Source organism: Amycolatopsis taiwanensis DSM 45107, from assembly GCF_000519205.1.
Lineage (GTDB): Bacteria > Actinomycetota > Actinomycetes > Mycobacteriales > Pseudonocardiaceae > Amycolatopsis_E > Amycolatopsis_E taiwanensis.
This window is the reverse complement of sequence record NZ_JAFB01000008.1, coordinates 1-56,081: the sequence shown is the minus strand read 5'-3', so window position 1 is coordinate 56,081 and position 56,081 is coordinate 1. Positions and strand designations below refer to the sequence as shown.

56 protein-coding genes and 1 tRNA gene are annotated in these 56,081 nt (G+C 68.4%); 22 read left to right on the top strand and 35 right to left on the bottom strand.

Translation table 11 applies throughout. The annotated features are described in order from the left end of the window. Positions 1–23 precede the first annotated feature (23 nt). A complete protein-coding gene (locus tag A3CU_RS0107130; protein ID WP_027941706.1) occupies positions 24–1,049 on the bottom strand; it encodes an LLM class F420-dependent oxidoreductase in 1,026 nt (341 codons plus the stop codon). Positions 1,050–1,141: 92 nt separating this feature from the next. Here A3CU_RS0107130 and A3CU_RS0107125 point away from each other — a divergent pair, with 92 nt between their 5' ends. Then, a complete protein-coding gene (locus tag A3CU_RS0107125) occupies positions 1,142–1,726 on the top strand; it encodes a TetR/AcrR family transcriptional regulator (protein WP_425388226.1) in 585 nt (194 codons plus the stop codon). Positions 1,727–1,728: 2 nt separating this feature from the next. On the opposite strand, the gene dmpG is transcribed toward A3CU_RS0107125, so the two are convergent. Continuing rightward, positions 1,729–2,760, bottom strand: coding sequence for a 4-hydroxy-2-oxovalerate aldolase (dmpG, locus tag A3CU_RS0107120; RefSeq protein ID WP_027941704.1), 1,032 nt, complete (start codon positions 2,758–2,760; stop codon positions 1,729–1,731). A 73-nt stretch (positions 2,761–2,833) separates the two neighbouring features. Further along, the gene (locus tag A3CU_RS0107115) at positions 2,834–3,742 is read right to left on the bottom strand and encodes an acetaldehyde dehydrogenase (acetylating) (RefSeq protein WP_027941703.1); all 909 of its coding nucleotides are present in this window, start codon (positions 3,740–3,742) and stop codon (positions 2,834–2,836) included. Positions 3,743–3,781: 39 nt separating this feature from the next. On the opposite strand from A3CU_RS0107115, the gene A3CU_RS0107110 reads away from it, so the two are divergent. Beyond that, positions 3,782–4,531: an IclR family transcriptional regulator gene (locus tag A3CU_RS0107110; protein WP_027941702.1), complete on the top strand. Its 750-nt coding sequence runs from the start codon at positions 3,782–3,784 to the stop codon at positions 4,529–4,531. Between the two features lie 86 nt (positions 4,532–4,617). Beyond that, positions 4,618–5,166 carry a hypothetical protein gene (locus tag A3CU_RS0107105; RefSeq protein WP_027941701.1) on the top strand — a complete coding sequence of 183 codons (549 nt, stop codon included), beginning with the start codon at positions 4,618–4,620 and terminating at the stop codon, positions 5,164–5,166. Positions 5,167–5,212: 46 nt separating this feature from the next. Here the strand turns inward: A3CU_RS0107105 and folP are convergent, their stop codons facing one another. Both folP and rpsA read right to left on the bottom strand, forming a co-directional pair. Next, positions 5,213–6,025 (bottom strand): dihydropteroate synthase, encoded by an 813-nt coding sequence (gene folP / locus A3CU_RS0107100; RefSeq protein WP_052371550.1) that lies wholly within the window; start codon positions 6,023–6,025, stop codon positions 5,213–5,215. 421 nt (positions 6,026–6,446) lie between these two features. Further along, positions 6,447–7,946 carry a 30S ribosomal protein S1 gene (rpsA, locus tag A3CU_RS0107095; protein ID WP_027941699.1) on the bottom strand — a complete coding sequence of 500 codons (1,500 nt, stop codon included), beginning with the start codon at positions 7,944–7,946 and terminating at the stop codon, positions 6,447–6,449. Between the two features lie 281 nt (positions 7,947–8,227). On the opposite strand from rpsA, the gene A3CU_RS0107090 reads away from it, so the two are divergent. From A3CU_RS0107090 to A3CU_RS0107070, 5 genes are all read left to right on the top strand, one after another. Further along, complete coding sequence (locus A3CU_RS0107090) at positions 8,228–9,076, top strand: class I SAM-dependent methyltransferase (RefSeq protein ID WP_156960274.1); 849 nt, start codon at positions 8,228–8,230, stop codon at positions 9,074–9,076. Positions 9,077–9,134: 58 nt separating this feature from the next. Continuing rightward, the gene (locus A3CU_RS0107085; protein WP_027941697.1) at positions 9,135–10,052 is read left to right on the top strand and encodes a GNAT family N-acetyltransferase; all 918 of its coding nucleotides are present in this window, start codon (positions 9,135–9,137) and stop codon (positions 10,050–10,052) included. 77 nt (positions 10,053–10,129) lie between these two features. Further along, a complete protein-coding gene (locus A3CU_RS0107080; RefSeq protein WP_027941696.1) occupies positions 10,130–10,753 on the top strand; it encodes an ATP-binding cassette domain-containing protein in 624 nt (207 codons plus the stop codon). Further along, on the top strand, positions 10,750–12,630 hold the full coding sequence (locus tag A3CU_RS0107075) for a YhgE/Pip domain-containing protein (protein ID WP_027941695.1): 1,881 nt from the start codon (positions 10,750–10,752) through the stop codon (positions 12,628–12,630). Before A3CU_RS0107080 ends, A3CU_RS0107075 begins: the two co-directional genes overlap by 4 nt. Then, entirely contained in the window at positions 12,627–13,190 is a 564-nt protein-coding gene (locus A3CU_RS0107070; protein ID WP_027941694.1) for a TetR/AcrR family transcriptional regulator, read from the top strand. The genes A3CU_RS0107075 and A3CU_RS0107070 overlap by 4 nt, the downstream gene beginning before the upstream one ends. A 32-nt stretch (positions 13,191–13,222) precedes the next feature. Here the strand turns inward: A3CU_RS0107070 and A3CU_RS0107065 are convergent, their stop codons facing one another. After that, positions 13,223–13,870 carry a Rossmann-fold NAD(P)-binding domain-containing protein gene (locus A3CU_RS0107065; protein WP_245616912.1) on the bottom strand — a complete coding sequence of 216 codons (648 nt, stop codon included), beginning with the start codon at positions 13,868–13,870 and terminating at the stop codon, positions 13,223–13,225. Between the two features lie 140 nt (positions 13,871–14,010). Beyond that, on the bottom strand, positions 14,011–16,743 hold the full coding sequence (gene polA, locus A3CU_RS0107060) for a DNA polymerase I (protein WP_027941692.1): 2,733 nt from the start codon (positions 16,741–16,743) through the stop codon (positions 14,011–14,013). Between the two features lie 63 nt (positions 16,744–16,806). Here polA and A3CU_RS0107055 point away from each other — a divergent pair, with 63 nt between their 5' ends. Continuing rightward, entirely contained in the window at positions 16,807–17,244 is a 438-nt protein-coding gene (locus A3CU_RS0107055; protein ID WP_027941691.1) for a hotdog fold thioesterase, read from the top strand. A 45-nt stretch (positions 17,245–17,289) separates the two neighbouring features. On the opposite strand, the gene A3CU_RS43745 is transcribed toward A3CU_RS0107055, so the two are convergent. The 8 genes from A3CU_RS43745 to A3CU_RS0107015 form a co-directional block, all read right to left on the bottom strand. Next, the gene (locus tag A3CU_RS43745) at positions 17,290–17,586 is read right to left on the bottom strand and encodes a PIN domain-containing protein (protein WP_052371518.1); all 297 of its coding nucleotides are present in this window, start codon (positions 17,584–17,586) and stop codon (positions 17,290–17,292) included. A gap of 88 nt (positions 17,587–17,674) precedes the next feature. Beyond that, complete coding sequence (locus A3CU_RS0107045) at positions 17,675–17,965, bottom strand: type II toxin-antitoxin system Phd/YefM family antitoxin (protein WP_027941690.1); 291 nt, start codon at positions 17,963–17,965, stop codon at positions 17,675–17,677. Positions 17,966–18,004: 39 nt separating this feature from the next. Further along, positions 18,005–18,718 (bottom strand): ABC transporter ATP-binding protein, encoded by a 714-nt coding sequence (locus tag A3CU_RS0107040; protein WP_027941689.1) that lies wholly within the window; start codon positions 18,716–18,718, stop codon positions 18,005–18,007. Then, positions 18,705–19,616: an ABC transporter ATP-binding protein gene (locus A3CU_RS0107035; RefSeq protein WP_027941688.1), complete on the bottom strand. Its 912-nt coding sequence runs from the start codon at positions 19,614–19,616 to the stop codon at positions 18,705–18,707. The genes A3CU_RS0107040 and A3CU_RS0107035 overlap by 14 nt, the downstream gene beginning before the upstream one ends. Next, positions 19,613–20,761: a branched-chain amino acid ABC transporter permease gene (locus A3CU_RS0107030; protein ID WP_027941687.1), complete on the bottom strand. Its 1,149-nt coding sequence runs from the start codon at positions 20,759–20,761 to the stop codon at positions 19,613–19,615. Before A3CU_RS0107030 ends, A3CU_RS0107035 begins: the two co-directional genes overlap by 4 nt. Next, positions 20,758–21,735, bottom strand: a complete 978-nt coding sequence (locus A3CU_RS0107025) for a branched-chain amino acid ABC transporter permease (RefSeq protein WP_043840737.1) — start codon at positions 21,733–21,735, stop codon at positions 20,758–20,760. Before A3CU_RS0107025 ends, A3CU_RS0107030 begins: the two co-directional genes overlap by 4 nt. A 124-nt stretch (positions 21,736–21,859) precedes the next feature. After that, positions 21,860–23,080: a branched-chain amino acid ABC transporter substrate-binding protein gene (locus A3CU_RS0107020; RefSeq protein ID WP_342668899.1), complete on the bottom strand. Its 1,221-nt coding sequence runs from the start codon at positions 23,078–23,080 to the stop codon at positions 21,860–21,862. A gap of 240 nt (positions 23,081–23,320) precedes the next feature. Further along, positions 23,321–23,938, bottom strand: a complete 618-nt coding sequence (locus A3CU_RS0107015; protein ID WP_027941684.1) for an ANTAR domain-containing response regulator — start codon at positions 23,936–23,938, stop codon at positions 23,321–23,323. Between the two features lie 198 nt (positions 23,939–24,136). Between A3CU_RS0107015 and A3CU_RS0107010 the strand changes: the two genes are divergently transcribed. After that, a tRNA-Leu gene (locus A3CU_RS0107010) sits at positions 24,137–24,210 on the top strand. Between the two features lie 464 nt (positions 24,211–24,674). Here the strand turns inward: A3CU_RS0107010 and A3CU_RS0107005 are convergent. The 3 genes from A3CU_RS0107005 to A3CU_RS54360 form a co-directional block, all read right to left on the bottom strand. After that, positions 24,675–25,166 carry a hypothetical protein gene (locus A3CU_RS0107005; protein WP_027941683.1) on the bottom strand — a complete coding sequence of 164 codons (492 nt, stop codon included), beginning with the start codon at positions 25,164–25,166 and terminating at the stop codon, positions 24,675–24,677. A gap of 347 nt (positions 25,167–25,513) precedes the next feature. Further along, on the bottom strand, positions 25,514–26,878 hold the full coding sequence (phnA, locus tag A3CU_RS0107000) for a phosphonoacetate hydrolase (protein ID WP_027941682.1): 1,365 nt from the start codon (positions 26,876–26,878) through the stop codon (positions 25,514–25,516). A gap of 192 nt (positions 26,879–27,070) precedes the next feature. Continuing rightward, positions 27,071–27,340: a hypothetical protein gene (locus A3CU_RS54360; RefSeq protein ID WP_169739600.1), complete on the bottom strand. Its 270-nt coding sequence runs from the start codon at positions 27,338–27,340 to the stop codon at positions 27,071–27,073. 37 nt (positions 27,341–27,377) lie between these two features. On the opposite strand from A3CU_RS54360, the gene A3CU_RS54355 reads away from it, so the two are divergent. Genes A3CU_RS54355 through A3CU_RS43735 form a run of 3 tightly spaced genes read left to right on the top strand, consistent with a single transcriptional unit; the run spans position 27,378 to position 28,667 of the window. Next, the gene (locus A3CU_RS54355; protein ID WP_245616911.1) at positions 27,378–27,800 is read left to right on the top strand and encodes a cupredoxin domain-containing protein; all 423 of its coding nucleotides are present in this window, start codon (positions 27,378–27,380) and stop codon (positions 27,798–27,800) included. Positions 27,801–27,832: 32 nt separating this feature from the next. Next, positions 27,833–28,165, top strand: coding sequence for a multicopper oxidase domain-containing protein (locus A3CU_RS54350; RefSeq protein ID WP_027941680.1), 333 nt, complete (start codon positions 27,833–27,835; stop codon positions 28,163–28,165). Further along, positions 28,155–28,667: a hypothetical protein gene (locus A3CU_RS43735; RefSeq protein ID WP_052371517.1), complete on the top strand. Its 513-nt coding sequence runs from the start codon at positions 28,155–28,157 to the stop codon at positions 28,665–28,667. The genes A3CU_RS54350 and A3CU_RS43735 overlap by 11 nt, the downstream gene beginning before the upstream one ends. A 427-nt stretch (positions 28,668–29,094) precedes the next feature. Here the strand turns inward: A3CU_RS43735 and A3CU_RS0106980 are convergent, their stop codons facing one another. Together A3CU_RS0106980 and A3CU_RS0106975 are read right to left on the bottom strand one after the other, a co-directional pair. Further along, the gene (locus tag A3CU_RS0106980) at positions 29,095–30,051 is read right to left on the bottom strand and encodes a M56 family metallopeptidase (protein ID WP_027941679.1); all 957 of its coding nucleotides are present in this window, start codon (positions 30,049–30,051) and stop codon (positions 29,095–29,097) included. Next, positions 30,048–30,410 (bottom strand): BlaI/MecI/CopY family transcriptional regulator, encoded by a 363-nt coding sequence (locus A3CU_RS0106975; RefSeq protein WP_027941678.1) that lies wholly within the window; start codon positions 30,408–30,410, stop codon positions 30,048–30,050. The genes A3CU_RS0106980 and A3CU_RS0106975 overlap by 4 nt, the downstream gene beginning before the upstream one ends. Before the next feature lie 291 nt (positions 30,411–30,701). Here A3CU_RS0106975 and A3CU_RS0106970 point away from each other — a divergent pair, with 291 nt between their 5' ends. After that, positions 30,702–32,516, top strand: coding sequence for a CocE/NonD family hydrolase (locus A3CU_RS0106970; protein ID WP_052371516.1), 1,815 nt, complete (start codon positions 30,702–30,704; stop codon positions 32,514–32,516). A 102-nt stretch (positions 32,517–32,618) separates the two neighbouring features. Here the strand turns inward: A3CU_RS0106970 and A3CU_RS0106965 are convergent, their stop codons facing one another. Then, complete coding sequence (locus tag A3CU_RS0106965; protein ID WP_027941676.1) at positions 32,619–33,620, bottom strand: cation diffusion facilitator family transporter; 1,002 nt, start codon at positions 33,618–33,620, stop codon at positions 32,619–32,621. Between the two features lie 124 nt (positions 33,621–33,744). Between A3CU_RS0106965 and A3CU_RS0106960 the strand changes: the two genes are divergently transcribed. Further along, positions 33,745–34,323: an AAA family ATPase gene (locus A3CU_RS0106960; protein ID WP_027941675.1), complete on the top strand. Its 579-nt coding sequence runs from the start codon at positions 33,745–33,747 to the stop codon at positions 34,321–34,323. Between the two features lie 30 nt (positions 34,324–34,353). On the opposite strand, the gene dgoD is transcribed toward A3CU_RS0106960, so the two are convergent. The 5 genes from dgoD to A3CU_RS43730 are packed head-to-tail and all read right to left on the bottom strand — an operon-like array spanning position 34,354 to position 39,146. Next, complete coding sequence (gene dgoD, locus A3CU_RS0106955) at positions 34,354–35,499, bottom strand: galactonate dehydratase (protein ID WP_027941674.1); 1,146 nt, start codon at positions 35,497–35,499, stop codon at positions 34,354–34,356. Beyond that, on the bottom strand, positions 35,496–36,125 hold the full coding sequence (locus A3CU_RS0106950; RefSeq protein WP_063628799.1) for a bifunctional 4-hydroxy-2-oxoglutarate aldolase/2-dehydro-3-deoxy-phosphogluconate aldolase: 630 nt from the start codon (positions 36,123–36,125) through the stop codon (positions 35,496–35,498). The genes dgoD and A3CU_RS0106950 overlap by 4 nt, the downstream gene beginning before the upstream one ends. Continuing rightward, complete coding sequence (locus A3CU_RS0106945) at positions 36,122–36,865, bottom strand: IclR family transcriptional regulator (RefSeq protein ID WP_027941672.1); 744 nt, start codon at positions 36,863–36,865, stop codon at positions 36,122–36,124. Before A3CU_RS0106945 ends, A3CU_RS0106950 begins: the two co-directional genes overlap by 4 nt. Next, positions 36,862–37,791: a sugar kinase gene (locus A3CU_RS0106940; protein ID WP_245616910.1), complete on the bottom strand. Its 930-nt coding sequence runs from the start codon at positions 37,789–37,791 to the stop codon at positions 36,862–36,864. The genes A3CU_RS0106945 and A3CU_RS0106940 overlap by 4 nt, the downstream gene beginning before the upstream one ends. Before the next feature lie 2 nt (positions 37,792–37,793). After that, the gene (locus A3CU_RS43730) at positions 37,794–39,146 is read right to left on the bottom strand and encodes an MFS transporter (RefSeq protein WP_052371515.1); all 1,353 of its coding nucleotides are present in this window, start codon (positions 39,144–39,146) and stop codon (positions 37,794–37,796) included. A gap of 521 nt (positions 39,147–39,667) precedes the next feature. On the opposite strand from A3CU_RS43730, the gene A3CU_RS0106925 reads away from it, so the two are divergent. After that, a complete protein-coding gene (locus tag A3CU_RS0106925; RefSeq protein WP_027941670.1) occupies positions 39,668–41,137 on the top strand; it encodes a multicopper oxidase family protein in 1,470 nt (489 codons plus the stop codon). Positions 41,138–41,164: 27 nt separating this feature from the next. Here A3CU_RS0106925 and A3CU_RS0106920 read toward each other — a convergent pair whose 3' ends face one another. Together A3CU_RS0106920 and A3CU_RS0106915 are read right to left on the bottom strand one after the other, a co-directional pair. After that, positions 41,165–41,500: a hypothetical protein gene (locus A3CU_RS0106920; RefSeq protein WP_027941669.1), complete on the bottom strand. Its 336-nt coding sequence runs from the start codon at positions 41,498–41,500 to the stop codon at positions 41,165–41,167. 40 nt (positions 41,501–41,540) lie between these two features. Next, positions 41,541–41,738, bottom strand: coding sequence for a DUF2795 domain-containing protein (locus tag A3CU_RS0106915; RefSeq protein WP_027941668.1), 198 nt, complete (start codon positions 41,736–41,738; stop codon positions 41,541–41,543). Positions 41,739–41,980: 242 nt separating this feature from the next. Here A3CU_RS0106915 and A3CU_RS0106910 point away from each other — a divergent pair, with 242 nt between their 5' ends. After that, positions 41,981–43,942 (top strand): aconitate hydratase, encoded by a 1,962-nt coding sequence (locus A3CU_RS0106910; protein ID WP_027941667.1) that lies wholly within the window; start codon positions 41,981–41,983, stop codon positions 43,940–43,942. Between the two features lie 8 nt (positions 43,943–43,950). Here A3CU_RS0106910 and A3CU_RS0106905 read toward each other — a convergent pair whose 3' ends face one another. The 6 genes from A3CU_RS0106905 to A3CU_RS0106880 all read right to left on the bottom strand — a co-directional run bounded on the left by A3CU_RS0106905 (position 43,951) and on the right by A3CU_RS0106880 (position 49,741). Further along, a complete protein-coding gene (locus tag A3CU_RS0106905) occupies positions 43,951–45,102 on the bottom strand; it encodes an acyl-CoA dehydrogenase family protein (protein ID WP_027941666.1) in 1,152 nt (383 codons plus the stop codon). Positions 45,103–45,104: 2 nt separating this feature from the next. Next, on the bottom strand, positions 45,105–45,242 hold the full coding sequence (locus tag A3CU_RS52235; RefSeq protein WP_156960273.1) for a hypothetical protein: 138 nt from the start codon (positions 45,240–45,242) through the stop codon (positions 45,105–45,107). Next, positions 45,239–46,852 (bottom strand): AMP-binding protein, encoded by a 1,614-nt coding sequence (locus tag A3CU_RS0106895; protein WP_027941665.1) that lies wholly within the window; start codon positions 46,850–46,852, stop codon positions 45,239–45,241. Before A3CU_RS0106895 ends, A3CU_RS52235 begins: the two co-directional genes overlap by 4 nt. Positions 46,853–46,865: 13 nt before the next feature. After that, on the bottom strand, positions 46,866–47,612 hold the full coding sequence (locus tag A3CU_RS0106890) for an SDR family NAD(P)-dependent oxidoreductase (RefSeq protein ID WP_027941664.1): 747 nt from the start codon (positions 47,610–47,612) through the stop codon (positions 46,866–46,868). Between the two features lie 177 nt (positions 47,613–47,789). Continuing rightward, entirely contained in the window at positions 47,790–48,935 is a 1,146-nt protein-coding gene (locus tag A3CU_RS0106885; RefSeq protein ID WP_027941663.1) for an acyl-CoA dehydrogenase family protein, read from the bottom strand. A gap of 2 nt (positions 48,936–48,937) precedes the next feature. Further along, on the bottom strand, positions 48,938–49,741 hold the full coding sequence (locus tag A3CU_RS0106880; protein WP_245616909.1) for an enoyl-CoA hydratase-related protein: 804 nt from the start codon (positions 49,739–49,741) through the stop codon (positions 48,938–48,940). Positions 49,742–49,856: 115 nt separating this feature from the next. Between A3CU_RS0106880 and A3CU_RS0106875 the strand changes: the two genes are divergently transcribed. Beyond that, complete coding sequence (locus A3CU_RS0106875; protein ID WP_043840736.1) at positions 49,857–50,522, top strand: TetR/AcrR family transcriptional regulator; 666 nt, start codon at positions 49,857–49,859, stop codon at positions 50,520–50,522. A 63-nt stretch (positions 50,523–50,585) separates the two neighbouring features. After that, complete coding sequence (locus A3CU_RS0106870) at positions 50,586–51,797, top strand: zinc-dependent alcohol dehydrogenase (RefSeq protein WP_027941660.1); 1,212 nt, start codon at positions 50,586–50,588, stop codon at positions 51,795–51,797. A gap of 36 nt (positions 51,798–51,833) precedes the next feature. Here the strand turns inward: A3CU_RS0106870 and A3CU_RS0106865 are convergent, their stop codons facing one another. After that, the gene (locus A3CU_RS0106865) at positions 51,834–52,985 is read right to left on the bottom strand and encodes a M20 family metallopeptidase (protein WP_043840734.1); all 1,152 of its coding nucleotides are present in this window, start codon (positions 52,983–52,985) and stop codon (positions 51,834–51,836) included. 475 nt (positions 52,986–53,460) lie between these two features. On the opposite strand from A3CU_RS0106865, the gene A3CU_RS43725 reads away from it, so the two are divergent. From A3CU_RS43725 to A3CU_RS0106850, 3 genes are all read left to right on the top strand, one after another. Then, positions 53,461–54,375, top strand: coding sequence for an aldo/keto reductase (locus A3CU_RS43725; protein WP_063628795.1), 915 nt, complete (start codon positions 53,461–53,463; stop codon positions 54,373–54,375). A gap of 14 nt (positions 54,376–54,389) precedes the next feature. Beyond that, positions 54,390–54,776: a hypothetical protein gene (locus A3CU_RS43720; RefSeq protein WP_052371514.1), complete on the top strand. Its 387-nt coding sequence runs from the start codon at positions 54,390–54,392 to the stop codon at positions 54,774–54,776. A gap of 61 nt (positions 54,777–54,837) precedes the next feature. Then, complete coding sequence (locus A3CU_RS0106850; RefSeq protein WP_027941658.1) at positions 54,838–55,896, top strand: type III polyketide synthase; 1,059 nt, start codon at positions 54,838–54,840, stop codon at positions 55,894–55,896. Positions 55,897–56,081: the final 185 nt, after the last annotated feature.

Sequence of the window (56,081 nt, the reverse complement as noted above, 5' to 3'; positions counted from 1 at the left end):
CCACCACCGGGGCAGGAAAAAAATCAGGCGAGTACCTCGGCCAGGCGGCGCAGGGTGGGCGCGTCGCCCCGCAGCAGCAGGGTCGTGACGACGGTTTCCTCCCACCGGGACAGCTCCGCACGGATCTTGGCGGGCGGGCCGATCAGCGAGGTGTCCTCCACCAGGCCGGTCGGGATCGCGGCAGCCGCCTCGGCCTTGCGGCCGGCCAGGTAGAGGTCCTGCACGCGGTCGGCGACCTCGGCGTATCCCAGGCGCGCGAACACGTCGTGGTGGAAGTTGACCTGCTTGGCGCCCATTCCGCCGATGTAGAGCGCCAGCGAGGGCTTGATGAGGTTCGCGGCGGCTTCCACGTCGTCGTGCACGATCACCGGCACCGAGGCGGCCACCTCGAAGTCGGCGGGCTTGCGCCGGGCACCGGGCCGTGCGAAGCCCTCGTCGAGCGCGGCCCGGTAGAACTCGTCGGCCTTGGGTGAGAAGAACAGCGGCAACCAGCCGTCACCGATCTCGGCCGACAGCGCGACGTTCTTCGGCCCCTCGGCGGCGAGGTAGATCGGGATCTCGCGACGCACGGGGTGCAGGGTGGACTTCAGTGGCTTGCCCAGGCCGGTGCCGCCGGGCAGCGGAAGCCGGAAGAACTCCCCGTCGAAGGTCACCGGCTCCTCTCGCGCGACCACCCGGCGCACGATCTCCACGTACTCGCGGGTGCGCGCGAGCGGTCGCGGATAAGGCTGGCCGTACCAGCCTTCCACGACCTGCGGGCCGGAAACACCGAGGCCAAGCACGAACCGGCCGCCGGAGAGATGGTCCAGGGTCTGCGCGGTCATGCCGACCGCGGTGGGCGTACGCGCGGCCATCTGGACGATGTTGGTGCCCAGCTTGATCCGGTTCGTGGCCGCGCCCCACCAGGCCAGCGGGGTGAACGCGTCCGAACCGTAGCCCTCGGCCGTCCAGACCGAGTCGAAGCCGAGTTCCTCGGCGGCCAGCACCGCCTCTCCGGCGCCGGCCGGCGGCCCCGAAGACCAGTAGCCGAGGTGGTAACCGAGTTTCACGCCGGACCTCCTGAAGCGGCCGGGGCCGCAGGTGGCCCCGTTAGTTGATCAAGTTACAATTGACAACACCCGTAGTCAATCAAGGGTTGGTCATGGTGAGCGCGTCTACCTGGGCAGGCACCACACTCCACGACCGCAGGGCCGCCCGCCGGGAGCGCCTGCTCGACGCCGGGCTGGATCTGCTGGGCACGGCCGGAAGTTCGGCCGTCAGCGTGCGTGGGGTGTGTCGGTCCGCGAAACTCACCGAGCGCTACTTCTACGAGAACTTCGCGGACCGGGAGGAGTTCGTGCTCGCGGTGTACGAGCGGGTGGCCGGCCAGGCACACCAGGCGCTCGTCGACGCGGTGCCCGACTCCAGGCGCGCGGCCCGGGAGCGCGCCGAGGCGGCGGTGACCGCCTTCGTCGAACTCATGGTGGACGATCCACGCAAGGGACGGGTGCTGTTGCTCGCACCGATCACCGATCCGGCGCTCTCCGCCCGCGGCATCGCGCTGCTGCCCTCCTTCGCCGCGCTCATCCGCGACCATCTGCCGGCGCGAATGGACCCGGTCGAGCAGACCCTCACCGCGACGAGCCTGGTCGGAGCCCTGGCCAACCTGTTCACCTCCTACCTCTGTGGCGCGTTGACGGTGCCCCGCGACCGCCTCATCTCCCACTGCGTCGAACTGCTCAGCTGAACTCAGCCCGCCCGTTCCGCGGCGAGCCGCACGGCGATGTCGATGATCATGTCCTCCTGCCCGCCGACGTACCGCTTTTTGCCGACCTGGTAAAGAATCTCGTGTGCGGGCACGCCGTAGCGTTCCGCGGCACGCTCGGCGTGCAGCAGGAAGCTCGAATACACGCCGGCGTAGCCCTGCACGATCGACGAGCGATCCATGACCGGAAGCCGCGTGAGGTAGCGGCGGACGACGTTCTCCGCGGCATCCATCAGGATGTCCTTGTCGACCCCGGTCTTCACCCCGAGCCGGTCGAAGACCGCCGCGAGCACCTCCGTCGGCGAGTTCCCCGCGCCCGCGCCCAGTGCCATCAGCGAGCCGTCGATCTGCCGGGCGCCGGCCCGGTAGGCAAGCACCGAGTTGGCCACGCCGAAGCTCAGGTTCTGGTGCCCGTGGTAGCCGACCTGCACCTCGTCGCCGAGTTCCGCGGTGAGCGCGGCGACGCGGTCCGAAGCGTCCTCGAGGATCAATGCGCCCGCGGAGTCCACAATGTACACACATTGGCACCCGGCGTCGGCCATGATCCTGGCCTGCTTGGCCAGTGCCTCTGGCGCGGACATGTGCGCCAGCATCAGGAAACCCACCGTTTCCAGGCCGAGCCCGCGGGCCTCGGTGAAGTGCTGGATGGACACGTCGGCTTCGGTGCAGTGGGTGGCGATCCGCACCGCGCCCGCGCCGAGATCCGCGGCCGCCTTCAGGTCCGTGACCGTGCCCAGCCCGGGCAGCAGCAGCACGGCGATCTTCGCCCGCTTCGCCTCGTCGACCGCCGCCGCGATCAGCTTCCGTTCGTCCACCAGGGAAAAGCCGTAGTTGAACGTCGACCCGCCGAGCCCGTCCCCGTGCGTGACCTCGATCAACGAGACGCCGGCGGCATCCAGCGCGCGCACCGTGTCGCGCACGTTCTCCTCGGTGAACTGATGCGCCATGGCATGACTGCCGTCGCGCAGGGTCGTGTCCACGATCCGGACTTCCCGCTCGATGCCGTCCCAGCTCATGCCTTCTCCTTCGCGAGTTTGCGCGCGAGCGCGATCGGGTCGGCCTGAGAGCCGCGGCTTGACACAGAACGACTCACGAGAGCGCCTCCGCCCTCGTGGTGTGCGCTGCGAGTAGGTCGCCGACCCGCGACGCGGCGGCGGTCATGATGTCCAGGTTGCCCGCGTAGGGCGGCAGGTAGTCGCCGTTTCCCGCCACCTCCAGGAACACGGCCACGCGCGCCCGCCCGTTCCAGCCGGGCCGCGGATCGTCGTACTGGGGCGGGGCCGTGAGCGTGTAGCCGGGGACGTAGCGCCGGACCTCGGCGACCATCCGCTCGATCGAATCCGTGATCGCACCGGTGTCGGCGTCCGGGCCGATCGCGCAGAACACCGTGTCCCGCATGATCATCGGCGGCTCGACCGGATTGATGATGATGATCGCCTTGCCTTTCGCCGCACCGCCGACGAGTTCGATGCCGCGGGCGGTGGTCTCGGTGAACTCGTCGATGTTGGCGCGCGTGCCGGGCCCGGCCGAACGCGACGACACCGAGGCGACGATTTCCGCGTACGGCACCGGCGTCACCCGCGAAACCGCGTGGACGATCGGGATCGTGGCCTGCCCGCCACAGGTGATCATGTTGAGGTTCGGCGCGCTGAGCTCCGCCGGTTCGGCCACGGCCGGGCAGATGAACGGGCCGATCGCGGCCGGGGTCAGGTCGATCGCCGGGATGCCCGCTTCGGCGTAGCGTGGCGCGTTCGCCGCGTGCGCCCGCGCCGAGGTCGCCTCGAACACCAGATCCGGCAGCTCCTCGCGGGCGAGCAGCCAGTCCACCCCCTCGGCCGATGCCTCCACGCCCAGCTTCCGGGCACGGGCCAGACCATCGGACAACGGGTCGACGCCGACCATGTAACGCACGTCGACGTGCTCACTGCGGCGGAGCTTGACGAGCAGGTCGGTGCCGATGTTGCCCGGCCCCACGATCGCTGCGGTGGCTTTCTTCATGCCCTTACGCTGCTCGCCATGATCCGGCACACTCAACCCATGTGTGCCACTGAGCGGGACGGGGCGGGATTGACCGCGACGCGCCTCACCGCGTTGCTCACCGCCTTCCGGCCCGGTGACGAGGCGCTCGGCGCGTCGGAACTGGCCCGGCGCACCGGCGTGCCGAAATCCTCCGTACACCGGCTCGCCGGCCATCTGGCCGCGCAGGGTCTGCTGGAACGCGATGGCGGCACGTTCCGGCTCGGGCTCAAGCTGTTCGAAATCGGGCAGCTGGCCACCCGGCAGCGCGGGCTCGTCGACGCGGCCCGCCCGTATCTCGCCGACCTGCGCGAGGCCACACGCAACACCGTCCACCTGGCGGTTCTGGAGGGAACGGAAGTCGTGTACCTGGACATCGTGCGCGGACCCGATGCGCCGGCCCTGCCGTCCCGGATCGGCGGGCGGTTCCCGGCGCACGCCACCGCGGTGGGCAAGGCGATCCTCGCCTTCTCGCCGGAACCGGTGCTGGACAAGGTGATCGCCGCGAGTCTGCGCCGGGTGGGGCCGCGCACGATCACCGCGCCCGGACTGCTCCGCCGCCACCTGGCGAAGGTACGCGCGGACGGCCTCGCGCAGGAACGGGAGGAGTCCGGCGTCGGTGTCATCTGCGTCGCCGGGCCGCTGCTTGATCGCTTCGGAACGCCGCGCGCCGCGATCTCACTATCCGGATGGAGCAACCGCGTCCGCGCGGAGCGAGTGGCCCCGGCCGTCCGAACCACTGCCCTAACGCTGTCTCGCGCGCTATCTTGACACCCAGTGCACGCCCGGCTGCGGACGAGGTGCAAGGATACGGGCACTCGCGGCAAGCCCTGAGCCAGGTGAAACGGAGGACGTTCGTGATCTCCCAGCCCACCCAGGTCGATGACCTCCGGCTCGTCGCGCTTCCCAGTGCCATCAGCTGCGCCGAGATGTTCGTGCGCTTCGCGCTCGTCGAATGGTCACTCCGGCCGATGGTCGAGGACGCCACGCTCGTCACCCGGCACATCGTGAAGTCGTCGGTCGCCGGCGCGACGCCGTCCCGCCCCCGGTTCCTGACCATCCGCCTGCGGCTGCACACCGACTGCGTGGTGATCGAGGTCGACGACCAGCAGCCCGGGGAACCGCCGGAACTGCCCGGTTGGACGATCAGCGCGGTCACGATGCCCGGCGGCCGGCGCAACGTCTGGTGTGAACTTCCCTTGCGCACCGGCCTGTCCGCGGCGCTGCCCCGGCGGGCGCCGGGCCGGGCGGCGGCGCGGCAGACGATTCAGCCGCCGGGCGTGGAGCCGGAGCGGATCGAGACGCCGAACTTCGACCAGTACATTCCGGAACCGATGCTCGACCCGTCGGATTCCGAGATCCTGCAACGAGTTCTGTACGGGCTCAACGGCAACGACCGGTACTAGGTTCTTTCGCCAAGCGGCGCAGCCGCCTTGCGGTGGGCCGGAACCGTCAGGCCAGGCCGCGCACGGATCGTGTGGGCGGCCGCGTCCCTTCGATGGCCGCCACCATCTCCAGAACCCGGCGGGTCTGGCGGACCTCGTGCGCCCGGAAGACCTGCGCGCCGTCCCGCGCGGCGAGTGCGGTCGCGGCCAGCGTGCCGTCCAACCGCTCGTCCAGCGCCACCCCCAGGGTCTCCCCGATGAAGTCCTTGTTGGACAGCGCCATCAGCACCGGCCAGCCGGTAGCCACCAACTTGCCGGCGTGGCGCAGCAAGGCCAGGCTGTGCCAGGTGTTCTTGCCGAAGTCGTGCGTCGGGTCGATCAGCACTCCGCCGCGCGGGACACCGAGCGCGACCACTTCCTCGGCCCGCTGACACGTCTCGTCCACGACCTCGCGCACCAGATCGTCGTAATGCACCCGGAAGGGGCGTGTGCGCGGCACGGCTCCCCCGGTGTGCGAGCACACGTAGCCGGTGCCGAACTCGGCCGCCACCTCCGCCAGCCGCGGATCGGCGCCGGCCCAGGTGTCGTTGAGCAGGTCGGCGCCGGCCTCGCAGGCCAGCCGCCCGACCTCGTGCCGCCAGGTGTCCACGCTGATCACCAGCCCGGGGTGGCGCTCGCGGATCGCGGCCACGAACGGAACCACGCGACGGGTCTCCTCGGCGATGTCGACCTCACTGCCCGGCCCGGCCTTCACACCGCCGACGTCCACGATGTCCGCACCGTCGGCCACCGCGCGGTCCACGGCGGCCAGCGCGTCGCCGTCGGCGAAGGCCGCTCCCTTGTCGTAGAACGAATCCGGCGTCCGGTTGACGATCGCCATCACCAGCGCGCGGTCGCGGATGATCCGGCGACCGCGGAATTCCAACTCGATCGGCACCCCGCCATCATGCCCGCAGCCATGCCCGGCCGTAATGCCCAGCGCACACACCTGACCGACGCAACCGCGGCGGGGGTCCAGGGGGCTCGCCCCCTGGCCGGGGTCTGGGGGCTCGGCCCCCAGAAAACACCGTAAAACGCAGGAATGGCGAGCGCTCTCCGCGAGCACTCGCCACATACGCCCGGCCATGAGACCCACCACAGACACGTACCCACGCACCGCGGACTTCACCAACGCAACCACGGTGGGGGTCCAGGGGGCTCGCCCCCTGGCCGGGGTCTGGGGGCTCGGCCCCCAGAGGACACCGTAAAGCGCAGGGGTGGCGAGCGCTTTCCGCGAGCACTCGCCACCTCTGAACCGCGCTTTACGCCCCGCCGGACAGCTTCTCGCGGAGAGCCGCGAGCTGCTCGTCGCTGGCGAGCGTGCCGCCGCTGTTCTTCGAACCGGAGTCCGACTGCGTCGAGCTGTAGTTCTGCTCGCCACCCTCGACACCGGTCGCGGCGTCCGCCGCGGCGGCGGCGTCGGCCTCCGCGGCCTTGGCGACCTGACGCATGTGCGCCTCGTAGCGGGCGAGCGCCTCGGCGTACTGGCGCTCCCACTCCTCACGCTGCTTGTCGAAGCCTTCCTGCCACTCGTTCGTGTCGGGGTCGAAGCCTTCGGGGTAGATGTAGTTGCCCTGGTCGTCGTACTCGGCGGCCATGCCGTACTGGGTCGGGTCGAACTCGGTTTCCGAGGTGACACCCTCGTTCGCCTGCTTGAGCGACAGCGAGATCCGGCGACGCTCCAGGTCGATGTCGATGACCTTGACCATCACCTCGCCGCCGACCTGGACGACCTGCTCCGGGATCTCCACGTGGCGCTCGGCCAGCTCGGAGATGTGCACCAGGCCCTCGATGCCCTCCTCGACGCGGACGAACGCGCCGAACGGGACGAGCTTGGTGACCTTGCCCGGCACGATCTGGCCGATCGCGTGGGTACGGGCGAACTGGCGCCACGGGTCTTCCTGGGTGGCCTTCAGCGACAGGGACACGCGCTCGCGGTCCATGTCCACGTCGAGCACCTCGACGGTGACCTCCTGGCCGACCTCGACGACCTCGCTCGGGTGGTCGATGTGCTTCCAGGACAGCTCGGAGACGTGCACCAGGCCGTCGACCCCGCCAAGGTCGACGAAGGCGCCGAAGTTGACGATCGAGGAGACGACGCCCTTGCGCACCTGGCCCTTGGCCAGCGCGTTGAGGAACTCGCTGCGCACCTCGGACTGGGTCTGCTCCAGGTAGGCCCGGCGGGACAGCACCACGTTGTTGCGGTTCTTGTCCAGCTCGATGATCTTCGCCTCGAGCTCGCGGCCGACGTAGGGCTGCAGGTCGCGCACGCGACGCATCTCCACCAGCGACGCGGGGAGGAAGCCGCGCAGGCCGATGTCGAGGATCAGGCCGCCCTTGACGACCTCGATGACGGTGCCCTTGACCGGCTCGTCCTTCTCCTTGAGCTCCTCGATCGTGCCCCAGGCGCGCTCGTACTGGGCGCGCTTCTTGGACAGGATCAGGCGGCCTTCCTTGTCCTCCTTCTGCAGGACCAGGGCCTCGACCTCGTCACCGACGCTGACAACCTCGCCGGGGTCGACATCGTGCTTGATCGACAGCTCACGCGAGGGGATCACACCCTCGGTCTTGTATCCGATGTCGAGCAGCACCTCGTCACGATCGACCTTGACGATGGTGCCCTCAACGATGTCCCCGTCGTTGAAGTATTTGATCGTCTTGTCGATCGCGGCGAGGAAGTCTTCCTCCGACCCGATGTCGTTGACAGCGACCTGCTGGGTCTGCGCGTCGGTCGTCGGGACGGTGGTGGTGTCGGTGGTCATTAGGTGGGTTGCTCCGGTTACGGCTTGGGGTTTAGTGATTGTGCAGTTTGTCCGCGCGGCGGGCGAAGGAGAGACGGCGGGCCACACCGTGCAAACGTCCGTGACGACGGCCGGCCCCGAGTATCACCACCGAGTGCGCAACCCCTGTGACCCGGCTCGAGCTCTGCCGGAAAGGTAGCGCGAACCCACTGCGCTACTCGTATCTTACGCGGCTGGGTGTATGCGACACAAACAGGGTCACCTGTCCTGATCTTCTCGCGCGCCTGCGGAACAATACGTGCGTGACCGAGCAGGACAGGCACTCCTCGGCCGAGCAGAGACTCGGCACGGTGGGCATCGCGCACCGGCCGGTGGACGCCCGGGAGGCCACCACGGCGAACCTTGCCTGGTGGGACGCCGACGCTGACGACTACCAGGCCGAACACGGCGACTTCCTGGGCGACGCCGACTTCGTGTGGTGCCCCGAAGGGCTGCGGGAGGCCGACGCCGGGCTGCTCGGCGAGGTGCGGGGCCGCCGGGTGCTCGAAGTCGGGTGCGGGCATGCCCCGTGCGCACGCTGGCTCGCCGCCGCGGGCGCGCGCCCGATCGGCCTCGACCTCTCCGCTGGGATGTTGCGTCATGGCAAGCGGGCCAACGCACGTACCGGCCGGGATATTCCGCTGCTCCAGGCGACCGCCGAACAGCTTCCGCTCGGCACGGCGACCGTGGACATGGCCTTCTCGGCCTTCGGCGCGCTGCCCTTCGTCGCGTCGATCGAGACCGTCTTCGCCGAGGTGCGCCGAGTGCTACGGCCGGGCGGGCGGTGGGTGTTCGCGGTGACCCACCCGATGCGGTGGATCTTCCCGGACGATCCCGGCCCGAACGGCCTCACCGCGACCCAGCCCTATTTCGACCGCACCCCGTACGTGGAGGTCGACGCGGCCGGCCGGGCCACCTACGTGGAGTACCACCGCACCCTGGGCGATTACGTGCGGGCACTGGCCGCCACCGGATTCCGGCTGGTGGACCTGGTCGAACCCGAGTGGCCGGAAGGGCACACGCGGGTGTGGGGGCAGTGGAGCCCGTTGCGCGGCAAGCTCTTCCCGGGGACCGCGATCTTCTCGACGCGCGCGCCGGACGGTGGTGCGTGAGCAGCCTCGTGTCCCGCCTTCCCGGCGTGAAGGGACCGCGATCTCCACGGAGCCACTCGTGACGATCGGGGCCCAGCTGCTCGCCGCGCACCGCGCCCGGTTCGCGGCGGTGGACCCGCTGGTGCCCGAGCCCCCCGGGCCGCCCGAGGGCGAGACGCTGGTCGCCGCCACCGCGCGCGGCGACCAGGTGGCCGCGACGCTGCAGGTCCACACGCACCAGCCCGACTCGCTGGATCTGCTGTGGTCGGCCGCGCAGGTGTGGCAACTGTTCCCCTACATCGGCGGGACCGGCACCGGTGGCATGGACGCGCTGCTGCGCGCCTGGCGACACCGGATGGACGCGGAGTCCCCCGGCCCCGACTCCGCCTGCACAGTCACCTGGCCCAGCCGCGACGCCGAGGCCATCCGCGCCTTCCTCGATCACGGAATGATTCCGATCTCGGTACTCGCCCTGCGCACCGAGCCACCACCGGAAGACCCCGGGAACGGGCCGTCCGTGCGTCGCGCCACGGAAAAGGACTTCGAGGAACTCCTCGCACTGACGGCGCAGACGTTCGCGTACACGGGCCTGGTCGCCCACGGCAGGCCGGACCCCGAGAAGCTCCTTGCCCCGCAACTGCGCCGCAACCTCGCGGCCGGCGCGCCGGTCTGGCTGGCCGAAGTGGACGGTGTGACGGTGGCCATGGCCGACTGCGGGTGGGTGAACTCGGCGCCCGGGACCTGGGCCGCGGAACTGCTGCCGCCGGGGAACTGGGGATATGTGAACAACGTGGCGACCGAGCGCCGATCGCGGGGGCGCGGGGTGGGCCGGGCGCTGATGGGCGTGGTGCACCGCGAGTTCCACCGCATGGGCGCCACCGGCACGTATCTGTACTACCACCCGGCCAACCCGCTGGCCTCGGTGTTCTGGCCACGCCAGGGCTATCGTCCATTGTGGACCTACTGGGAGACGCGGCCCGCTTCCGCGCTGCGCTGAGATCGACCCCATGATGCGCCCGGGTAGCCGCGGCGGTATCTTTTGTACTGACCAGTCAGTGCAAAAGGGGGCCCGTCGTGAAAGTCCGAGCCGACCGGGTGTGCGTCAAGGGGCCGCACGGCACGGTGCTGCCACCGACCTCGCTGACCGTCGAGGCCGGAGACCTGGTGATCGTGCACGGCGAGCCCGGGCCCGCCGTCACCGCGTTCGGGCTGGCGCTGACCGGCCGGATGCGGCCAGCCACCGGTGTCGTGACCCTGGACGGCGACACCGCCGCGGCGAAACTCCGCGCCATGACCGCGATCGTGGACGCACCCGGGATCAGCGAACCCGACGAAGCGCTCCCCGTCCGCGTGGTCGTCGGCGACGAGCTCGCACTCGCCGGCCGGCGCGCCGGCCGGGCGGAGGTCGCCCGCTGGCTGACCGAGCACGACGTCGCGGGCCTGGCCTCGGCGCGTTGGGAAAACCTCGAACCCGCCGTGCGGACCCGCCTGCTCACCGACCTGGCCGCGGCCCGGCGCGGGGTGCGGATGCTCGTGCTCGACCGGCCCGACCGGCACACGAGCGACGTCACCAGCTGGGCCGGGCCCGCGCACGAGCACGCCGGGCGGGGCCTGGCCGTGGTCGTGCTGACCGCGACCACCCCGCTTGACGCGCTGCCGTCCGTGCCGGTGCGCCTGGGAGGAGAAGACCACTCGTGACCAGTTTCCGGATCGCCGCCACCGAACTGCGCAGGCTGACCGCGGGCAAGCTGCCCAAGCTCGCCGTCGTCGCGCTCGTGTTGGTTCCGCTGCTTTACGCCTCGTTCTACCTGTACGCCAACTTCGACCCCTACGGCCGGCTGAGCAAGCTGCCCGCCGCGCTGGTGAACTCCGACTCCGGATCGGACGACCGCAATGTGGGCCGGGAAGTAACCGATGCCGCGATCTCGTCGGGCACCTTCCAGTGGCACGAGGTCTCCGCCGAAGCGGCGCACGAAGGTGTCAGCAGCGGCGAATACTCCTTCGCGATCACCATTCCGCCGGACTTCTCCGCCGCGCTGCTGTCCAGCGGGAGCTTCACGCCCCAGCAGGCCACCATCCGGCTCACCACGAACGACGCCACCAACTACCTGGCCCACACCATTGCCAACCAGGTCGCCGAGCAAATCCGCGCCACCATCGCGGAAAAGGTCGGGCAGGAGGCCGCCAACCGGTTTCTGATCGGGTTCTCCACCATCTACGGCAAGACCCAGGAGGCGGCCGACGGTGCGTCGGCACTCGCCGACGGCGCGGGACGGCTGGTCACCGGGCAGCGGGAGCTCGCCGACGGCGCCGGGCGACTGGCCACCGGCGGCGACGACCTCGCTGCGGGACTGAAGACGCTGAAGAACAGCGTCGCCACCCTGCCGCAGAACACCAAGGCCCTGTCCGACGGCGCATCACAGGTCGCAGCGGGCAATGCGCAGATCGCCGCGGCCGCTAACACCCTCGCGAACAGCGCGAAGGACCTGCGGAACACCCTCGGCGACGCCAACGGCCAACTGGCGCAACAACTTCGCGCCAAGGGGCTGCCCGAGGCCGAGGTCCAGCAGGTGCTCGCGGCGGTCGCCGACCTGCGCGCGCCACTCGATTCCGCCGGTTCGCGAATCCAGAGCACCACGGCCCAGCTCAACCAGCTCGCGACCGGGTCCCGCCAGGTCGCCGACGGCGCGGCCACGCTCGCCGCTTCAGCACCAGCGCTCACCAACGGCATAGGGCAGGCTTCGGACGGTGCGAACGCCCTGACCGCGGGCGCGACAAAGCTGAAAGACGGCGCGAAGACCGCCCTTGACGGCACAACGGCGTTGTCGAAGGGCGCCACACAGTTGCGCGACGGGCTCGACGAAGGCCTGCGGCAGATCCCGGATCCCAGCGACTCGGCCCGCACGGCGACCGCCGACACCATCGCCGATCCGGTCACCGTCGACAACGCCGGGCTCGCCAGCGCGGACACCTACGGCGCGGGCCTGGCACCGTTCTTCCTCGCCCTGGCCACCTGGATCGGAGCGTTCGTGCTGTTCCTGGTGCTGCGCCCGCTGTCCACGCGCGCGCTCGCCGCCGGGGTCGCGCCGGTGCGGGTGGCGGTGGGCGGCTGGCTGGCCGCGGCGCTACTCGGCGCCGTGCAGGTGCTCGTGCTGTTCGGCGCGGTCACGTGGCTGGTCGGCATCCACGTCGCGCATCCCTTGGGCGCCCTCGGTTTCGCCGTGCTCGCTTCGCTCACCTTCACCGCGATCGTGCACGCGCTCAACGCGATGTTCGGCGCCGTGGGGAAGTTCCTCGCCTTGGTGCTGCTGGTGCTGCAACTGGTCAGCGCGGGTGGCACCTTTCCGTGGCAGACCCTGCCCGACGCGTTGTACCCGCTGCATCTTCTGTTGCCGATGGGCTACGTGGTGGACGGGCTGCGGCATCTGCTCTACGCGGGCGCGTCCCTCGAGAGCCTGACCGATGTCGTAGTGTTGTGCGCGTATCTCGCCGGAGCTCTCGCGGTTTCCTCGTTCGCCGCACGGAAACAACGGGTCTGGACGATGTCGAAGCTGAAGCCGGAGCTGAGCCTGTGACCAGCAAACAGAAACTGTTCGAGGCGACGCTTCGGCTGGCCGGCAGCCGTGGCCTGGTCGGGATCACCGTGGACGAGATCGCCGCGGAGGCGGGCGTCGCCAAGGGCACCGTGTACTACAACTTCGGCAGCAAGGACGGGCTGATCGACGCCCTGCTGCGTTACGGGGTCGGCCAGCTCGCGGACCGGCTGCGAGCGGTGGCCGGCGAGCCGGACCCCGTCGCCGCGCTGGAGTCCATGGTGGACGCCGGGCTGGCCTTCATCGCCGAATACCGCGGATTCTCCCAGCTTCTGGTGAGCGAGATGTGGCGGACCGCCGGACAGTGGCGGGAAACGCTGACGCTGCTGCGCGAGGAGATCATCTCCATCGTGCGGGAGCAGCTGCGGCTCGTCGCCGACGCCGGGCGCCTGCGCGACGACATCGAGATCCCGGCCGCGGCGGCCGGCTTGTTCGGCACCCTGCTCGTCATCGCGCTCGACTGGCAGGTGTTCAACCCCGACCGCCCCCGCGCCGAAGTCCTGGACTCGATCATGCACCTGGCCCGCGGCCTCGCCCGATAAGCGGGGCACTGTTCAAATAACAAACACCGACTTCAGCGGAGCATGGGGCGGAGACGGCCGATCTGGTGCACCGAGGCCGGCTGTCCGCTGAGCGCGCGGCACACCGCGGCCCGCACTCCGCTGATGATCTCGTCCTGCCCCAGCGCGCGGCCACTGTCTGTTTCGGACACCAGGCCGAGCAGGACGACCTGCGTCCGGTGCGTGCCCAGCGACGGCTCCGGCTGATCCGGTGGGCCCAACTGGCCGATGGTGGAGACCTCGACCACCGGGGCATCCGCGGCGAGCAACGGTTCCACCGCCCGCATCACCGATGGCCGGTACTGGCTGTGCACCCAGGACACCAGCAGGTCCGCCTGGCCCGACAACTCGGCCTCGGCCTTCCTTGCCAGCTCCCAAGGGCTGTCCCAGCTGGCCTGGACCCAGATCGCGCGCCCCTGCTTGCGGTCGCCTTGCTCCCAGTCGCCCTGCTCCCAGTCGCCCTGCGAGCGGTCGCCCTGGCGGGTGTGACCGGGCGGCCGTAATGCTCGCAATGCGGCGATTCCCGGTTTCGTCTCCGGGGCGGGAATCGGGCTGTACCGCCGGCTCGGCAGCACGACATGCCAGCCTTGCGAAACCAGCGCCTCGGCCACCCCCGCCAGCATTCCGGACCCGGCGAGGAGCAGCGCTTGCCCGCCCGACATGGCCCCACGCTACCTCCGGATCCGTGCCGATGCTTCCTGAAAGGCCCGTGCTGGGCGAAAGCACACGGTTCGCGAAGTTCACGCGGTGTTGCCACGCCTTCGCGATTTCGCGGGCGAGCCGGTCACCTCGACTACCGCGGCTAGTGTGCCGCGTCGTTCCACGACCGGCCGAACCCGACCGACACCTCCAGCGGCACCGCGAGGTCACAGGCGGCGCCCATTTCCTTGCGGACCAAGGCTTCCACCTCGGCCCGCTCACCCTCGGCGACCTCCAGCACGAGTTCGTCGTGCACCTGCAGCAGCAGACGGCTGGTCAGACCAGCCGTCGTCAGGGCGCCGTGGACGTTGAGCATGGCGACCTTGATAATGTCCGCCGCGCTGCCCTGGATCGGCGCGTTGAGCGCCATCCGCTCCGCCATTTCCCGGCGTTGCCGGTTGTCGCTGGTGAGGTCGGGCAGGTAGCGGCGGCGGCCGAAGATCGTTTCGGTGTAGCCGACCCTGGTGGCCTCCGCGACCACGCTTCGCAGGTAGTCACGAACGCCACCGAACCGCGCGAAGTACTCCTCCATCAGCCCGCGCGCCTCCTCCGTGGAGATCCGCAACTGCTGGGACAGCCCGTACGCGGAGAGGCCGTAGGCGAGCCCGTAGTTCATCGCCTTGATCTTGGCCCGCTGCCCGCTGTCGACCTGGTCGGGATCGACACCGAACACCCGCGCCGCGGTGGCCGCGTGAAAGTCGAAACCGGACTGGAACGCCTCGATCAGGGCGGCGTCCTCGGACAGGTGCGCCATGATCCGCATCTCGATCTGGCTGTAGTCGGCGGTCAACAGTTCCGCGTACCCGCCGCCGACCACGAACGCGTCGCGGATACGACGACCTTCCTCGGTGCGGATCGGGATGTTCTGCAGGTTCGGGTCCACAGAGGACAACCGGCCGGTCGCGGCGATCGTCTGGTGCAGCGTGGTGTGAATCCGGCCGTCGTCGGCGATCGCCTTGATCAGCCCCTCCACTGTGGACCGCAGGCGGCTCGCGTCCCGGTGCTCGAGGAGGTGCTGCAGGAACGGATGCTCGGTCTTCTCGTACAGGGTCTGCAGGGCCTCGGCGTCGGTGGTGTAGCCGGTCTTGGTGCGCTTGGTCTTCGGCATGGACAGCTCGTCGAACAGCACCACCTGGAGCTGCTTGGGCGAGCCGAGGTTGATCTGCTTGCCGATGACGCGGAAGGAATCCTCCTCGGCCTGCTTGACCCGGGCGGCGTAGTGCGCCTCCAACTCGGTCAACTGGTCGAGGTCCACCGCGACCCCGGCGGCTTCCAACTCGGTGATGACCGCCAGCAGCGGCAGCTCGATCTCCGCCAGCAGCCGCCGGCCACCCATCTCGCCCAGCTCGGCCTCGAGCGCACCGGCCAGCTCGGCCACCGCCCTGGCCCGCACCAGCTCGGCCTCGACCAATTGCTGGTCCCCGTCGCCCCCGTCGAGCAGGGACAGCTGACCGCCCTCGGCATCGGCGTCGGAGCGCAGTTCCCGCTGCAGGTAGCGCAGCACCAGATCGTCGAGCTCGAACGACCGCTGCCCCGGCCGCACCAGGTAGGCCGCCAGCGCGGTGTCCATGTTCAGCCCGGCGAACGCCCAGCCGCGGGCCAGCATCGCGTGCAGCGGCGCCTTCAGCGCGTGGCCCACCTTCGGCACGCTCGCGTCGGCCAGCCACGCGGTCAGCGCCTTCTCGTCCGCCTCGTCCATTGTGGACACATCGAGGTAGGCGCCCTGCCCGTCGGCGGTGGCCAGCGCGATCGACCGCAGGTCGGCGGCCACCGACGAGCCGGTGGTGCGGAAGGAGATCCCGACCGCCTCGCCGGCCCGGCTGTGCTCGGTCAGCCATGCCGCGACCGACCCGGTCGGCACCGCGGCGCCGACCGCCTCGAACCCACCCTCGGCCTCCGGCTCGGCGCTGGACAGCGTCGCGAACAGGCGTTCCCGCAGCACGCGGAACTCCAGCTCGTCGAACAGCCGGTGCACCGCGTCACGGTCCCACGGCTGCAGCGCGAGATCGTCCGGCAGAACCTCCAGCGGAACGTCGCGCACCAGCTCGGTGAGCTGCCGGTTGCGCATCACCGAGTCCAGGTGCGCCCGCAAGGCGTCGCCGACCTTGCCCTTGACCTCGTCCACCCGGTCGATGAGCGTGCCCAGCGACCCGAACTGCTGGATCCACTTGGTCGCGGTCTTCTCCCCCACCCCCGGAATGCCCGGCAGGTTGTCCGACGGGTCACCGCGCAGGGCGGCGAAGTCCGGATACTGCTCGGGGCTCAGGCCGTACTTGCCGCTCACCCCGGCCGGGTCGTACCGGACCAGGTCCGACACGCCCTTGCGGGGGTAGAGCACGGTCACCGCGTCGCCGACCAGTTGCAGCGCGTCCCGGTCGCCGGTGCAGATCAGCACCTCGTAGCCGGCCCCGACGGCCTGCGTGGTGAGCGTCGCGATCACGTCGTCGGCCTCGTAGTTCTCCTTGGCCAGGACCGGGATGCCGAGCACCCGCAGCACGTCCTGCACCAGGCCGACCTGCCCCTTGAACTCGTCCGGGGTGGTGGTCCGGTTGGCCTTGTAGTCGGCATAGGTGGCCGCGCGGAAGGTCTGCCGGGACACGTCGAAGGCCACCGCGAGGTGCGTGGGCTGCTCGTCGCGCAGCAGGTTGATCAGCATCGACGTGAATCCGAAGACCGCGTTGGTGACCTGCCCGGTCGAGGTCCGGAAGTTGTCCGCCGGGATGGCGAAGAAGGCACGGTAGGCCATCGAATGACCGTCGATCAGCAGCAGCCGCGGCCGCTGGCCGGCCGCCGTGGCTGTGGTGTTCGCAACTGACTGGTTCTCGCTGGGGGTCACGAGAGCGAGTCTAGGGTGAGGGACTGACAGTCCCGCCTCCTCGTATGCGTTAAGGAGCCGCGCGTGAGCGACCACCTGTCCGAGTTCGCCGGTGAACAGCTGGCCGGCATCGACCCGACCTTCGCCGACGAGCAGCTCAACGACAAGATCGGGCTGACGTTCGTCGAGGTCGGCCCGGAGCGGGTGGTCGGCACGATGCCGGTCCGGGGCAACCGGCAGCCCTACGGCCTGCTGCACGGCGGCGCCAACGCCGTCCTCGCCGAGGCGCTGGGCTCCACCGTCGCCGCGCTGAACGCGGGGCCGGACAAGCTGACGCTGGGGTTCGAGCTGTCCTGCACGCACCACCGCGGCGTGACGGACGGGGTGGTGACCGGCGTCGCCGTCCCGGTGCACGTCGGCCGCGGCACCATCACCACCGAGATCGTGCTCACCGACGAGCGGGGCAAGCGCACCTGCACGGCACGGCTGAGCTGCATCGTCCGCGACCGCCCGCGAGACTAGGCCCGGCCGCTCACCGCTTTTCGTCGCGCATCCCGCGGCAGCTAGCTAGGCCGGCGAGGCTACGGGCAACCCGAGTGCGGTCGCGCCTTCGACCATTCTCTTGTCGTAGGTGACGAGCGCGGTTAGCGCGGATCGAACGGCATGTGCGGTTGCCAGGTGGATGGCATCCAGACTGCGCAGGTACGAGTCGCCGATGACCTCGGCGGTCGGCGCCGCGTCGTCCATGCTGAGCAGCACAACCCCGGACAAGATCACGTGTGCACGCGGCATCCGATGCGCCCCGTTTCTGGCAACGGCGCGCAACAGTTCGATCCGGAGCAGGCGGGAGGACGCGCGTGCCACGCCTGCCCTTGAGCCACGATTCCAGCGCCGCCGTCTCCGCTTCGGGGAGAAGAACGAGCTCGAGCGGCGGAAGTGTCGAGACAAATCATCAACACCGCTCGTCGTCGCGCATCTGAGCAAGCACGTCGGTGAGGCGGATGTCTCCATCCGCCTCGGTGCGCGCGGGGGTGGCGGGAATCGGTCCCGGCATCGATGCTGGGATCGCGCGGCCCTGCGCGATGAGCTCATCAAGCAGCGGCACGCCCGTCCTCGGTGCGATCGGCACGATCCTGGCAATTGGTCGCCCATACTCGCTGACCTCGACGGACTCACCGGCCTTGACCCGATCGAGCACCCGCGCGGTCTGCTGGTTGAGCTCGCTGACGGTCACTTCGGCCATACGGCACTCTACTAGCAGGCACCCGACGGCCTGGATGGTTCACGCGACGCCCAGGTAGGCCTCCTTGATCGAGGTGTCGGCGAGGAGTTCGGCGCCGGTACCGGCCTTGGTGATGCGACCCGTTTCCAGGACATAGGCGCGGTGTGCCCGCGACAGCGCCTGCTGCGCGTTCTGCTCCACGAGCAGCACCGTGGTGCCCTGGTTGTTGATCTCGGTGACGATCCGGAAGATCTGCCGGATGAACTGGGGCGCCAGCCCCATCGAGGGCTCGTCCAGCAACAGCAGGGTCGGCTTGGCCATCAACGCGCGACCGATGGCCAGCATCTGCTGCTCGCCCCCGGACAGCGTGCCGCCCGTCTGGCTGCGCCGTTCGGCCAGCCGCGGGAACAGGTCGAACACGCGGTCCAGGTCGGCGGCCAGGTTCTTGCGGTCCTTACGGGCGTAGGCGCCCATGTCCAGGTTCTCGGCGACCGTCATGCCGGGGAACACCCCGCGGCCCTCGGGTACCTGCGAGATCCCGCGCACCACCCGCAGGTCCGCCCGCAACCGCGTGATGTCCTCCCCGGCGAAGGTGATCCGGCCAGCCGAAGTCGGCCGGATCCCCGAGATCGCGCGCATCGTCGTCGACTTGCCCGCCCCGTTCGCCCCGATCAAGGCCACGATCTCGCCTTGCTCGACCGTGATCGACAGCTCCGACACCGCCTGAATCCGCCCATAGTGGACAGACACGCCGGACAGCTCAAGCAACGTCATCGTCATCCGCTCCCAGATATGCGGCGATGACGGCCGGGTCCTCCCGGATCTCCGCCGGCAGGCCCTCGGCGATCTTCCGCCCGAACTCCAGCACCACGATCCGGTCGGTCACCCCCATCACCAGTCGCATGTCATGCTCGATCAACAGAACCGTGTAGCCGTCGGCGCGGATCCTGCGGATCAGCCCCATCAGCTCTTCCTTCTCCGCCGGGTTGAACCCGGCCGCCGGCTCGTCCAGGCACAGCAGCTTCGGCTCCGTGGCCAGCGCCCGCGCGATCTCCAGCCTTCGCTGGTACCCGTACGGCAGGTTCTTCGCCTTGTCCGCGGCCCGGTCGGCGATGCCCACGAACTCCAGCAGCGCCATCGCCCGCTCCACCGCTTCACGCTCTTCACGCTGATGCCGCGGCAGGCGCAGCAACGAGCCCAGCACGCTCGTCCGGTGCCGGGCGTCCGCGCCGACCACGACGTTCTCCAACGCCGTCATCTCCGCGAACAACCGGATGTTCTGGAACGTGCGCGCGATCCCGACCTGGGTGATCTTGTGTCGCGACGCTCTGGCCAGCGGCCGATCTTCCATCAGTACCTGGCCCGAAGTGGGCCGGTACACGCCGGTCATCGCGTTGAAGCAGGTCGTCTTGCCCGCGCCGTTCGGCCCGATCAGGCCGAGGATCTCGCCGCGCCGGATGGTGAAGGACACCGAATCCAGCGCCACCAGGCCGCCGAACCGGACGGTGACGTCACGCACCTCCAGCAGGGTCTGCCCGACCTCGACGGCGATTTCCCGCTCGGGCGCGACGACCTCCGCCACCTCGGCGAAATGCTCCGCCCGCTCCTGCTCGGACATCCTCGCCAGTTCGGCGACGATACCGCCGTCTGCCTCCGGCTCACGCTCGCTCATGAGCTCTCCCCCACTTCCGCGGACACCGAACTGTCGCGGCTGATCTGCTCGCCGCGGCCGATCAGCCGCTGGTAGGCCTGGCGTCCGCGGGCCAGCAGCCGCTGCCGCGCGCCGAGCAGGCCCTGCGGACGGAAGATCATCAACACCACCAGGAACAAGCCGAAGATCAGGTACTTGCGGTCACTGAGGTTGGTGAACCGGTCCGGGATGTAGGAGACGATGAACGCGCCCACCATCACCCCCACCTTGTTGCCGGAACCGCCCAGGATCACCGCGGCCAGGTACAGCACCGAGAACGACACCGAGAAGTTCTGGTTGTTCATGAACCCGGTCTGCCCGGCCACCAGCGCACCGGACAGGCCGCCGATCGCCGCTCCGATGGCGAACGCCCAGAGCTTGAACTTGAACGTCGGCACGCCCATGATCTCGGCGGCGTCCTCGTCCTCCCGGATCGCCACCCAGGCACGGCCGACCCGGCTGCGCTCCAGGTTCCCCACGAACAGCAGCAGGACGATGATCAGCGTGACCACCAGCCAATACCACGGCACGCCGTCGCTGGCGGTGAAGATCGGGTTGCCGTTGGCGCGGGTGCCCGGCGGGTGGCCGACCCCCTGGAACCCGACCTGGCCGTTGAGCTCGGGCACCAGCGTGGCCAGCAGCCGGACGATCTCGCCGAACCCGAGCGTGACGATCGCCAGGTAGTCGCCGCGCAGCCGCAGCGTGGGCAGGCCGAGCAGCACCCCGGCGAGCGCGGTGACCACCATGGCCAGCGGCAGCGTGGCCAGGTACGGCAGCTTGTGCAGCATCGAGTCCTTGCTGGTGAGCAGCGCGGCCACATACGCGCCCACCGCGAAGAACCCGACATAGCCGAGGTCGAGCAGACCGGCCTGGCCGACCACCACGTTCAGCCCGATGGCGACCATGGCCAGTTCCGCCGCATGCACCATCGCGATCGGGAAGTTCGTGTACGGCTCGGTGGTCAGCAGCGGCGGGTTGAGCACCGGCAGGAAATAGATCAGCACCACGACGGGCACCAGCACCGCCCACTGCTGCGGCCGGGACAGGTTGTTCCACCACTCGCGGAACCGGCCCCGCGGCTTCGGGCCGGCGGCGCGGTCGCGCCGCGGGATCTCGGTCGTGCTCATACCCGTGCCCTTCCCAGTGACTCGCCGAGGATGCCGGTGGGCCGGAACATCAACACCACGACCAGGGCCACGAACGCGATCACGTCGGACCACTGTGCACTGCCCAGCAACGTCTGCCCGTAGTTGCCCACCAGGCCGATCGCCAGGCCGCCGAGCAGCGCGCCGCGGATGTTGCCGATCCCGCCGAGCACGGCCGCGGCGAACGCCTTGACACCGAGGTTGAAGCCGCCGTTGAACACCACCCCGGAGGGCACCTTCATCACGTAGAACAGCGCGGCCGCGCCCGCCAGCACCCCACCGATCAGGAACGTCAGCATGATCGCCCGTTCCTTGTTCACCCCCATCAGCGTGGCGGTGTCCGGGTCTTGGGCCACCGCCCGCACCCCACGGCCGAAGCGGGTGCGGTTGACGAACTGGTCGACCAGCACCATCAGCGCGATCGCGGCAATGAAGATGATCAGCTGCTGGTCGGTGATGATCGCCCCGAAGATATCGAACACCGGCTGGGGCACGAACATGATCACCGCGGGCTCGGCGCTCGCGCCGCGCCAGATGAAGAACGCGTACTGGATGGCGAACGAGACACCGATCGCGGTGATCAGGAAGGCCAGCTTCGGCGCGCCCTTCCGGCGCAACGGCCGGTAAGCCACACGCTCCAGCACCACCGCGACGATCCCGGACGCCGCCATCGCCACCGCGCACGCGATGATGAGGTCACCGATCAGCGCCGGCAGGGACAGCCCCGGCGCCGAACCGCCGAACCCCAGCCCGGACAGGGTGAACACCAACGCGTAGGCCCCGGCGATGAACACCTCCGAGTGGGCAAAGTTGATCAGCTTGAGCACGCCGTACACCAGCGTGTAGCCCATCGCGATCAAGGCGTAGATCGCGCCGAAGGTCAAACCGTTGAAGGTGTTGTCCCAGAACTGCTGGCGAAAGCTGTCGACGTCGAATTTTATCCAGCTGTCAGCCATAAACAGGATTTGATGCACGCGGCCTCACGTTCCGATGTTGTTACCGGACCGGGCACGCCACCGCGTGAAGTGGCGTGCCCGGCCATGTGACCGTGGCCGGCCCGAAGCGGCCGGCCCGCGGGGATCAGGAGATCGTGCCGATGTAGACGATCTTCCCGTCCTGAACCTTGTAGCTGTACACGGTGGAGGACTTCAGCTCGCCCGAGGGCTCCCACTGCATGTGGTTGCTGAGCCCGTTGGCGTTGTAGTTCTTGACGTAATCCAGCATCTCCGGCCGTGCCTTGACACCGGTGTCGATGCCGCGCAGCAGCACCGTGGCCGCGTCGTAGCTCTCCAGCGAATAGGTGCCCGGGGCCTGGCCGGCCATCTGCTGGTAGGCGCTGGCGAAGCTGGGCACCAGCTCACCCGGCACGCATGGGCAGCTGAACATCGCGTTGCTCGAGGCCGAGCCCGCCTGCTGGATGAACTTGTCGTCCTTCACGCCGTCCGGGCCGACGAAGGGTCCGGTGTAGCCGGCCGCGGAGAGCTGCTGGTCCAGCGGCGCGGCTTCGGCGTAGTAGCCGGCGTAGAACACGGCGTCCGGCTTGGCCGCGGTGATCTTGCTGACCGTCGCGGAGAAGTCCCGCTGGTTCGTGGTCACCTTGTCCTGACAGCCCGACGCCTTGTCACCGAGTGCCTGCGTGGCCGCGGTGCCGAGGCCGATGCCGTAGTCCGAGTCGTCCTGGATGACGCAGACCTTGTTGACCTTCAGCTTTTCCGTGAGGAACTTCGCCACGGCCGGCCCCTGCACGGAGTCGTTGCCCAGCGCGCGGAAGAAGGTGGTCCAGCCGTTCTTCGTGAGGTCGGGGTTGGTGGCCGACGGGGTGATGTGCGCCAGGCTGGCCTGCTGGAAGATCTGCCCGGTGGCCTTGGACTCACCGGAGAAGGGCAGGCCCACCACGCCGATGATGTCGGCCTCGTTGGTCACCTGGGTCACGATGCCGGTGGCCTTGGTCGGGTCACCCTCGGTGTCGAACTTCTTCAGGGTGACCTGACAGTTCGGGTTGTTGGCATTGTGCTGGTTGACGGCGAGCTGGACACCGTTGAGGATGTTGATGCCGAGCTGGGCGTTCGGGCCGGTCTGCGCACCGGCGTAGGCGATGGTGACGCCGCTGCAGGTCGCCTTCCCGTCACCGGCGGGCAGCACAGCGTCGGCCGGCACTGGCACCTCGGACACCACCGGCAGGTTCACCCCGGTGTTGTTGGTGCCCGGCGAGGCCGTGTTGGTCTTCGCCGCGCAGGCACCCATGGCGAGCGATGCGGCAGCCGCCAGCACGATGACTCCCGTGAGTCGTGCTCCTGACACTCGTTCCTCCCAATCCAGCTACAGGCCACCCGGTTCGTGGCCTGCTCCCCCGCGCGGGGGTCCTTGACTGGGCGCTGACGGTAAACCCGGCTCACCAGATTGCACAGAGAGATCGGCGGCTTGTTTCCACATCGTGACGGTCGTCACAACTTTTTATGCAACACTTACACCCGGTTGCCCTAATTCGGCAACCGGGTGTAAACGAAGAGTATCAAGCGCCGGTGTGGCCGGCCTTGTGCCTCAGTGCTGACCTATGTTCTCCACGACAGCCTGCGCGACGGCCTTCATCGTGGTGCGCCGGTCCATGGCGGTGCGCTGGATCCAGCGGAAGGCGTCCGGCTCGGACAGCCCCTGCTGGGTCATCAGCAACCCCTTGGCCCGGTCGATCAGTTTTCGGGTCTCCAGCCGGTCGGTCAGACCGGCGACTTCGGCCTCGAGTGCCTGCAACTCGGCGAACCGGCTGATCGCCAGTTCGATGGCGGGTACCAGATCGCGCTTGGCGAACGGCTTGACCAGGTAAGCCATGGTGCCCGCGTCCCGGGCGCGCTCGACCAGATCGCGCTGGCTGAACGCGGTGAGAATGACGACGGGTGCCACCCGATCCCCGGTGATCTTCGCGGCCGCCTCGATGCCGTCCAGCTTGGGCATCTTGACGTCCAGGATCACCAGATCGGGCTTGAGGTCGGCGGCCAGCTTGATGGCCTCTTCACCGTCGCCGGCCTCGCCCACCACCTGGTATCCCTCTTCGCGCAACATCTCGACGAGGTCAAGCCGGATCAGTGCTTCGTCTTCGGCGACGAGCACCCGACGCTGCGGCTCGGTGGCGACACCGTTGGCCTCGGCAGCCTCTTCGGTCACCGGGGTCCTCCTGCGTGCTCGTACGGAATGGGAAAGTGCGGCGTACCGCGAAATCGAGCCTACCGGGAACGATCCAGTTCCCCACGATGGCGTTCACCACGTGGTGCGACCCGCCCGCCCGCGGTGAGGACCGGTCACTCAGGGCTACCCCCGCGAGGCTGCCTCAGGCACGGGCGCGTAGAGTCGGGCCCGACACCGGCCCCCGTAGCCCAACTGGCAGAGGCAACGGATTCAAAACCCGTCCAGTGTGAGTTCGAATCTCACCGGGGGCACCCCTGCAGACCTGCTCCGACCGGCCCCTCAACCTTCGAGAACAGGTGAGGAGCCGCTCTTGCGTCCTCCGGTTTTGTCCGGCTCTATCCGGGTCAGGCCGCGTGCCCTCCCCCATGGTCCGATCACCGACGATTGATTGGGGCGGTGAGTAGCAGGGACGCGAGTACGCCAGCGAAAACGATCGCGTAACGACCCTGGTCGGTTGAGACAGCACAGCCAGGACGGCATCCACTCGCGGCGGTCACCGCCGGTCTTGATCACCGGGACCCGCTTACGCACCTCAGCGCCGGCTCCGGCATCGGTACCGGCCTCCCACCCAAGCCACAAGGTCACGGCAATCTCCCGATGTGTCGTGTCGCAGGCCGGGGAGTGCGCTGCTGATGCGCACCTCTGAAGCTGTCAGGCTGGCGGGGGTGTGTCGACAGCGTTGGCGCCGTGCGGTTTCGCGCGGGTCGACAACGCATCAAGTCCGGTAAAAGTCGGGTAACCATCGAGTGCCGATCAGGCGAGGATTCGGGTTCCTCATGTGTACAATTTGACTTTCAGCGTCACTCATTGTCCTGAGTTCACTTTCGGATTCTCGAAGGATTGAATCCACGCTCAACCTGTCTCGATCCAGATTATCGCTGGAGTAGGTTGCCATCCTCATCACGGTTCTGGTGGCCAGATCCGACACCTGTAGGTTATGGCTTTTGCGCGCCATCGTCTCGATCAGCCCGATGTCTTTGCGTTTGTAGGCAATGCGTAGTTGAATCGACTCGACATGATAGAGGCATATCTCCATCCGCGGCATGGTCGCAATGGGCTTCAAGAGTAATTCGAGCCGCTCGGCCAAAACCAAGGCAAGATCCCAATCTCCAGTACTGTAGATACCTATCAGTTCGGCCGTGAGGTTTTCAAGCTTGGCCATTTGTTCTTCGAGCTGGGCGCGAAGTCGTTTTCTCTTCCCGAACATGGCAACTTCCTCTCAAGTCGCTTGATCTGCCACGGTAAGATCGACTGGAAGCACCGGTCCATGCAGCGATAATCACCACCGCTGACTCGGGCTTGACAGAACCTCGTAGGTGGTGCATTCGTCATCCATCGTGGCAGTTCACGTAGGGTTGCGCTCCAATAAACGCGAGAGGATAGCACGCCATTGCGGGACCCCTCCCTGGCTGGTTTGTGGGGCCGATGAAGGCGAGCTCACCCCAGCGCCACTTCAAACGCGAGAACCTGGCCTCTGAAACAACGATCGGCCACATGGCGGCCGCCGGTTTTCGAATGGACTTGACATCATTGTCTCCACCGACCGGTCTGGCTCTACACCGCGGGCGCGGTCCAAGTCTGGTGCTGGGAAACGATGGTGGTGGCGACCCAGAAGGCGTCGTAGTTGTGTACGTATGCGCGGTCGCCGTAGGGCTCGTCCAGCGGTTCTGGTCTCGGCAGCGTGCGATTGATGATGAACGGGATCTGCAATTCTCCCAGCGCGCCGTGTGAGCGTAGTGGTGCGTCGAGGCCGCTCAGGTCGTGCCATTCGGCGTAGCGTCCCAGTGCGGTGCTTGCCTCGGCCAGCACCACGATGTCACCGATGCGTTCTGCAGGCAGCGCATAACGTCGCGCAGCGTCGTCCCGTTTGTGCACGGCCTCGATTCCGTCGAGCGCGCGCAGCTTCTCGAGCAAAGCATCGTGGTCGGTGTGCGCAGGAAGGTACACGCTGGCGAACGAACCGAGTGCGCCGTGATGGACGGTGTAGGGGTCGGTGATCGGCAGGATCACACGCACCCCGCCGGAACCGTCGGCATCACCGGAAATCGTTGGGACGCCGAGGATTCGGCGCACCTCGTCTTCGAGGTACAACACTTGTGCGCGGCCGGTCTCGTCGGTCTTCGCGCTCATGCCGTGATCGGCGGTGAGGACGACGATGGCCCCGAACTCTTCCAGCCGGGCCGCGTAGGAGTCGATCATCTGGTAGAACGCATTCGCGGTCTCGGTGCCGGGTGCGTGTTTGTGCTGGATGTAGTCGGTGAGCGACAGATACATCAGATCCGCGCCACGGGAAGCGAGGATCGCGACGCCGGCGGCCAGCGCGAACTCGCTCAGCTCGGCTGAATACACGCTCGGCAGGGGCTTGCCGACCAGTTCGACAACATTGTCGATACCGTTGGCGGCCACTGTCGCCTCGCCTGCCTTCTCCGCCGAGAAGCAAATCCCCGTGCGCGAGGGCGCGACGAACTCGGAACCGCCGGCCAAGGCCGGTCCTTCCTCGACCAGCCCTGCGCCGAGCAGTTGGCGCAGCTTGTCCTTGGCGGTCACGACGACGACGTCGTGTCCCGCCTCGTTGGCAGCGGCGAAGATGGTCGGCGCCCGCAGGAACCGCTTGTCGTTCATCAACACTTCCTCGCCCGTTTCGGGGTCGAAGATGTAGTTGCCGCTGATGCCGTGGGCCGCCGGTGGCTGCCCGGTCGCAATGGACAGGTTGTTCGGGTTGGTCAAGGCCGGCATCGCGCAGTGCGCCGGCCATGAACTTGACGGCCCGGCGAGTGTGCGACTCAGCCACGGCATTCGGCCGGCCTTCATCGCTTCGACGTGGTAGCCGGGTTCGCTGCCGTCGATGCAGATGACGACGACCGGCGCACCAGGCATGGTGTAGGTGCGGTCGTTGACGGTGAAGGAGGTGGATCCCACAGCAGCGCTCCTGTCGGCTTCGAGAGCGGATGTCCACTCACCACACTGCTCTGCGGACCTTTGGTCGCGGAAGACATCACGGCCGACGGATTGTCCAGATCTGCGGCCGCCATCGGCTATGGTGGCAGCCGATATACTATCGACAATCGTAGTTCCGATCTCCCTGAGGGAGCCATGACACCTGGCGGACGTCTACCGCTGTTCCCGGGCCGACCGATGAGCCGGCGCGGGTTCCTCGCGCTGAGCGCGGGCGCGACCGCGACCTTCGGACTTGCCGCCTGTTCCCCGGGAAGCTCCGCCGTCTCGGCGGCGAAGGTCGGGCCGGCCTCGCCGCAGGTGGCGCAGGCCGAGCAGGCCCGCCGTGCCGCGAGCGCGGCGGTCCGGTCGGTCGCTCTCGACGCCGGCGTGGGCGAGGCAGATCTCGGCGGGGTCACGGTCGGGGATGTCCGGAATGGACGGCATGCCATAGTCGGTGTTGGTCGGCGGCGACGCTGGCGATGTGACTTACCCGTACATGCTGGCGAATGGCCGGATCTCCAGCGCGCCCGCGGCCTTCGCGAGCAAGGCGGGCCAGCGAATCCGGCTGTGGCTGATCAACGCGGCCGCGGACACCGCCTTCCGGGTCGGCGTGCCCGGGGTCCGGATGCGCGTCACCCACACCGACGGCTTCCCGGCCACAGCACAGAACGAGGTCGATGCCGTGTTACTGGGCATGGGCGAACGAATCGATGCGATCATTACGATCCCCGGCCAGGGAGTGCCGGTACTCGCCGTCGCGGAAGGCAAGGACGGCTACGCGCAGGTCCCGGTGCACGCCGGGGCGAACCGAGCCGGGACGACGAACGACAGTGCGGTCGAGGAGTTGAAGTTGGCCAGGGTCGCGACCGTGGCCGACTCACCGCCGCTCCCGGCGTCGCGCTGACGAACAAGGCCCCGGAGGTTACGCATGAGTCGGTGTTGGCCGGGCCGGGCGCCAAGTACGACTGGACGATCAACGGCAAGGCCTACAACCCCGACGACGGCCTGCCGATCAAGCAGGTCCAACGGGTGCGGCTGCGGTTCGTGAACAACTCGCGGATGTTCCACCCGATGCACCTGCACGGCCACACCTTCCAGGTACGTGGGCAAAACGGTCAGGGCCCACGCAAGGACACCGTGATCGTGCTGCCCGGCAAAACCGTCGAAGTCGATTTCGACGCCACGAACCCCGGCCAGTGGCTGTCCCACTGCCACAACGTCTACCACGGAGAGGCGGGCATGATGACCGCGGTGTCCTATGTGGAATGAACGAACACGCCGGTGGGCCGCCGCGGCCGGCGCCGCGGTGGTGAGTGCGCTCGCGGTCGGGGTGCCGACCGATGTCATCGACACGCCGCTGTTCGACCGCATGACTCCGGTGCGGTGGTGGGAGCTGCCGGTGCTGGTCCTGACCGCGATCCTGGCCGGATTGTGGGTGGCGATCCCCCGTCCGACCGGAGATGTGCGCGGACGCGGGGGTGTGCTGGGTGCCGTGACGGCGGTGGTGTTCGCGGTGGGCTGCCCGGTCTGCAACAAGATCGTCGTTGCTCTGCTGGGCGCCTCCGGAGCGCTCGGGCTGTGGGCGCCGGTGCAGCCGGTCCTGGCGATCCTGTCGCTGCTCGCGCTCGGCGCCGCGGTGGCGGTGCGGTGGCGGCGCCGGGCGTGCACGCCGGAGACCTGCTCGGTCCCGGAGGAGGTCACACGGGAGGCCAGCCCAGACGAGCGAACATCGTCAGTATCCGGCCCATCACCTGCGTCCACCCGCCGATGAGCCCGGCGGACCGCTACGCACGCGGTGCAGATCGAACCGCAATTGCCGGTGCAGCAAGGGAATCCGCATCACGCCGAGAGTGACCAGCCGATCTCATCTCGTGGGCGTGGCTGATGGTGGCACTGCCATTAGTGGCGGTGGGTCTGGCGGCACTGGGCACGCTCGCCGGTTCACGCGCTGAGATGGCTCGCCTTGTTGCTGAAAACACATGAGCCTGTTGGCCGGGCCCGGCTCGTGACACGTTGACCATCCACAAGCGACTGTCAACGGCTGGTTACGACTACACGCCACCGAAGCGAGACCTCACCTGCGCCCGAGCTGAGCATCGGTGTGCACGACGGCCATCACCGCACCGATCGCCAGCAACACCCACCCGAACAGAGTGCGCTGCCCACTCGAAAAGAACTACCTGTGATAGGAGGTTGATTCAGGAGCCGACGAACGGGCAGGCGACGATCACGATCGACAGAGCCAGTGCCGCACTTGCCACGAAAGGTAGCGCCGCGGCCGTCATGCCCGCGGCACCGCAGATCGCGGCGCGACGCAACCCTGCGGGCGGCAGGACGCCCCGCTCCAGGCGGGCGAGCCGCAGATCCACGGCGTCGCGCGCCATGGCCAACGCGGCGGCGGGTGCGCCGCAACCGGAGACCCCCAGCAGTGCCGATCGCACGGCGCGGGCACCGCATTCGCGCGTGGCCGCCACGTCGGCCGCGAGTTCGACGAGTTCACGCAATGCCGCTGTGGCCTGCCGGAACAGCGGCAGGAACGGCAAAGCCAGCCGCAGACATTCGGCGAGCGCGATCAGCTGATGGTGCTTGCCCTTCAGGTGGGCACGCTCGTGCGCGAGCACCGCGGCGACCGCGTCGCCCGGCAGATGCCGGTGCAGCCCCTCGGTGGCGACGATCACGCCACGCCGTCCCCCCAAACTGAAGGCCAGCGGCCGGTCGTGCGCCAGCCACAGCGTCGCGGGCATCCCGCCGTCCGAACGCCCGGCGATGCGCAGCGTCGCCAACTGCTCGCGCCTCATCCGCGCGCGCTGACGGATCCCCACGATTCCGGCGATCACCAGGCGAGCCGCGAGAACCAGCAGCACGAGCACGCCGAGCAGCCCGCCGACTTGTTCCACCGCGGGCGGTGAGCCGTGCTGGATCGCTCGCCAGCAAGTGTGCGCAGTGGCCAGCAGGCCGCCCAGCGATCCCTGGGTCGGCAGGAGCAGCAGGATCACCGCGGCCACCGCGGTGAGCGCCACCCCCAGCATCGACAGCAGCCAGCACACGATCAGCATCGCGGGATCGCGCCGACCGCGGTCCAGCGCGCGTAACCCGCCCGGCACCAGCCAGCCCGCCGCGACGGCGCCGGCCAGCAGCGACAGGGCGGCGATCACTTCCGGCGAGCCTTCCGGCGCAGCCCCTTGCGCAGCACCTCGGTCTCCTCCTCCGACACCGACTGCGCGAAGTGCAGCAGCACACCCTCCGGATCACCGGAGGAATCCACAATGTCCCGCAAGGCGCGAGCGGCGGCCTCTTCCCGGCTGATCGCCGGCACGTACCGGTAGGCCTTGCCGTCGAGTTCGCGCTCCACCCAGCCCTTGCGGTGCAGGTTGTCGAGCACCGTCATGACGGTCGTGTACGCGAGCTGCTTCGGCGTGTCCAGCCGATCAAGGACCTCGCGGACCTTGGCCGGCTCCGCGGTGCCCCACAGCACGTTCATCACCGCGGATTCGAGGTCACCGAGACCGAACATCTTCGCCCTCTCCTCCACTGTGATCAGTGCCGTCGGTTCCCTCAGGATATCGGCCACCAGCAGCTCGGAGTCGGCCGGGAGTCGTCCCAGCACAGCAAGCGATCACCCGATCCTACTATTTCAACTAGTATTTGTGTTGGTGACGGCACGCCCGGTGCGCACCACGGGGAGATCAGCGCGGCGGGACGCCGGTGCGGCCCATCCTCTCCAGTTGCAGCAAAGGGCAACTACAGCACAGAGGTCTGGATCTGTGCTTCCGGTTACCGATCATGGCCTGCGATACTGACCGGCATGATCGGGTTCACCCGGCGAAGTGCTTCCAGCGTGCTCGTCGTCCTCACCGCGTTCGTCCTGGCCGTGACCGGTGCTCCGGCGGCTTCGGCCGAGCCGCCCGCGTTCGTGCTTCGCGACGGCGTCAGTCAGCCGGTGTTTTCCTATCAGAACGCGATACGGGAGACGGCCTGGGTGGAGACCGGCCAGGATCTCGACCGCGACGGCCGGATCGATCGGGTCGCCGCTGACATCATCCGGCCCGCCGAACCCGCCGCCCGTGGCCGGCGGGTGCCGGTGATCATGGATGTCAGCCCGTACTACGCCTGTTGCGGGCGGGGGAACGAAAACCAGAAGAAGACCTATGCGGCGGACGGGACGCCCGAGCAGTTCCCGTTGTTCTACGACAATTACTTCGTCCCACGCGGGTACGCCGTGGTGCTGGTCGATGTCGGCGGCACGAACCGGTCGTCGGGCTGTTTCGACGATGTCGCCTCCGGAAACGCCGTGGTGAACTGGCTCAACGGCCGGGCACGCGGCTTCCGCTCGCCAGCCGGCCAGGACACCGTCAAGGCGGGCTGGGCAAACGGTGCGGTCGGTGCGATCGGCAAGTCGCAGGACGGCACCACCGCGATCGGGATGGCCGCCTCCGGTATCGACGGCCTGAAGACCGTGGTGCCGATCGAATCGGTCAGCGACAATTACGCCCAGCACATCGCCAACGGCTCTCCCATCGTCACACCGGAGAACGACGGCTCGGCCTTCACCTACAACGAGCGCGCGGCGCAACTGTGCCAGCCCTATGAACAGGACAACGCCGCGCGAGCGGGCACGAACGGCGATTATAACGAGTACTGGAAACAGCTGAACTACGCCGCGAACGCCAAGAATGTGCACGCGAGCGTGTTCTCCGTGCAGGGTTTCCAGGACGGCGCCGTGGCCCCCAACCAGTTCACCCTCTGGTGGGACGCGATCGGCCGGGCCGGGGTGACCCGCAAGGCGTGGCTGAGCCAGGCCGGGCACACCGATCCCTTCGACCTGCAGCGTGAGCAGTGGGTCGCGACCTTGCACCGGTGGTTCGACCGCTGGCTGCTCGGCGTGCGCAACGGCATCGAGCGGGAGCCGGCCATCCATCTCGAACAAACCCCCGGCCAGTGGGTCGATTTGCCGCAGTGGCCGGCGGCGACCCGGCAAGGCACTCTGTGGCCGTCGGCCGGGGGAACGCTGGCGAACCGGCCAGGCGTGGGAACGGCGACAGTGGTCGACGATCCGGCCATCGATCGTGAGCAGTGGGCCACTCAAGACTCGACAGCCCGGGCGGTGTTCACCACCGACCCGCTGACGAGGCCGGAGCGGCTGTCCGGCACGCCGTCGGTGACCGTCACGGCGAGCTCGGACAAGCCGGTGGCCCGCCTCGGCGTCGCGCTGGTCGACTACGGACCGGCGAGCACGCGCAACACCGTGGAGTACGGCTCCGGCATCAAGAACCTCGACACCCGATCGTGCTGGGGTGAAAGCAGTGCGGCCGACAGCGCGTGCTTCCTCGACACGACCGCCGATCTGGTCGACGTGGACCATGTGATCGTCGCGGTCGGCTGGGCCGACCTCGGGCATTACGCCTCTCTCGAGCACGGTGTCGCGCTCACCCCGGGCACGCCGTACACGATCACCTTCCCGCTCACCGGTCTGGATCACGTCGTCCCAGCCGGGCACCGGCTCGGGCTGATCGTCGGCGGCACCGACGCAATGTTGTTCGACCCGGCTCTGCCGAGGCTGGACGACACGCTCACCTTCACCCTCGCGGCCACCTCGGTCACGCTGCCGTTGGCAGGCTGAGAGTCCGTACCGACACCCGACCGGAACTCCGTCTGACCTTGGGCGTTCGCGCGAATCCGAACGCCACGGGTCAGGCGGTTTATCGGCCGGCATCCCGCGCGGTCAGGCCCGGCCCGACCGGTGGACCGTGCCGTGTGGATCGTCGCAGTGCGTGCCGGTTCCGGGCTCGGGCCTGCTGTGGTCGACCTGCAACGTGGTGTGCCGGAGGTGGTGTTCGTCGCGGAGGACGCGTTCGAGATCGCCCCGCACCGCATGGCAGTCCGCGCCGGGCTGAACCAGCACGTGCGCCGACAGCGCCGATTCACCCGAGGTGATCTGCCAGATGTGCAGGTCGTGCACTTCGACCACGTCGGGCCGTGCGACCAGTTGCCGCCCCACCTGGTCCGGATCGGTGCCCGCGGGTGCGGCCTCGAGGAAGATCCGCCCCGACTCTCGCACGAGGCTCCACCCGGCCTTGGCCATCAAGGCGGCGACCACCAGGGCGGCGATCGCGTCCGCGCGCGTGAAACCGGTCAGCCACACCACGGCACCGGCGACGGTGGTCGCGATGAAGGCGTAGAGGTCGTTCAGGATGTGCTGGAACGCCCCCTCGACGTTGAGGCTGCTGCGGTTGGCACGGCTGATGCACCAGGTCGCGGCCACGTTCACCGCGATCCCGACCAGGGCGGTGATGAAGACCAGCAGGCCCTCGACCTCGGGCGGCGTGATCAAGCGCTTGATGCCCTCGTAGGTGAACCACACGGTGAGCACCAGCAGACTGATGCCATTGGCCTGTGCGGACAGGATCTCGGCCCGTTTGAGCCCGTAGGTGTACCCGCCGCGGGCGGGCCGGGCCGCGAGCCGGATCGCTACCAGCGCGAGCACGATCGAAGCGGCGTCGGTGAGCATGTGCCCGGCATCGGAGATCAGCGCCAGCGACCCGGCGATCAGACCGACGGTGACCTCGGCGACCATGAACGTCCCGATCAGCGCCAGGGCCGCGGCCAGCCATTTCCGATCCGCGTCGACGCTCATGCCGTGGCCGTGGCCGTGGCCGTGGCCGGACGAGCTCCGCTCGTCGTGACTACGCGCTAGCTCGGCAGATGCCGGCTTGCCGGTTCCCACCAGTGGACTCCTTCGGGTTCACGTCTCCCTACAGCGCGAAAGATATATGCAAACATGCGCATACGTCAACCAATGTCGGCGTGGATCCGCCCGATGGGGGCCAGGCGCCGCTAAGCTGCCGGTCATGACCCACATTGGGACCGAGGACACTCGTCTTGTCGTGCTCCGCGGCCCCTCGGGATCGGGCAAGTCCTCGACGGCGCGCCGGTTGCGCGGTCATCTCGGCCGCAGCGTGGCGCTCATCGAACAGGACTATTTCCGGCGCGTCGTGCTCAAGGAGCGCGACGTGTCCGGTGGGGCCAACATCGAGCTGATCTCCGCAGCCGCGAGGTTTGCTCTCGATCGAGGGTGGAACGTGATCGTCGAGGGCATCATGCGCGCCGAACGTTACGCGAACATGCTCGGCGACCTGCGTAACGACCACCTCGGCAAGACCGTGTTCTACTACTTCGATGTGGCCTGGGAGGAGACGCTGCGCCGCCACGGAACACGGCCCCAGGCCGCAGAATTCGGCATCGACGAGATGCGGGAGTGGTACCGCGCAGGCGATCAGCTCGGTTTCGCCGAGGAGCGGATCATTCCCCAAACGTCCACTTTGGACGAGACCGTGCATCGCATCCTGCGCGAGGGGTTCGGCGACATGGCGGACAACCCGCGACCCCACGCCAAGCGTTCGGCCATCACCGTGGACCGGGAGCAGTAGTTGCTGCCGAACGAGTAGGAACGGGCCGGCTCACCATTCGGTCAGCGATCCGTCGGCGTTGCGCCACACGGGATTGCGCCAGCGCTGCCCCACCTCGGCGGCCTTGCGCACGGCCGCCTCGTCGACCTCGATGCCCAGCCCCGCGCCCGTCGGCCGGGCGAGGTGACTGTCCCGGAAGTCGAACACGCTCGCGTCCACGAGGTAGTCGAGGAGGTCGGCGCCGGTGTTGTAGTGAATGCCCAGGCTGGTCTCCTGAATCAACGCGTTGGGGCTGGCGAAGTCGATCTGCAGCGAGGCCGCGAACGCGATCGGGCCGAGCGGGCAGTGCGGGGCGAGGGACACGCCGTACGCCTCGGCCATGGCCGCGATCCGGCGCACCTCGGAAATCCCGCCGGCGTGGGACAGGTCCGGCTGCGCGACCGCGATTCCGGAGCCGAGCAGGTCCCGGAAATCCCAGCGCGAGTACAGCCGCTCCCCGGTCGCGATGGGCACCGTGGTGGCGGCGCAGATACGCCCGAAGTCCGCGGTCAGCTCGGGCACGATCGGCTCTTCCACGAACAGCGGATGCAGGGGTTCGAGCAGGCGGCACGCTTCCCGGGCGAGCGCGGGCGAGAGCCGGCCGTGGAAGTCGATGGCGATGTCGGCCTGATCGCCGATCGCCTCCCGCACCGCGGCGACGCGCCCCACCAGAAGGTCGAGTTCCGCCTTCGACTCCAGCGCCCGTAGTTTCCCGGCCGCGTTCATCTTCACCGCGTCGAAGCCCTGCTGCAGGCGCTCGAGCGCGTGCTCGGCGACCTCCCCGGGTTCGTCACCGGCGATCCACGAATAGGTGCGCATGCGATCGCGCACCGCACCGCCGAGCAGTTCGTGGACGGGCACACCGAGCGCTTTGCCCTTGATATCCCACAACGCCTGGTCGATCCCGGCCACCGCACTCGACAGAATCGGGCCCCCACGGTAGAAACCGCCCTTGGTCAGCACCTGCCAGTGGTCCTCGATGCGGAACGGGTCCTGGCCGGCGAGATAGTCCGAGAGTTCCTCAACGGCCGCGGCGACCGTCGCCGAACGCCCCTCGACGACCGGTTCGCCCCATCCCGTGATGCCTTCGTCGGTACGCACGGCCAGAAACAGCCAGCGCGGTGCGACGGAGAACGTCTCCAAGGCGGTGATCTTCATCGGCCGGCCCCTCCGTGGATGGTCTCGATGAGCTCGGGCAGCCGGGCGAACTGGTCCGCATCGGACAGTGCGGAGCCCAACGACACCGCCGCCGCGCCCGCGTCGAGGAATTCCTTGGTGTTGTTCAGGTTCATGCCGCCGGTCGCGACGAACCGCGCCTCCGGGAACGGGCCTGCCATCGCGGTGATCCAGCGTGACCCGAGGTCGGCGGCTGGGAACGCTTTCAGCCAGGTGAGGCCCAGGGCCTCCGCCTGCTGGATCTCGGACGCGGTCGCGACGCCCGGCAGGTGTGGCAGGCCTGCCGCGAGCGACGCCTGGGCGACGACGGGCGAAAACCCGGGCGCCACGGTGAACCGGGCGCCCGCACGCGCGGCAAGTTCGACCCGCTCGATGGTCGTCACCGTACCCGCGCCGACCACCGCGTCACGTTCCTTGCCCGCCTCGACCGCGGCCCGGAGCGCGGCCACCGCGGTCTCGCCCTGCACCGGAACTTCGACCAGCTCGATGCCCACGTCCCAGGCGCGCCGGCTTACCTTCACCGTCTCCTCGACGGAGAAACCGCGCAGGATGGCCATCAACGGCAGCTTGGAAAAGGCCTCGGCGAACAGTCGCCCGGATTCGTTCATGACGTCCATCCCAATGCTCGGGAAATCGCCTGTGCGGCATTGCGGATGGCCGGCAGGTGCTGGCGCAGGCCGGCCAGGTCTATCTGTGCCTTCAAGGCCGTCACCGATATCGCGGTGCGCACGGCCGATGTGCCGTCCCGGACCGGGACGGCCACGCAATTGACGTACGACTCGTACTCCCCGTCGTCCTCTCCCCAGCCACGCTCCCGGATCTCGCGCAGCCGCGCGGCGAACCCCTCGGCCGTCGTGATCGTCGCGTCGGTGAACCGCTGATAGTCGTAGCCGCGCAGCAACTGGGCGCGCTCGTCCTCCGGCATGAACGCCAGGATGGTCTTGCCGACCCCCGAGGTGTGGAGCACGACCGGCTTGCCGATCTGGGAGTACAGCCGGATCGTGCCCGGCGGCTCGATCTTGTCGACGTAGATCACGCGCCCGTCGTCGACCGTGGCGATGTGCACCGTGAGACGAAGTTTCCGGCCCAGCTCAGCCAGATGCGGGTGCGCGACGCCGCGCAGGTCGAACTGGTCGAGCGCGGCCTGCGCCAGGCCGGCCAGCCGGTAGCCGACCGCGAAGGTGCCGTCCTCCCGCTTGCGCGCGAGACCGCCCTGGCACAGGTCCTGCAGCAGGCGCAGCGCGGTCGTCCGGTGGACGCCGAACCGTTCGGCGACCGCGTTCGGGTGCTGCGGCCCAATGGTCAACATCTCCAGGATCTGGATGGCACGCTCGACGGCCTGACTCATGTTGTCGGCTCTTCCGTTCTCCGCAGGGAGGTGGCGTCGGCATGATCGGAGACCGAACCGAGCGCGAAGGCCGCGGTCCGATGGCCGAGCAGCAGCCGCTCCGCGGCTTCGGCGCCACGGAGCCAGGCCGAAAGGTAACCGGCGGCGAACGCGTCGCCCGCGCCGACCGGCTCGACCACGTCGACCCGCGGCGCGGGAACGAACGTGCCCCGACTGACACCCGGTTCGAACACCGTCGCCCCCACATCGGCATTCTTCACCACGACCGTGATCGAGGACCCGATCAGGTCGCGGACCGCCTGGGCGGTGTCGGTGCCCCACACGTGCCGCGCTTCGTCGAGCCCGGCGAACACCACATTCGCTTGCCGGGCAAGGGAAAGCAGCGGATCCGCGGCATCTTCGGCGCGCCACAGCGCCGGGCGGTAGTTGACGTCGAAGGAGCACGACACCCCTGCCGCGCGGGCGCGCTCGAACAGCGCGGTGGCGGTCTCCGCGCAGCCGGCCGACAGCGCGGGCGTGATCCCGGACTGGTGCACCAGGCGCGCACTCGCGATCGGCAGCCCGTCCAGGTATCGGGGCGTGAGCCGCGACGCCGCGGACCCGGCGCGGTAGTAGTACACCAGCGTTCCCTCGGGCGCCGGATCCTTGAAGTACACGGCGGTCGGCGCGGACGGGTCCCGTTCCACGTAGCTCACGTCCACGCCGGGCTCGGCGACCGCCGCGAGGACCTGGTCGCCCAGCGGCCCGGAGCCGACCCGGCTCAGCCAAGCCGCCCGGTGTCCCAGGTCGGCAAGGTACTGGGCGACGGTCGACTCGGCCCCCGCCACGCCGAGGGCCATCTCCTGGGCCGTGGCCAGGCGTTGCCCGGCACGCGGCGACAGCAGGACCATGCTTTCGCCCAGGCAAAGTACTTCCGGGTCGGCCACTACTACCCCTCTGCGATTCCGACGTCGGCCGGTGCCTTGCGTTCAGCCGCCTTGCGGCGCACCGCACGGGGAGCGGTCTCCGGCAGGAACCGCACCGCAACCGCGGTGATGATCCCCGAGAGGGCCATGTACCCGGCGAGCAGCCACGGGCGGTCGCCGTTGGCGTGCACCAGCAGCGCGGCGACGAACGGCGCCGTGCCGGAGAACACGACGGCGGTGGTTTCCCGCGCCAGCACCAAGCCGGTGTACCGGACCTCGGTCGGCAGCAGTTCGGAGAAGAACGAACCGGCCGGGCCGAAGATCATCGAGTTGAGCAGGATACCGAATCCGACGCAGACGGCGAGCGTGATCAGCGGCAGCGACCGGGTCCCCACCAGCAGCCAGAACGGCACCGCGAAGACGGCGATGGCGATGCCGCCGCCGATGATCAGCGGGCGGCGGCCGACGTGGTCGGACAGCCACCCGCCGATCGGGATACCGAAGACCGAAAGCGCGGACGCGACGGTGATCGCGATCACCGCCACGTTCTTGGGCAGTCCCAGCTGGTGCGTGGTGTAGGAGGGCAGGTAGCCCTGGATCGAGTAGGACGCGATCGCGGTCGCGCAGCCGGCACCGATCATCAGGCCGATGGTCTTGCCGTGACTGCGGACCGCGGTGACCACCGGCGCCTTCTGCTGCTTGCCTTCCGAAACCGCCGCCTTGAAGGTGTCGCTCTCCTCCGAGAAGTACCGGAGCACCAGCCCGGCGATGATCACGATCACCGACGCCAGGTACGGCAGGCGCCAGCCCCAGCCGAGGAACTGATCCTCGTCCAGCGACGACACGATCGACATCGCGCCGGACGCAGCCACCACGCCGATGAATTCACCGGCGCCGGGCAGAGCCGCGTAGAAGCCCCGGTTGGTGGGCTTGGCGCTCTCGGTGGTCCAGACATAGGCGCCGCCGAGTTCCGCGCCGACACCCAGCCCCTGCAGGATGCGGCAGAACACCAGCAAGGCGGGCGCCCACACACCGATCTGTGCATAGGTGGGCAGGACGCCGATGATGAGCGTGCCGAAGCCCATCAGCACCAGCGTGGCCAGCAGTACGGGCTTGCGCCCCCAGCGGTCGCCGAAGTGAGCCAGGATCAGCCCGCCGAACGGCCGGGCCGCGAACCCGACCGCGAACGTGGCGAAGGACGCCAGGGTCGCCGCGAACTCCGACTCACCGGAAAAGAAGATCTTGTCGAACACCAGCGCCGCGGAGGTGCTGAACAGGAAGAAGTCGTACCACTCGAGCACCGAACCGACAACCGCGGCGAGCGCGTTGCGGTTACGGCTTCTGCGGTGCGGATCGACCGGTTGCGTCTGCGACATGCGTGCTCCTTCGCACGGGCGGGTGCCGTCCTGGATTCGCGGACGTTAACAGCACCGCGCGCACATTACGCACTACTTGTGCACATATTGCACAGAGACGCACTCGAACAGCTCACCATCGAGCTGTGCTCGCTCACCTCCGGACGTCGATCCCCATCGCGCCGTGTTCCACCCCTGCTCGCAAACAGTTCATCTGGTGGTGAGACGGGGCTCGCGTTTACTGCTCCCGCGGGCCGGATCCCGGCTCGACCAGGCCGGTGACGGCGACCGGTTGACGACCGTAATCGTTGCGGTGACGGGAGTTGGGAAGCATGGCAATACCGAGAGTGACACGGGATACGTGACATTCCGGCAGACCAGGTCACGCGTCACGGGCGTCAGTGGAGGGTCGAATTGACAGAGAATCGACGGGTTGCAGCAAGATCGTCAGCGGAGAACGGCTCCGCTACAAAGCACCTCAACTCCGTGACGATCGCCGATTCGCTTGCTCCCCTGTCCCGGATATCGCCCGTGCGGCAGACATGTTGAACAGGCGACGCGCGCTCACGCTGGGCGGGGTAGCGGTCGGTAGCGCGCTCATGAGCGCCTACAGCGGTATCAGCGGCACTTCCGAGGCCTCGGCCATGGCGGGCATGGACTCACCGCCCCCCACGGCCGGGCCGAAGCCGAAGATCACTCCGTTCGCCGTACGGATGCCGGTGCCACCGACGCAACGTCCGGTGGCCGTCGGTGATGGTATGGACGTCTACCACCAGACAATTCGGGTGGTAGACGAAGAGATGCTGCCCGGGTTACGCACGTCCGTGTACACCTACGGCTCCGGATTCGTCGGTCCGACCATCCGGGCCCGGTCCGGACGACCGGTGATCGTGAGGCGGACCAACAGGCTCCCGGTGCGCACCAACACACACCTGCACGGCGGTCACGTACCGGCGGACAGCGACGGCCATCCGATGGCGCTCATGGAACCCGGCGAATCCCGGACGTACTGCTATCCGAACGAGCAGCCCGGCGCGACCCTGTGGTACCACGACCACGCGCACGTTCTCGAAGCCGAAGGCGTCTACCGCGGGCTCCACGGCTTCTACCTCCTGGAAAGTGAGGACGAGCGGTATCTCGGGCTGCCGTCCGGCTACTACGACATCCCGATCATGCTGACCGACGCCCATTTCGACGCCAACGGGAAGATGATCTTCATCACCGACGACGGGGGCGGCCGGAAGACCCTGCTGGCGAACGGGCGGCCGCAGCCCTATTTCCCGGTCGCCGCCCGCCGGTACCGGTTCCGCCTGCTCAACGGCTCCAACATGAGGATCTTCCGGCTCAACCTGGGTGGCCAGGTGATGACTCAGATCGGCTCGGACGGCGGACTGCTGCCCGAGCCGGTCGAGCAGACCGAGTTCGTGCTCGCCCCGGCGGAGCGGATCGAGATCGTCATCGACTTCGCCCGATACCGACGGGGCACCAAACTCGTACTCGCCGACGGAGACCGGCCGGTGCTGAGATTCGACGTGCAATGGGAGGAGGAGGACTACAGCCGGGTGCCCGACACGCTGCGCCCGCTACCCAGGCTTTTCGACGGGCCCACCGACCGGCAGATCACGTTCACTTCCAACCTGAAGGAACACAAGTTCTTCATCGACGGCAAGACCTACGACGCCAACCGGATCGACGCCTGGGTCGAACGGAACTCGACCGAGATCTGGCGGATCACCAATGCCGACGCCGCCGGATTCCAGCACAGCATGCACCTGCACCTGGTCCAGTTCCGGGTGCTGGACCGGGACGGGGCGCCACCCTGGCCCGGAGAATCAGGCCTCAAAGACACCGTCCTGGTGCCGCCGAACACGTCGGTCCGGATCAAGATTCCGTTCGACGGCTACCGGGGCGTCTACGTCTACCACTGCCATATGCTCGACCACTCGGCATTCGGCGGCATGATGGCCCAATTCCAGGTCACCGACTATTTGAACGAATCGAACGAACGGTGAGATCGGGCTGCCGGCGGGAGCCTGCGACTACTCAGCCGGCGGCGGGCGGCGGATGCTTTCCGTGAGCGAACCGCCGGCCTTGTCCGCACGCTGGTCTTCCTCTACCGACGGCGCCGGTGGGTGGTCGTCGGGCTGGACATCGGGCTGCTCCTGGCGCAACCGCTCGCCGATGCTCTCCCCCGCCGCCTCCTCGCTCGGCGTGGTGCCGTACCGGTTCGAGTACGAGTAGTGCTCGGGCGGCTCGACGCCCTCTTCGAGCGGATCGACCCGCAACCGGTCCTCGTCCAGGTCCTCGCTGCTGCTCAGCGCGGCCGGGTCGGTCTCGGCGCTGTCGGGGATCGGGTGTTCGTGAGCCTCACTCATACCGTTCGCGGTACCCGGGTACACAGCCGGGCAAACGCCGTCAGGTTTCGCGCGAGAACTCCTTGCTCACCGTGTCGGGACCGTCGAACGTCCGGTCAGGAAGGTCGCGGAGGTATCGCAGCGCATCGTCGCCCGCGCCGTTGCGCTCCGCGGCGGAGACAAGGTCATCTCGACTCGCCGGGTAATTCACCCCGGCAAGGAACTTTTGCAGTTCGATCGGGCTTGGCTTGCCTGCCATCCTGATCATTCCTTTCCTTAATCTTCGTGGCTTCGATCGATAACGTTCCAGTACCCGCCCGACCCGGCTCGAAACACACAATCAGCCACGGTCCGTAGTCGAAAATCCTCGCTTCGTGACCATCGGCCAAGGAGGCGGCGGCCATCCAGGCGCGGCGTAGCGAAGGATTAGCACCCCTTGTGAGCGGAAATAACCGGAAGGCGGAGTGCCGCGGGTGCAGCCAGTTCGTCGAAGGGTGAACAGTGACAACACTGAGCGTCGCCGAAAAGCTGATCTCCTCGCATCTGGTGTCGGGCCGGCCGCGACCGGGTGAGGAGATCGCCATCAGGGTCGACCAGACCCTGACCCAGGACGCGACGGGGACGCTGGTGATGCAGGAGTTGGACGCGCTCGGGCTCCAGCGGGCCCGCACCGGGGTCAGTGTCCAGTACGTGGACCACAATCTGTTGCAGGCCGACGAGCGCAACGCCGAGGACCATCGGTTCCTGTATTCGGCGTGCCGCCGGTTCGGGCTGTGGTATTCCAAGCCGGGCAACGGCGTGTCGCATCCGACGCACATGCAGCGGTTCGGCCGGCCGGGTGCGACGTTGGCCGGGTCCGACTCGCACACCTGCGCCGCGGGGTCGCTGGGCATGCTGGCGATCGGGGTCGGCGGGCTGGACGTCGCGATGGCGATCGCCGGCGAGCCGATGTATCTGCGGATGCCCGAGATCTGGGGAGTGCGGCTGACCGGGGAGTTGCCGCCGTGGACCTCGGCCAAGGACGTGATCCTGGAGATGCTGCGCCGCCACGGCGTGTCCGGCGGCCGCCACCGGATCATCGAGTACCACGGGCCCGGCCTGGCCACGCTGACCGCGATGGACCGCCATGTCATCGCCAACATGGGCGCCGAGCTGGGCGCGACGACCACGGTGTTCCCAGCCGATGCGGCGGTGCGACGCTTCCTCGCCGCGGAAGGCCGCGACGCCGAGTTCACCGAGCTGATCGCCGACGCCGACGCCGGTTACGACGTGACCGAGGAGATCGACCTGTCCACAATAGAGCCACTGATCGCGAAGCCCTCCTCTCCCGGCAACGTGGTGCCGGTGCGGGAGGTCGCCGGCACCGAGGTCGGCCAGGTGGTGGTCGGGTCGTCGGCCAATCCCGGCCTGCGGGACTTCGCGATCGTGGCCGCCATGGTCGCCGGCCGCCAGACGCCCGCGGGGCTGAGCTTCGACGTCAACCCCACATCGCGGCAGATCCTGGCCGACCTGACCACGATGGGCGCGACCACGGAGTTGGTGTCCGCGGGCGCGCGGCTGCACCAAACCGGCTGTCTCGGCTGCATCGGGATGGGTCAGGCACCCGCGGTCGGCACGCACTCGCTGCGCACGTTCCCGCGCAACTTCCCCGGCCGCTCCGGCACTATCGACGACTCGGTGTGGCTGTGCTCGCCGGAGACCGCCGCCGCGGCCGCGCTCACCGGCCGCATCACCGACCCGCGCGACCTCGCCCGCGACCTCGGCCTCACCTACCCCGAGCTGCGCCTGCCTCAGCACTCGGCGATCAACACCGCGATGTTCGTCCCGCCGCTGCCGCCTGAGCAGGCCGCCGAGGTCGAGCTGGACCGGGGGCCGAACATCTCGGAGCTGCCCGGCCTCGACCCGCTACCAGCCCAGCTCCACGCGCCCGTCCTGCTCAAGGTGGGCGACGACATCTCCACCGACGAGATCTCGCCCGCCGGCGCCCGCGCGCTGCCGTTCCGGTCGAACATCCCGAAGCTGGCGGAGTTCACCTTCACCCAGATCGACCCCCGCTACCCGCAGCGCGCCCGCGATCTGGGCGGAGGGCACGTGGTCCTCGGTGGCGAGAACTACGGGCAGGGCTCCTCCCGCGAGCACGCCGCCATCGCGCCCCGCTACCTGGGACTTCGGATCGTGGTCGCCAAGTCGTTCGCACGCATCCACGGGCAGAACCTGGCCAACTTCGGAATTCTGCCCCTGGAGTTCGCCGACCCCGCCGACTACGACCGCATCAACCCCGGTGACGTCCTCGAGTTCGACCACCTGCGTGACGCGGTGACCGCCGGTCAGGAACTGGCCGTGCGCAACCGCACCAGCGGCCACCACTACCGGCTACGCAACCGGTTGTCCCCGCGCCAAGTCCAGGCCGTGCTCGCCGGCGGCCAGATCCCGCTGCTCATGGCCTCCTCGGCCACGCGTTAGGCCCATCGTCACAGGAAGGCGCTGACGCCGGTCTCGGCCCGGCCGATGAGGAGCTTCTGGATCTGGCTGGTGCCCTCGTAAAGTGTCATCACGCGGGCGTCGCGCAGGTACTTCTGCACCGGGTACTCGTCGATATAGCCGTAGCCGCCGAAGATCTGGATCGCGCTGTTGGCCGCGCGCACCGCGGCTTCGCTCGCGAAGTACTTCGCCTTTGACGCGGCGACCCCGAACGGCTCACCGCGTTCGATCAGGCCCGCCGCCCGGTACACCAGCAGCCGGGCGGCGTCGAGTTCGACGGAGATGTCCGCGATCATGTCCTGGATCAGCTGGAACGACGCGAGCGGCCGCCCGAACTGGTGCCGCTGGGTCGCGTACTCCACGACGGTTTCCAGGCAGCCCAGGATGATCCCGGCACACCCGGCGCCCACGGACACCCGTCCCTTGTCGAGCGACTGCATGGCGATCGTGAACCCCTGGCCCTCTTCGCCGAGCCGGGCCGAGGCGGGAACCCGCACGTCGGTCAGCGAGATCTCGCCGGTGGCCTGGCCGCGCAGCCCGAGCTTGCCCTTGATCTCACGGGCCTGGAAACCCGAGGACGACGTCGGCACCAGAAACGCCGACACGCCCTTCGGGCCGGGCCCGCCGGTGCGCGCGAACACCAGGCAGAGATCGGCCCAGGTGGCGTTCGTGATGAACATCTTCTGTCCATTGAGGACATACTCGTTGCCCTCGCGCACCGCGCGGGTCCGCAGGTTGCCCGCATCGGAGCCGGTGTCGGGCTCGGTGAGACCGAAGCAGGCCAGCACGTCACCGGTCGCGATCCGCGGCAGCCACTGCTGTTTCTGCTCCTCGGTGCCGTGCGACAGGATCACCTTGCCGACCAGGCCCATCGAAACCGACACGATGCCGCGCACGGCCGAGTCGGCGCGGCCGAGTTCCTCCATGCCGATGCAGTAGGTGATGTAGTCGCCGCCGAGGCCGCCGTACTCCTCCGGGATGGTCAGCCCGAAGAAGCCCATCTCGCCCAGCTTGGGGATGACCGCGGTGTCCACGGATTCGGCCCGGTCCCACTCGGCGCGATGCGCGACCACCTCGTTGTCGAGGAATTCGCGGGCGTACTCGCGGAACCGCTGTTGTTCGTCGGTAAAGGACAGATCCATGGTCAGCTCCCGGTGAACCGTGGCGGGCGTTTGGCGAGGAAGGCCTCCGCGCCTTCGCGTTTGTCTTCGCTGGTGTAGAGCACGGGGCGGTTGAGCGTGACCACCGCGACGCCGTCGGCGACCGAGGTGAGCACGGTCATGATGGTTCTCCCATCCGCGCACGCAACTGGAACTTCTGGATCTTGCCACTGGCGGTGCGCGGAAGCTCGTCGAGAATTTCGACGCGTTCCGGCCAGTACTGTTTCGCCACGCCCTTCTCCGCAAAGAACGCGCGGATCTTGTCGAGGTCGAGTTCCGCAGCACCGGGCTTGAGCACCAGGCAGGCGCACGCCCGTTCCTGCAGACGGGGATCGGGCACGGCGACCACGGCGACTGCTTCGACATCGGGGTGTTCGTAGAGCACGTTCTCCACGTAGGCGACCGGGATGTTCTCGCCGCCGCGGATGATCACGTCCTTGGTGCGGCCGGCGATGCGCAGGTAGCCCTCGGCGTCGATGACGCCGAGATCGCCGGTGTCGAACCACTCCCCAGTGAACGCGGCGCGGGTCATCTCCAGCCGCTCGGCGTAGCCGACGAACAGGAAGGGGCCGGCGACCTGAAGGCGTCCCTCGGTCCCGGGCGGCAACCCATTGCCCTCGGCGTCCACGATCCGGATGCGCATGCCCGGCCACGGGTAGCCGTCGGTGTCGATCAACTTCTCGTCGGGGTCGCCGGGGATGCCGAGCGTGACGAGCGCGTTCTCGCTCTGCCCCCACCCGCCGAGCACCACCATGCCGGGCAGCTTCTCCCGTGCCTGGCGCACCATGGCGCGCGGAATCGGTGCGCCCATGCAACAGAACCGGGACAGCGACGACAGGTCGTGCTCACCGAGGTTGGGCGCGGACAGCAGGTCGTGCAGGAACGGCGTGGCAGCCGAGGTGTAGGTGATGCCGTGCTGCGCGACCAGTTCGACGAAGCGCTGCGCGTCCCAGACGTCCTGCAGCACGCAGGTAGCACCGTTTTGCACCGGAAGCCGTGCGCCATAAAGGAAACCGGTGAGGTGAGCCAGCGTCGAGGCCATGTGGATGACACTGTCGGAGGTGACGCCCAAGCGCTCGGGCAACGGATTGTTGGCCGCGATGGCCGTGTTGTGGGTGTGCATCACGCCCTTCGGTTCCCCGGTGGTGCCGGAGGTGAAGATCAGCAGCGTGATGTCGTTGGGGTCGGGCCGCAAGGACGACAGCTCCGCGGGGTCGCGCCGATCCTCCCACGGGGTGACGGCGAAGGCGTCCCACGACGAGCCGACCACGAGCACGTGCTCCAGGTCCGGCCACTGTGGACGGATCCGGTCGATCATGGCGGGGTGGTCGAAGCCGCGGAACTCCTGCGGTACCACGAGCACCTTCGACTTCGCGAGCCCGACCATGAACCCGACCTCGCGTTCCCGGTAGATCGGGATGAGCGGGTTGCTGATCGCTCCGATGCGGGATGTCGCGTAGTGGACCACGATCCATTCGATCCAGTTGGGCAGCTGGAACGAGACCACGTCACCGGGCCGGACCCCGAGTTCCAGGAAGCCGAGCGCGCAGCGGTCGACCTCCTGCTTGAGTTCGGCGTAGGTGACGCTGCGGCGCGAGTCGACGAAGGCCGTCTTGCCGGGCGTTGCGGCGGCCACCTCGTCGAGGTGGTCGGTGATGGTGCGGTTCACCCAGTAACCGGCGCTGGTGTGGGTCGCGATCAGCTCGTCATTGAGGATCGTCTCGAACGGCATGAGGGGCTCCGGGTCAGCTCATGGTGAGGCCGCCGCTGACGCTGACGGTCTGGCCGGTGATGTAGGTGGCCTCGTCCGAGGCGAGGAACGCGACCACGTTGGCGAGGTCGCTCGGCTGCGCGAGCCGACGGAACGGGATCGCCTTGGTCAGCGCCTCCCGCAGCTTGGGGTTGTCGCCGCCGATCGAGGCGAACAGGGCGGTGTCGGTCGGGCCGGGGCAGACCGCGTTCGCGTTGACCTGGCTGCGCGCCATCTCCCGGGCGATCGACTTGGTGAAGGCGATGATGCCGCCCTTGGCCGCGGAGTACACGGCCTCGCCGGAGGAACCGACCCGGCCCGCGTCGGAGGCGATGTTGACCACCGAACCGGACTTCTGCCCGGCCATGATCGGCAGCACCGCACGGCAGGTGTTCAGCACGCCGTAGAGGTTGATCTGCACCACCCGGTCCCAATCGTCCGGATCGGACTCCACGAACGGGCCCGCCTTGTCCCACCCGGCGTTGTTCACCAGGACGTCGATGCGGCCGAACCGGGTGCGCACCTGCTCGACCATGGCGTTGACCGAGTCGCGGGAGGTGACGTCGGTGCGCACGCCGATGGCGTCGCCGCCGAGGGCGTCCGCGGTCTGGGTTGCGGTCGTTTCGTTGATGTCGGTGACGACGACGGTCGCACCCTCGGCGGCCAGCTTCTCCGCGATGCCGCGGCCGATGCCCTGACCGGCGCCGGTGACGATGATGATCTTGTCCTGCAGTTTGCCCATGTATGGCGTCCCTTCGGTGTTCGTTTGCAGACGCGCCCAGCCGATCTCGTGGACAGAGCTCCCCTACGTGCCTATCTCCCGTTTTCCTTGGTCGGAACCCTGCCCCCGAGATCCGCTACCTTCGGACGGCGCGTGCAAGGACTCACCTCGGCCAGGAACCTCACGCTTCGCAGACAGTCAGGGTGCGTAAGCGCGGCCGAGGAGGTTGCGGGCGATGACGAGCTTGGACACCTGCGCGGTGCCGTCCCCGATCTCCAGGCCGATCACGTCCCGCAGGCGCTGCCCGATCGGGCTCTCCGCGGAGTAGGCGAGGTGGCCGAAGGTCAGCAGGCACTGGTGGATGGTCTCGGCGGCGAGCTTGGGTGCCCAGAACTTCGCCATGGCGGCCTCCGTGCTGTGCTCGAGACCGCGGTCCTTGCGCCACAACGCCTCGTAGCAGACGTGCCGGGCGCCCCGCAGGTAGGTCGCATGCTCCGCCAGCGGGAACGACACGCCCTGGAACTTCCCGATGGGGCTGCCGAACGCCTCCCGGTCGCGGGCCCACTGCAACGCCTCGTCCAATGAGACCTGGGCCGCGCCCAGACAGGCCAGCCCGATGATCGCGCGGGAGTAGTCGAAGCCCTGCATCACCGAGACGAAGCCCTGCCCCTCGCCGCCGACGAGCGCCTCCCGCGGCACCGGGAGGCCGTCGAAGTGCAACGAGGCGCGGCCGATGGCACGGCTGCCCAGGTCGTCGAAAGGCGCCCGCGACACGTACCGCTCGTCGAGCTTCGCCCAGAACGCGCTGACCCCGCGGGCGCCTGGGCCGCCGGTGCGGGCGAGCACCAGCGCCTCGTGCGCCCACGCGCCCAGCGTGATCGAGGTCTTCTCACCGGTGAGCCGCCAGCCGTCCCCGTCGGGCTCGGCCGTCATCTCCAGCGTCGCGGCGTCGGTGCCGTGCCCGGGTTCGGTGATGCAGAACGCCGGCACGACCTCGCCGGAGGCGATCGGCGGCAGCCACGCGGCCTGCTGCTCCTCGGTGGCGTTGCGGGTGAGGATGTCGCTGACCAGCGCGCTGACGATGATCAGATAGGCAGCGTTGAAGTCACCCCGCGCGACCTCCTCGGCGGCCAGCCCCGCGATCACCGCGCCGGCCCCCTGCCCGCCGTGGCGTTCCGGAATGCGCAACCCGGTCAGGCCCATGCCGGCCATGTCCGCAACGAGTTGGGGGCGCAGCCGCGCCGCCTTGTCGTCGGACTGGTAGTGCGGCGCGAGGACCTTGGTGGCGAACCGCCGCAGTTCCTGGCGGTAGGCCTGTTCGTCCTCGGCGAAGGTGAAATCCATGATCAGTGCCAGTTCACCTTGGAGTTGAAGTCGGGCTTGCGCTTCTCGGCGAACGCCGCCGCACCCTCGGCGCCCTCGGGTGAGGCGGTGAACAGGTCCAGCGCCGACATCGCCAGGTTGGACAGCCCGGCCTGGTGGTCGGTGTCGGCGTTGAACGACTGCTTGCAGAACCGGATCGCGGTGGGGCTCTTCTCGGCGACCTCCGCCGCCCACGCCTTCGCGGTGTCGAGCAGCTCACCGGGCGGGACGACCAGGTTGACCAGGCCCATGCGCTCGGCCTCCGTGGCGTCGTACTGGCGGCACCAGAACCAGATCTCACGCGCCTTCTTCTCCCCGACGACCCGGGCGAGGTAGGCGGTGCCGAACCCGGCGTCGAACGACCCGACCCGCGGGCCGGCCTGCCCGAACCGGGCGGTCTCGCTGGCGATCGTGACGTCGCAGAGCACGTGCAGGACGTGCCCGCCGCCCACCGCGATCCCGTTCACCGCGGCGATCACCGGCTTGGGGATGTCGCGGATCAGCTTGTGCAGGTAGCCGATCTCGAACATGCCGCTCTCGGTCGGACCGTAGTCGCCGGTTTCGGCGCGCTGCTTGACGTCACCGCCCGTGCAGAACGCCTTGTCGCCCTCGCCGGTCAGGATCACCGCCTGCACCTGCCGGTCGGCCCAGGCGGCGCGGAACGCCTTGATCAGTTCTTCGACGGTGCGGCCACGGAAGGCGTTGTAGCGGTGCGGCCGGTTGATGGTGATCACCGCTGCCGGGCCCTCGACCTCGTAGCGGATGTCCTCGTAGTCCTGCGTGCCCACGGTCATCTCCTTCGCTCGATGTCGACCACGATGGCGAAATTTGACCCTCAAGTCAATACTTGTCTGGCAGGTCAAAGAGATACCCTGGTGGGCAATCAAGGCGGGAGGAACACCGATGGTTGCCCACCAGGCGGACGACGTGGCACGTCCGGCGTCCACGCGCGTCCAGCGCAAACGCGGCCGCCGCATCGAGAAGATCATCACCACCGCCGCCGAGTTGTTCGGCGAGCGCGGCTACGACGCCGTCAGCCTGGAGGACGTGGCCGAGCGGCTGGACGTGACCAAGGGGTCGCTGTACTACTACTTCGCGAGCAAGGACGAACTCGCCACCGCGGCGATCGAGACCCTGGGCCGGGACTGGACCGCCCGCCTCGATGCGCTGCTGGAGAAGACGACCGGAACGGTCGCCGAGCGACTGCGCGCACTGATCCACGAGCACGTCACCATCGCGGTGCGGGACTATCCCGCCGCGCTGCGGCTGTTCCTCGTGCCACGGGAATGGCCGGCCGCCCAGTACGAGCGCATCAAGGCCCTCCGGCAGGAACACGACCGTCTCTTCCGGACACTCGTCGAGGAAGGCGCCGAATCCCGCGAGTTCACCGTGACCAGCGTCGCCACCGTCCTGCAGTGCATGCACGCCTCGATGAGCCAGGTGCCGCTGTGGTGCGCACAGCTACCCGTGCGGGCGCGGCGCCGGGCCATCGACGAGGTCACCGACACGCTGATGATGCTGGTGGGTGTGCTCCCCCCGGACCGCGCTGGTGCACCAGAGGGCTCCTGAGCCAACGGCTACTCACCGCATCGGGCGGGTTTCCATCCCGCGCACGTCGGTTACCCGACAGGCATGAAGGCAGTTGTCTGGCACGGGCTCGGCGACATCAGGCTCGACGAAGTCCCCGACCCCAAGCTCGAAGAACCCACGGACGCGATCATCCGCATCACCCGCAGCGCCATCTGCGGTACCGACCTGCACATGGTGCGCGGCACGATGCCCGGCATGCGCGAGGGCACCATTCTCGGCCACGAAGCCGTCGGCGTCGTCGAGGAAACCGGCCCGTCGGTGCGAGGTTTCTCCCGTGGCGACCGGGTTGTCGTCTGTTCCACCATGGGCTGCGGCAACTGCGCGTACTGCCGTGCCGGCTACTACGCGCAGTGCGACGTCGCCAATCCTCAGGGGCCCACCGCGGGCACCTGTTTCTTCGGCGGCCCCGAGAGCACCGGGCCGGTCGACGGTCTGCAAGCCGAGTACGCCCGGATTCCCTATGCCGCCACGACCCTGGTGCGAATCCCCGATTCGGTGACCGACGACCAGGCGATCCTGGTGTCCGACATCTACCCCACCGCGTGGTTCGGCGCACGCCTGGCCGAGGTGTCCGACGGCGACACCGTGCTGGTGCTGGGAGCCGGGATCGTCGGCCAGTTCGCGATCGCGTCGGCGAAGCAGCAAGGCGCCAGCCGGGTGTTCGCCGTCGACGGGATCAACAGCAGGCTCAACCGGGCACAGGCCCAGAACGCCGACATCATCGACTTCAACGCCGAAGACCCCGTCCAGACGGTGCGAGAGCTCACTCGCGGGATCGGGGTCGACCGCGTGATCGACGCCGTCGGCGTGGACGCGACGCGACCGGTCACCGGCCCGGCCGCGGAGAAGACCGCCGAACAGGCGGACACCTTCGAGCGGGAACGTGAGCAGGCCGCGCCGGAGAGCAAGCCCGAGGGCAAGCAGTGGCTACCGGGCGACGCGCCCAGCCTTGCCGCGCGCTGGGCCGTGGAATCGGTCGCCAAGGCCGGCACCATCGGGGTCATCGGCGTCTACCCGCCCGGGTTCGACGTGTTCCCCTTCGGCGACCTGATGAACAAGAACCTCACCATGCACGCCGGTAACTGCAACCATCGGCGCTACGTACCGAAACTGCTCAACCTGGTCGCCACCGGCACCATCGACCCCACCGCGTTCATCACGCAGTCCGAGCCACCCGAATCGGCCATCGACGCCTACCGGGCCTTCGACCGGCGGGACGAGGGTTGGCTGAAAACCGTCCTGGAAGTCGCCTGACGCACAGCCGCCAGGGCCTCACGCCTCGGCTAGGCCTCAAGCCCCGGCCAGGGCGTGCAGTACGGCGGCCGCCAGCGCGGTGCGTTCGACCATGCCTTGGACGCTGATGTGCTCGTGCCGGGCGTGTGCGCCGTCGCCGACGGCACCGAAACCGTCGAGCACCGGGATGCCGAGTGCCGCGACGAAGTTTCCGTCGCTGGCTCCACCGACGGAGCACTCGTCCAGGTCCACGCCGATCTCCGTGGCCAATTCCTTGGCCAACCGGAAAAGCCGGCGAGTCGACTCGGTCCGCGCCATGACGGGCCGGTTCCACTCGCCTTCCACCTCGATGGTGACCCGCGGGTCGTGCGGGGTGAGCGCGGCAAGGGCGGCGTCCACCCGGGCCATTTCGGCCGCACTGCTCACCCTGATGTCGATATCGCCGTGTGCCGTACCGGCGGTCACGTTCCGGCGAGTGCCGCCACTGATCACGCCGACGTTGACCGTGGTTCCCGCATCGAGGTCCGTGAGCCCATGCAGGGCGAGCACCACGCGGGCGAGTTCGTCGATCGCGCTCGCCCCCTTCGTGGGATCGAGGCCGGCATGCGCTTCGATTCCGCGGGCGATGACCCGGTAGATGCCAACACCCTTGCGGGCGGTCTTGATCGCGCCGTTCGCGCTGGCCTCGAACACCAGCGTGGCCCGGGTGTCCGCGGCAGCCGCCTCGATCACCGGCCGTGACGCGGGGCTGCCGGTCTCCTCGTCGCCGTTGAGCAGCAAGCGGATGGGCGGACGCGGTAGCCCGGCCGCGGCCAGCGCGCGCAGCGCCCACACCGCCTGCACGAGCCCGCTCTTCATGTCGAACACCCCCGGTCCGGTGGCACGGTCGCCGTCGACGCGGAACGGCCAATCGCGCAGGGTTCCCTTGTCCCACACGGTGTCGTAGTGGCACAGCAGCAGCACGGGCGAGCCACCCGCGCCCGGGTAGTCGTACACCCTGATGTCGCCGTGTGGCCCACCGTCGACCTCCCGCACGGAGGCCGGCTCGCCGATCCGTTGCGGCAGCCAGGATTCCAGCCAGGACAGCCCGTCTTTGAGACTGTCCTTGTCGGTGCTCGGCGTCTCGATTGCCACGTACCTGGCGAGATCCGACAGCATCTCGTCGCGGTGCTGGGTGGTCCAGTCAAGCAACTCGCGAGTCGACGTCATGTCATCTCCTTGTCCCTGGTTTCCGGTAGCCATCCGGTCATCCATGCCCGCAGTGTGCCCAGGCCGCGGTGATGTTGTCGAGACGTCCTGCGATCGATGTGACGTACCCGCGACGGGCACCGAGCCCGGCGTCACGGCTTGCCACGCGGTCCGCAGGCCAGGCAGAACCCAGCTGGTGGAATCCGTACTATAATGAGAAGTTGTGAGGTTTGGCGCGTCGCTGGTTGTTGTTCCGGTGAGCGCGCGGTTGACCCAGGGCGTCTGACTTCCTTGCCAGGCAAGGGAAATCGGTAAGCCCATGATCGGTTGTAGAAACTCTTTTCATTTCATTGCGTTGTGTTGCCGTTCGAGACGGGTCGTTGACGGTGACGCACGCCGCGGCGAAAACCCGAGCGATTCAGACACCGCACCCGGAACGTCCTTTGTGGTCATCCTCCTGAACGGATGGTCCAGTCAGCAACGGAAGGCGCCTCGCGTGACCACACACACCATCACCCTCGGCGGTGACCTCACCGTGAACCGGATCGGCTACGGAGCCATGCACCTCACCGGCCCCGGCGTATGGGGCTGGTACCCCGACCCCGACCACGCCGTGCGTGTGCTCCGGCGGGCCGTCGACCTCGGGGTCACGTTCATCGACACCGCCGACAGCTACGGCCCCGCCACCAACGAGATGATCATCGCCAAGGCATTGCGCCCCTATCCCGAAGACCTGGTGATCTCCACGAAGGGCGGTATGTTGCGCACCGGCCCGGACGACTGGGCGAACCACGGCGGGCCGCCCTACATCATGCCCCTTGGCCGCCCGGAATACCTGCGGCAACAGGTGGAGCTCAGTCTCGTGCGTCTCGGCCTGGACTGTATTCCCCTGTACCAGCTCCATTCCATCGACCCGACCGTGCCGCTCGCCGACCAGATCGGCGTTCTCGCCGAGCTGCAACGGGCGGGGAAGATCCGCCACATCGGCATGTCCAACCAGCCGGGCGTCACGATCGACCAACTCGCCGAAGCACGGCGATACGCCGAGATCGTCTCGATCGAGAACCTGTTCAACATCGCCGACCGCGCCGACGAGAAAACGTTGCGCCACGTGGAACAGGAAGGCGTGGCGTTCATACCGTGGTTCCCGCTGGGACACGGCGACCTCACCGGCCCCGGCAGCCCACTCACACCGATCGCCGCCGACTACGGCGCCGGCCCTTCACAGCTCGCGCTCGCCTGGCTGCTGCACTGCTCCCCCGCGACCCTGCTGATCCCCGGAACCACCGATGTCGAGCATCTCGCAGAGAACATAGGCGCCGCGGATATCACTCTGACCAGCAATGACGTCGCCGAGATCACCCGCCGCGTCGAAGCGCTCGACATCAGGCCTTGGCGGCCCGTCGACTGACTCAGGGAGGAAGCTTGACCACGACCACCCACCCGAACTCCGCGATCCTCGAAGACGTCTACGCCGACCTGGCTTGCATCGGCCGGTATGCCGCGGACTCGATAGTGCTGCACCCGGCCGATGGGTCGGCCCCGGTGAAGGGCAAGACCGCGGTCGAGCGACACGAGCTGGACCTGATTCGAGCTACCGGAAACACGCTCGTGATGGACGTCGAGCACATCATCGCGAACGACTACTTCGGCTCCGTGCACGGAGTTCTGCGCGCCCACGTCGGCGACGACGACATCGCCATGCCGTTCTGCGGCCTGTGGCGGTTCGCCTCGGCTGTCATCGTCGAACACTGGGAGAACGCCTACCGTCCCGTCGAGTTGACGCGCCTGTTGTCGGGCGGTTCCCGGTAAACCGGCATCGCTTGCTCGACGGCCCTCTCTGTCCACCCGGCAGAAGCGAGAGGAGCAGTTTATGCCGGTTCTGGCCACCCCCGCGGTCCACCTGCCCGAGCACGTCATCACCCAGCGGGAGACCCTCGATCTCGCCTGGCGGCTGCACGCCGGTCACCCGAAGATCAGACTCGTCACGCGGATGATCGAGCACGCGCAGGTCACGAAGCGGCACCTGATCCGCCCCATCGAGGAGACCCTGCACCACTCGGGATTCGAGCACCGCAGCACCGTGTTCGCCGCAGAAGCGAAGAAACGCGTCCCGCCGGTCGTCGAACAGGCGCTCGCCCACGCGGATCTGGCGCCCAGGGACATCGATGCGATCGTGTTCATCTCCTGTACCGGGTTCATGATGCCGTCGCTCACCGCGTGGCTGATCAACACCATGGGTTTCCCGTCACGTACCGCGCAAATCCCCATCGCCCAGCTCGGCTGCGCCGCCGGGGGCGCCGCGATCAACCGTGCCAACGACTACTGCCGCGCCCACCCCGGCTCGAACGCGCTGATCATCTGCTGCGAGTTCTGCTCTCTCTGCTACCAGCCCGACGATCTCGATCTCGGAAGCCTGCTGTCCAACGGCCTGTTCGGCGACGCCGTGTGCGCCGCCGTCGTGCGCGGCGACAACAACGCGACCGGCGTGTTGATCGACGCACAAACCTCCCACGTCATACCCGACACCGAGGAGTGGATCTCCTACGCCGTGAAGGCCACCGGCTTTCACTTCCGGCTCAACCGTGGTGTCCCGGACACGATGCGCGGCTTCACCCCCGACATCACCGCGTTCATGCGCACGCAAGGCCGCGACATCACCGCGCTCGACTTCTACGCCGTCCACACCGGCGGCCCCCGCATCCTCGAGGGCCTGCGCGAGCACGGCGGCATCCCGAACGACAAGCTCCGCCACTCCTGGAACGCCCTCACCGATCACGGAAACGTCGCCTCCGTGGCCGTGTTCGACGTCCTCACCCGGATAGCGGCCAACCCGCCCGGCGAAGGCGCGGTCGGTATGGTCGCCGGGTTCGGCCCCGGCGTGACGATGGAACTCGCCCTCGGCCGGTGGACCAACGGCAACATCTTCTGACCCACGGGCGAACCGTGTCCCCAGCCCGGAACTCAATCGCCTGAACCGGGCACACACCCGCCTGAACCGGGGACACACGCGCCTGAACCGGGGACACACGCGCCTGAACCGGGCACACACGCGCCTGAACCGGGCACACACCGGAAACCTGGCGTGTCCCCGCTCCAGGCACGCGAGTTCCCGCT

What these genes read in the sequence shown, in the direction of transcription:
- A3CU_RS0106960 (WP_027941675.1), top strand. Translation starts at nt 33,745, where the DNA reads ATGACCCACATTGGGACCGAGGACACTCGTCTTGTCGTGCTCCGCGGC.
- A3CU_RS0107035 (WP_027941688.1), bottom strand. Translation starts at nt 19,616, where the DNA reads ATGAGCGAGCGTGAGCCGGAGGCAGACGGCGGTATCGTCGCCGAACTG.
- A3CU_RS0106850 (WP_027941658.1), top strand. Translation starts at nt 54,838, where the DNA reads ATGCCGGTTCTGGCCACCCCCGCGGTCCACCTGCCCGAGCACGTCATC.
- dmpG (WP_027941704.1), bottom strand. Translation starts at nt 2,760, where the DNA reads ATGAGCTGGGACGGCATCGAGCGGGAAGTCCGGATCGTGGACACGACC.
- A3CU_RS43735 (WP_052371517.1), top strand. Translation starts at nt 28,155, where the DNA reads ATGTGGAATGAACGAACACGCCGGTGGGCCGCCGCGGCCGGCGCCGCG.
- A3CU_RS0106945 (WP_027941672.1), bottom strand. Translation starts at nt 36,865, where the DNA reads ATGAGTCAGGCCGTCGAGCGTGCCATCCAGATCCTGGAGATGTTGACC.
- rpsA (WP_027941699.1), bottom strand. Translation starts at nt 7,946, where the DNA reads ATGACCACCGACACCACCACCGTCCCGACGACCGACGCGCAGACCCAG.
- A3CU_RS0107045 (WP_027941690.1), bottom strand. Translation starts at nt 17,965, where the DNA reads ATGGCCGAAGTGACCGTCAGCGAGCTCAACCAGCAGACCGCGCGGGTG.
- A3CU_RS0107125 (WP_425388226.1), top strand. Translation starts at nt 1,142, where the DNA reads ATGGTGAGCGCGTCTACCTGGGCAGGCACCACACTCCACGACCGCAGG.
- A3CU_RS54360 (WP_169739600.1), bottom strand. Translation starts at nt 27,340, where the DNA reads ATGCCGTCCATTCCGGACATCCCCGACCGTGACCCCGCCGAGATCTGC.
- A3CU_RS0106890 (WP_027941664.1), bottom strand. Translation starts at nt 47,612, where the DNA reads ATGGGCAAACTGCAGGACAAGATCATCATCGTCACCGGCGCCGGTCAG.
- A3CU_RS0107065 (WP_245616912.1), bottom strand. Translation starts at nt 13,870, where the DNA reads ATGTCGGGCGGGCAAGCGCTGCTCCTCGCCGGGTCCGGAATGCTGGCG.
- A3CU_RS0106875 (WP_043840736.1), top strand. Translation starts at nt 49,857, where the DNA reads ATGGTTGCCCACCAGGCGGACGACGTGGCACGTCCGGCGTCCACGCGC.
- A3CU_RS0106870 (WP_027941660.1), top strand. Translation starts at nt 50,586, where the DNA reads ATGAAGGCAGTTGTCTGGCACGGGCTCGGCGACATCAGGCTCGACGAA.
- A3CU_RS0107025 (WP_043840737.1), bottom strand. Translation starts at nt 21,735, where the DNA reads ATGGCTGACAGCTGGATAAAATTCGACGTCGACAGCTTTCGCCAGCAG.
- A3CU_RS0106975 (WP_027941678.1), bottom strand. Translation starts at nt 30,410, where the DNA reads ATGTTCGGTCTCGGTGACCTCGAATCCGCGGTGATGAACGTGCTGTGG.
- A3CU_RS0106925 (WP_027941670.1), top strand. Translation starts at nt 39,668, where the DNA reads ATGTTGAACAGGCGACGCGCGCTCACGCTGGGCGGGGTAGCGGTCGGT.
- A3CU_RS0106915 (WP_027941668.1), bottom strand. Translation starts at nt 41,738, where the DNA reads ATGGCAGGCAAGCCAAGCCCGATCGAACTGCAAAAGTTCCTTGCCGGG.
- dgoD (WP_027941674.1), bottom strand. Translation starts at nt 35,499, where the DNA reads ATGAAGATCACCGCCTTGGAGACGTTCTCCGTCGCACCGCGCTGGCTG.
- A3CU_RS0107040 (WP_027941689.1), bottom strand. Translation starts at nt 18,718, where the DNA reads ATGACGTTGCTTGAGCTGTCCGGCGTGTCTGTCCACTATGGGCGGATT.
- A3CU_RS0106920 (WP_027941669.1), bottom strand. Translation starts at nt 41,500, where the DNA reads ATGAGTGAGGCTCACGAACACCCGATCCCCGACAGCGCCGAGACCGAC.
- A3CU_RS0107005 (WP_027941683.1), bottom strand. Translation starts at nt 25,166, where the DNA reads ATGTTCGGGAAGAGAAAACGACTTCGCGCCCAGCTCGAAGAACAAATG.
- A3CU_RS0106885 (WP_027941663.1), bottom strand. Translation starts at nt 48,935, where the DNA reads ATGGATTTCACCTTCGCCGAGGACGAACAGGCCTACCGCCAGGAACTG.
- A3CU_RS0106865 (WP_043840734.1), bottom strand. Translation starts at nt 52,985, where the DNA reads ATGACGTCGACTCGCGAGTTGCTTGACTGGACCACCCAGCACCGCGAC.
- A3CU_RS0106970 (WP_052371516.1), top strand. Translation starts at nt 30,702, where the DNA reads ATGATCGGGTTCACCCGGCGAAGTGCTTCCAGCGTGCTCGTCGTCCTC.
- A3CU_RS43730 (WP_052371515.1), bottom strand. Translation starts at nt 39,146, where the DNA reads ATGTCGCAGACGCAACCGGTCGATCCGCACCGCAGAAGCCGTAACCGC.
- A3CU_RS52235 (WP_156960273.1), bottom strand. Translation starts at nt 45,242, where the DNA reads ATGACCGTGCTCACCTCGGTCGCCGACGGCGTCGCGGTGGTCACGCTC.
- A3CU_RS0107030 (WP_027941687.1), bottom strand. Translation starts at nt 20,761, where the DNA reads ATGAGCACGACCGAGATCCCGCGGCGCGACCGCGCCGCCGGCCCGAAG.
- A3CU_RS0106950 (WP_063628799.1), bottom strand. Translation starts at nt 36,125, where the DNA reads ATGAACGAATCCGGGCGACTGTTCGCCGAGGCCTTTTCCAAGCTGCCG.
- A3CU_RS0107110 (WP_027941702.1), top strand. Translation starts at nt 3,782, where the DNA reads ATGTGTGCCACTGAGCGGGACGGGGCGGGATTGACCGCGACGCGCCTC.
- A3CU_RS0106895 (WP_027941665.1), bottom strand. Translation starts at nt 46,852, where the DNA reads ATGCCGTTCGAGACGATCCTCAATGACGAGCTGATCGCGACCCACACC.
- A3CU_RS0107115 (WP_027941703.1), bottom strand. Translation starts at nt 3,742, where the DNA reads ATGAAGAAAGCCACCGCAGCGATCGTGGGGCCGGGCAACATCGGCACC.
- folP (WP_052371550.1), bottom strand. Translation starts at nt 6,025, where the DNA reads ATGGCGATCGTCAACCGGACGCCGGATTCGTTCTACGACAAGGGAGCG.
- A3CU_RS0106905 (WP_027941666.1), bottom strand. Translation starts at nt 45,102, where the DNA reads ATGGATCTGTCCTTTACCGACGAACAACAGCGGTTCCGCGAGTACGCC.